The organism is Cryobacterium sp. TMT1-2-2 (assembly GCF_004403505.1).
Classification (GTDB): domain Bacteria; phylum Actinomycetota; class Actinomycetes; order Actinomycetales; family Microbacteriaceae; genus Cryobacterium; species Cryobacterium flavum.
The window spans coordinates 55,477-112,066 of record NZ_SOGS01000015.1; the positions used below are offsets into that span (position 1 = coordinate 55,477).

Here is a 56,590-nt window from a genome sequence, read left to right on the forward strand (position 1 = left end):
GCAGTCCGAGGCCGCGGTGACGGAGATTCTCAACGACTTCAACAGCAGGGTGGTGGCGGCACGCCGGCAGTTGCAGGGTGGGCCGCCCGTGGTCACGCCCACCCGGGACGTGGCCGAACACGTCGCGCTGTGGCGGGAGCGCCGGGCCGCCCGGAGCGACGCGGCCCGGCAGCAGCGGGAGAGTGAGGCCGCATTGCTCGCCGCCCTGACCTGGCGGGAACGCCGCCGCGCTCGCCGCCGCTGACCGCCACCCCGCTGACCGCCATCCCGCTGACCGCTACGGATGCCGGGGCCACGCAGCCGCGTCGCGTAACGTTGGACAGCCCACGAGAATGCCGCGCGATGACTGATGCGCCAACGACCACACACGAATCGGGCCTGACCGCCGCGAGCACCGAGGCTCTCAGTGTGCGAGCGCTCTATGAAATTCTCGAACAACGCGTCAACGGCAAGACCTGGTCGCTGAACGAAATGGCCATCGGCTACACCAATGACGTTGGCTACGTCGGCCGGTTGCTGCTCGTCCACGACGGAACCTGGCCGATCGACGGACGCGACCGCTGAACTCAAGCACAAGCTCGCTGAATCACTCTGGTGGACCTTCGTACTAGCCGACAAGCTCGACATTGATATCGACCAGGCATTCACCGGCACCATGACGACCATTCGCACTAATCTGCAGGCCACGAGCGAACGCACGAAACCGTAGGGAACAAATTGGCGCAGCAGGCGTTGGGTTTGCCATGAAGACAATTGTGTACAGCGAAACCGGTGACCCGTCCGTGCTCCACCTTGTCGATCGAATGGTGACCGAACCCGGAGCCGGCGAGGTGCGCGTGCGCATAGTCGTGAGCGGGGTGAACCCAACCGACTGGAAGTCGCGGCGTGGCTCACAACCGGGAGAAGCTCTGGCTTTTCCCGACGTGGTGCCGAATCAGGACGGCTCGGGACTCGTCGACGCCGTCGGAGCCGGAGTCTCGAACGTGGCCGTCGGTGATCGCGTCTGGCTCGCGCTCGCCGCCTATCAGCGGGCCAACAGCGGCACCGCCCAGGAATACGCGGTAGTCCCCGCGGAACGTGTGTTTCTGCTGCCCGCCGCGGCCAGTTTCGACCAGGGCGCCAGCCTCGGAGTGCCGGCCGTCACCGCCTACCGCGCCCTTACCGTGGCCGAGGACGGGCCGCGGCGCCTGCATCCGGGCGCGCTCGACGGCAAGATCGTGCTCGTCGCGGGCGGCGCCGGCGCCGTCGGTCACGCCGCCATCCAACTCGCTCGCTGGGCCGGAGCGACGGTGATCACGACGGTGAGCGGGCCGGTCAAAGCGGCCCTCGCGAAAGCCGCCGGCGTCCACCACGTCGTCACGTACACCGACTCCGATGTCGCCGCTGAAATTCGAGCCATCGCACCCGATGGAGTCGACCTCATCGTCGAGGTAGCTCCCGCCCAGAACTCCGACCTCAACCTTAAGGTTATTCGCAACCGCGGCTCCATCGCCGTCTACGCCAACAACGGCGGCGATCTGATGACCCTCGACGTGCGCAAACACTTCAGCCTCAACGTGCGCTACCAGTTTCTGCTGCTCTACACGGTCGGCATCGAAGTCGTGCAGCAGGCCGCAGCGGCCATCCATGAAGCACTCGTCGACGGCGCGCTGCCCATCGGAGCGGATGCCGGACTCCCACTGCACCGCTTCGACCTGGCGCAGACAGCCGATGCCCACGCCCTCGTCGAGAGCGGCGCCACCGGCAAGGTACTCATCGACGTTTCGGCGAGCTGACCCGCGGTGGCCAAATCAGGAGATCCTGCCGGGTGTCGAACGGGTGCCGCGTGTTTTTGGTCACCAAGGATGCCCGAGGTGCGTTCTTCCTTAATTAGCCCCCGAGATGGCCGAGACATAACTGAAACGCACCCTCGTCGCGAACGACGAGGGTGCGTTTCAGGCGATCGAGGGTTCTAGTACTCGCGGCGCGGGGCGCGCGGCGGGCGATCATTCTGCTCGGCGGAGCGTGAAGCGCCGCCCTTGTCGGCCCGCAGCTCGATGAGCTTGCCGCTGATGCGGGTGTTCTCCAGCTTGGAGAACACGTCGCCCGACAGGTCAGCGGGCAGCTCGACCAGCGAGAACTCCGGCAGAATCTTGATGTGCCCGAAGTCGTCGCGGCTCAGGCCACCCTCGTTGGCGAGGGCGCCGACGATCTGACGCGGCTCCACCTTGTGACGCTTGCCGACCTCGATGCGATACTGCGCCATCGGCTTGCCACTGGAGCGCACCGGGCGTTCGCTGCGAACCGGACGGTCGTCGCGGGCGCCGTAGCTACCGCGATCGTCGCGGCTGCCGCCACGGTCATCGCGATTGAAACGATCGGGGCGGTCGGATCGGCCGCCACGCTCCGGGCGGTCGCCGCGCTGCTCCGAGCGCTCAACGCGCTCGTCGCGTTCGATGCGCTGCTGGGCGCGAACATCCTCGGCGGACAGCAGCAGGGGAGTCTCGCCCTGCGACACCACGGCCAGGGCAGCGGCCACGTCGACCTCGGGCACATCGTGGTGGGAGACATAGTGCGCGATAATATCGCGGAACTTGCTGATGCGATCGGTCTCATCCAATGCCGCGGTGATGGCATCGTCGAAACGGGTGAGGCGCGTCACGTTGACGTCCTCGACGCTCGGCAGCTGCATTTGGGTGAGCGGCTGCCGGGTGGCCTTCTCGATCGCGGTGAGCAGGCGACGCTCGCGCGGGGTGACGAAGCTGATCGCGGCTCCCGAGCGGCCGGCCCGGCCGGTGCGGCCGATGCGGTGCACGTACGACTCGGTGTCGATCGGGATGTCGTAGTTGACGACGTGGCTGATGCGCTCCACGTCGAGGCCGCGAGCAGCGACATCCGTTGCGACGAGAATGTCGAGTTTGCCGCTCTTGAGCTGGTTGATGGTGCGTTCGCGCTGCACCTGCTGCACGTCGCCGTTGATCGCCATGGCCGAATAGCCGCGGGCGCGCAGCTTCTCGGCGAGAAGCTCGGTCTCGTTCTTGGTGCGGGCGAAGATGATCATGCCCTCGAAGTTCTCGACTTCGAGAATGCGGGTGAGGGCGTCAAGCTTCTGCGGGTACGACACCATCAGGTAGCGCTGGGTGGTGTTGGCGCTGGTCGTGGTCTTGTTCTTGACCGTGATTTCTTCGGGATCGTGCAGGTACTTCTTGGAGATGCGGCGAATCTGCGCCGGCATCGTGGCCGAGAAAAGGGCGACCTGCTTGTCGTCCGGGGTGTCGGCCAGAATCGTCTCGATGTCCTCGACGAAGCCCATGTTGAGCATCTCGTCGGCCTCATCGAGCACCAAAAACTTTAGCTCCGTGAGGTCAAGGGTGCCCTTGGCCAGGTGATCCATGATGCGGCCGGGAGTACCGACGACGATGTGCACGCCGCGACGCAGGGCCGACAGCTGCTGGCCGTAACCCTGTCCGCCGTAGACCGGCAGCACGTGCACGCCGCGCATGTGGGCAGCGTACTTCTCGAAGGCCTCACAAACCTGCAGGGCGAGCTCGCGGGTGGGCGCGAGTACGAGGGCCTGCGGGTTCTTCTGCGACAGGTCGAGACGGTTCAGAATCGGCAGCGCGAACGCGGCCGTCTTTCCGGTACCGGTCTGGGCGAGTCCGACAACGTCGCGACCCTCCAACAGTGGGGGAATAGTGGCGGCCTGAATGGCCGAGGGGGTTTCGTAGCCGACGACTTTGAGCGCCTTGAGCATGGCGTCATTGAGTCCGAGATCGGCAAATGTCTTGGTTGCAGTGGCAGTTTCTGCCTCGTTCTGCGCTGTGGTGTCTGGTGCGGTCATAGTACAACGGTAGTCGAAGAGTTCGCCCGCGGCGTAAAGGCTCGTCCGGCGACCAGCAAAGCGGATGCCGGCAGCAGCGGCATCCGCTTACTCAGTGCGCTGGTCGACCTGCGCCCGAGCCCGCTCGCGGCACGTGTTGGAGAGGTTCGCCCCTGTTCGAACCAGTGCCAAACTCTCAAACCAGTGCCACGAGCGCCATGCAGACAACTGACCCACGCTCAGGCCGGGCTGTAAGACTTGATGCATGGAACAACGCGTAAATTTCATCACCCTGGCCACCAGCGACCTCGAGGCGGTTCGCACGTTTTATCGTGACGGCCTGGGCTGGACTCCGCTCGTGGACGTTCCCGGTGAGATCGTCTTCTTCCAGGTTGGTCCCGGCCTCATGCTCGGCCTGTTCGACGCTCGGAAGTTCGACGAAGACTTACAACGCGAACACACAACCACCGGTGCGACCGGCATCACCCTCTCGCACAACCTCAAAAGCCGGGACGACGTCACTGCAACGATTGCCGCCATGAAAGCCGCCGGCGGAACCGTGCTGAAGCCCGCCCAGGACGGCGCCTTCGGCGGCATCTTTCACGGCCACGTCGCCGACCCGAACGGCGTCATCTGGGAGATTGCGCACAACCCCGGCTGGCACGTCGACGATGACGGAACCGTGTCGCTCGGCTAAGCCTTCAGAAGCTAAGCCTTCAGAAGCTAAGCCTTCAGAAGCTAAGCCTTCAGAAACTCGATCGCCGCCTCGCGGAACGGCCGTGACGTGGGCGCGTTGAAGTGGTTGCGGCCGGGAATCTCGAAGAAGCCACCGTTCGGTGTGGCCTCGGCCAACGCCCTGGATGCATCGAGAATGCTGTCCTCACTTCCGGTCGCGAACAACACCGGTTGGTTCGGCGCGTTGGTCGGCCCGGGCTGCGGCCCGCCACGCATTCCTTCGACCAAGGCAACCAGCGCCGCGAGGTCATTGCCCGGCTGGGCCTTCGCCATCTCGAGGAAGATGCCGGTGAGGCGATCGGTTACTTCGGTGCCGTGCTCGAGGTGGGCGCGGGCATCCGCTATCTGAAAACGTTTCAGCGGATCGCCGTCGGGAATGCCGCCGAGCACCGCCTGCGTGATGCGGCCACCCATTTCGCGGGCGGCCTGCCAGCCGACGCGGGCGCCGAGGGAGTAGCCGACGTAGCGCACCTCGGTGAGCAGGTAGGCGTCGAGTACGGCCTCGACGTCGCCGACCAGCAGCTCCATCGTGTACGCGTCGGGGGAGTGCGGCTTGTCGCTTGCGCCATGGCCACGCTGGTCGATGCCGATCACGTGAAAGCCGGCGCGGGTGAGGTCGCGAGTCCAGCCGGTGGCGTGCCAGTTCGCGATCGCGCTCGACGCGAAGCCGTGCACGACGAAAACGGTCGGATTCTCGGGATCTCCGAGCTCATAGGTGGCCAGCTGCACGCCGTCCAGGGACGGAACAAAACGGTGCTCGGGCGCGGTTCGGTGCAACATCCCCCTATCTCACCACGGATGCTGCGGTCGCTGTTTACCACAATCGCTCACCTCCGCCCCGCGCCGGTTACGCTGGGCCAACGGTAATCGAGCGAGAGCAGTGCAGTGAACGAGAACACATCCGGGCTCAGCCCCGAGGTCATCGAGGGCGTTTTCAACCTCGCCCGCGACGGCCAGACCGGTCCGCTGGGCGAAATGATCGACGCCGGAGTCGGCCTCAACGTTCTCAACCCGCGGGGCGACACCCTGCTCATCGTCGCGGCCTACCAGCAGCAGCCCGAGACCGTCGGTGAGCTGCTTCGGCGCGGGGCGGACGCATCCGTTGTGAACGCCATGGGTCAGACCGCGATCTCGTGTGCGGTCTTTCGGGGTAACGAAGCCATTCTGCGGCTGTTGCTCGAAGCGGATGCCGACCCCCGCCTCGGCACGCACAGTGGGGTGGCCATCGCCGACCAGTTCGGCCTGCCCCGCATGCGCGAGATCATCGAGTCGTACCCGCGCGACTGACTGCCCGCGCGACCGACCGCACACAAAAAGGGCGCCTCCCGAGGGGGAGACGCCCTGGCTGCTGGTGGGTTGGTTAGCGGCCGAGTCCGAGGCCGAGGCCACCGAGAACATCGTTGACGATCGAGTCGACCGAGCTGTTGATGTCGCCGCTGTTGACATCTTCGACGTCGACTCCACCGACATCGGTGCCGTTGCCGGCGTCAATCGGTGCGGTGATGGGGGCTTCGATCGGTGCGACCACGTCGTTGCCGTTGCCGACGGACGCGCCGTTGCCGACCTCGTTGCCCGAGGCGACGTCACCGTTGAGCGAGTCTGAAACGAGCGGGCCGTTGACGACTCCGCCGTTCACCAGACCGCCGTTGGCCACGCCACCGAGCGAGGTGTCGTTGCCGAGCACGCCGTTGCCGGTCGAGTCGTTGCCGGAGAGGTTGAACAGGTCGCCGATGAGGTCGAGGCGGTTCTGCTTCGAAGAGCTGTCCGTGGAGGTGCTGGTACTCGTCGTGGTGCTCGTGCTGTCGCCGTCGAACGCCTGGGCTGGGGCGACGAAGCCACCAATGATAAGAGCGGATGCTGCGGCGCCGGTGATGCCCAGCGCGGTGATCTTGCGAATGTTCGTGTGCTTCGTGATCGCGTTCATGAGAGCTCCAATTCGTTGTTCTGTTCCGGCCTCGAGGTCTTTTCGGGCCGCACAGATGGTCCGGAGCCCCGGCCAATGTGGTTTGGTCGGCATAACCCAAATGGGTGCTGCCGACCGCTCTGAGCTGGGCGCGCACTCGCCGTGACCCGCCAGGATCGCCGCGGCGAGGGGCATCCGCTCGTCGCGGAGGCAAAACCTGAAAAGAAGCTGGCAACCGCGGCAACCGAGCAATCGCGAGCAATCGCGAGCAATTTCAGGCGAGAAGGCTCACGACCCGATCGCGCAGCAGGTTGCTGCGCTCAGTGAAACCGCGTTGGCGGCGCACATACTCGGCTTTGCCCTCGGGGGTCTCGACTTCGACCGGCGCATAGCCCCAGTCGCTCAGGTCGTAGGGGGAGGCCTCCATATCGAGCCGGCGAATGTCGCGCGCGAGTTCGAAGGAGTCGAGCAAAACTTCACCGGGAACCAGGGGCCCGAGCTTGATTACCCACTTATAGATGTCCATTCCGGCGTGCAGGCAGCCGGGCTGCTCCATCGCCGGCTGGTTCTCCCGGGTCGGCTGCAGCCGATTGAGCGGCAGGGCTGCGGGAGTGAAGAATCGAAAAGCGTCAAAATGGCTGCACGCTATGCGGCTTTCGGCGACGACGGCATCCGTGTCGCTCTGGCCGAGGCGCAGCGGCGCGACGTGCCGGTGTTCGCCCTGGCGGTAGACCATCGCCCACTCGTGCAGGCCGAAACAGCCGAAGTGGGCCGGTCGTTGCCGGGTGGCCGTGAGGAGATTTACGATGAAACGGATGACGCGCTCGTTCTTTTCGGAGAAGGCCGCAGCATCCACCTGGCTGGCGGTGCCTATCGTGCGATACCACTTCCAGCTGGCGCGGGGGTCGTCGGCGGCGTCCTGCAGCAGCACGCCGGCACCGGGATGCCAACGGCGCAGCAGGCCGGGACGAAACGGGTAGTAGGTGAACAGAAAATCGTCGACCGGATGCGTCTGACCGGTCGCCGCGCGCTCGCGCCTGGCCCGAGTGAGCGCGTCCGCGCGGTGTTCGTGGTCCTGCTCGAGGCTTCGCCACTTGGTGGCCCCGAGCACGCGAGTCTCCGTGTTCACTGTCACTGTCACGTGTCCGTTGCACCCGCCCCGCCGTCAACCGTGGCGAGTGGGCGGCCCAGGCCGACCGCGGGCAGCACAACGCCGTCGATCAGCTGAATGAAGAAGTCGCGATTGACCGGTTTCTGCAGCACGAGCACGCGGTAGATGGCCATGGACTGGCTGAGCATGGCGAGGTTATCGATGTCGGAGTGCTCCGAAATCTCGCCACGGTCAATGGCGCGCTGCAGCAGAATTCGATTAGCGGATGCCCGCGGCTCCACGATCGCCGCCCGCGCCACCTCGGCGAGCTCGGGGTTGCGGGAGATCATCGACATGAGTCCGGCCATGATGCGCATCTTGCGGGCGCCATCTTCGATGGCGTGCGGCTTGATCATGGCCACGAGGTCGCCGCGTAGAGTGCCGGTGTCTGGCAGGTGGTCGCGGTCGAAGTCGCCGCGTTTCATGCAGGCGACGGCGTCGATGACGAGTTCGCCCTTGGATGGCCAGCGACGGTAGAGCGTGGCTTTGCCCGCCTTGGCCCGGGCGGCCACCATTTCCATGGTCATTCCGTCGTAGCCGGTTTCGGCGAGTACTTCGAGGGCGGCGTCGAGAATGTCGGGGTCGCGCGTGTGGTCGCGTTTGCGCCCCAGTTTCGGGGCCTCCTCGACGGTCTCCTCGAGCAGGCTCGCATCGAGCGTCATGGCTGGCCCCCTTCGTTCGTGCCTGCTATTTCGTGCCTGGTGTTTCGTACTCGTAAAATTATCGCATATTCAGGAACTGTTAAGATCCGGAACTACTCAGTTTCGTATAGAGTATCCGACATGTCACAGACTTCCTCCGTCGCGTCGCCCAAAATCGTCGCCGCACCACCTACCTCCCGTCGCTGGTGGACCCTCTGCGTGGTCGGTCTCGCCCAGCTCATGGTCGTGCTCGATTCCACCGTGGTCAACATCGCGCTGCCGTCGGCCCAGGCCGATCTCGGCTTCTCCAACGGCGACCGCCAGTGGATCGTCACGGCATACTCGCTCGCCTTCGGCAGCCTGCTGCTTTTGGGCGGTCGCCTTTCCGACCTGATCGGCCGCAAACGCACCTTCATCATCGGTCTGATCGGATTCGCCGCCGCGTCGGCGCTGGGTGGAGCGGCCGACAGCTTCGGCATGCTGGTCGGAGCCCGCGCACTGCAGGGTGCGTTCGGCGCACTGCTCGCCCCGACCGCCCTCGCGGTGCTGACGACGACCTTCACGATTCCCAAGGAACGCGCCCGTGCCTTCGGCGTGTTCGGCGCGATCGCCGGCGCCGGCGGTGCCGTCGGCCTGCTCCTCGGCGGGTACCTCACCGAAAACTTCGACTGGCGCTGGAACCTCTACATCAACGTCGTCATCGCCGTGATCGCCATCGTCGGCGCGGCCATCTTCGTCAGCCACGCCACGCGCACGGGCCCTCGCCCCAAGCTCGACATCCCCGGCACGTTGCTCGTCTCCGGTGCTCTGTTCGGACTGGTCTACGGATTCTCCAACGCGGAGACCGACGGCTGGGATTCGATCCTTACCTGGGGAACCCTGTCAGCGGCGGGGATTCTGCTGGTCGCTTTCGTGCTCTGGCAACGCAAGGCGGCGCATCCGCTTCTGCCGTTGGCCATCGTGCTGGACCGCAACCGCGCAGCCGCGTACATCTCGATTCTCATCGCCGGAGCGGGCATGTTCGGCATCTTCCTGTTCGTGACCTACTACCTGCAGACGTCGTTGCAGTACTCGCCGATGCAGACCGGACTGTCCTTCCTACCAATGATCGCCATGCTCGTGCTTGCCGCGCAGCTGTCGACGAACATTTTCGTGCCGCGATTTGGCCCCAAAGTTTTGGTGCCGCTCGGCATGAGCCTCGGCGCGATCGGCATGATCTACCTCACGCACCTCGACCTGAACAGCGTCTATGTGCTCGACGTGCTGCCGCCGCTGATGATTCTCGGACTCGCGATGGGAACGATCATGCCCGCCTCGATGCAGACCGCCACCCTCGGGGTCGACGGCCAGTTCGCCGGCGTCGCCTCGGCCATGGTCAACACCAGCCAGCAGGTCGGAGGATCCATCGGCACCGCGCTGCTCAACACCCTCGCGGCCACCGCGGCCACCAACTATGTCGCCGCCCACCTGCCCGCGACGGCAGCGGTCGCCGCCCAGGCCGCCGTGCAGAGCTACGCGGTCGCCTACTGGTGGGGGGCGTCGTTCTTCATTGTCGGTGCCATCGTGGCTGCCTTGCTGTTTCGCCGCATCGGGCACGGCATCTCGCTGCGCCACTGAGACTGCGCGGCTGGGTCTGCGCCACTGAGACTGAGCCACTGAGCAGGTGCCCGCTCCACAAGCGGATGCCACGTCCCAGCCGCGCAGACCCGGCCTCGCAGACCCGGCCGGGCCAGGCGCGGCTGCTGGATCAAGGCCTCGCTAACTCAAGCCCAGCTTGACCAGGGCCGCCTCGAGTTCCTTCCGGGCGGCTTGGTCGAGGGGGAGCAGGGGCAATGGCAGGTTGGGCGAATTCACGAGACCGATCGATTCCGCCGCCGCCGACACCACGCGCAGGCTGCCATAGCGGCGAAAGAATGCCCACAGCGGTTCGAGTCGGTCGGAGGCAGCGACGGCCGCCGCACTGCTTCCAGTCTGCGCGGCACGCGTGATGGCGAGTGCGGTCTCGGGAAATAGACCTGCGAGCACGCTGTACCAGGCATCGGCACCGCCGAGCAGTCCGCCGGCCGCGAGCCAGTCCCCGGAGACGCCGATCGTGACGTGAGCGGGAATCACGGCGCGGAGCACGGCGATTCTCTCAGGGGCCTCTTCGACGGCGATCCCCGGAATCTTGATCGAGCCGATTTTGGGAAGCGCGGCAATACGACCGTGCAACTCGTCGCTGAACCTGACGTGGGTGGTGCCGGGGTTGTCGTAGACGACGAGCGGAACGGATATTTCTGCTGTGACGGCCTCGTAGAGTCCGAACACCTCATCGTCGGTCAACGGCTGATAGGTCATCGGCGCCAGCAGTACCGCGGCGGCGCCGGCGCTCTGGGCATCCGCTGCGAGGTTGAGCACGTCGCGGGTGCGGAGCGCGCCGATTCCCACGATGACCGGGGTCGTCCCGGCCGCCTCGACGGCAGTGCGTGCGGCCCAGGCCCGCTGTTCACGGCTGAGGTAGGCGTACCCGCCGGTGGAGCCGAGCGCACCGATCGAGTCGACGCCGGCATCTGCGAGCCGGGTAACCAAACCGACGAACGCCCGCTCATCGATGCCCTTTTCGTCGATCGGGGTGAGGGGAAATGCGCTGAGTCCAGTGAACAGAGTGTGCCCCTTCGTCGGTGTGCGCGCCTTGCGGCGCTCTGACCATCCTCCCGTACGTTGCGAGATCGGATTGGCCGCTCGTTCCGCAATGTAGGGCCAATCCACTGATGGAGGCCGCGCTGAGTGGGGCGTGATCAGTCTTATGGTCGCGACGGCGCCGCTGGTCGAGCCTGTCGAGCCCGCCATAGTCCTTGCGGTGGCTGTCTGCGCCGCCCAGCCATCCCGGGTGCCGGGTGTCGAGCTCCGGTGCTGGGTACCTTGGGCCGTTCGGGCTTATTTGTTCCAGTTGGGTTTTTCGGCGGGGGTGGCGGCGCGGTTTTGTCCGGCGGGGCGCCAGGTGTGGGTGGGGTCGAACAGGAGGGGGCCGCGTATCCAGGGTCGGCCGTCTCGGATGTCGATGTCCCAGCCGGAGGTGTCGATGCTGGAGTGGGCGGCGTTGCAGAGAAGGACTGCGTTGTCTATATCGGTCGGGCCGCCTTTCTGCCAGGGGACGACGTGGTGCGCCTGTGCCAGGTGGGGTGGCACGGTGCAGCCGGGGATGACGCAGCCGCCATCGCGGGCGGCGAGGGCTCGGCGCTGTTGGGCGCTGAAGAATCGGTTGCTGGTGCCGAGGTGCAGGATCGTGCCGGTGTGGCCGAACAGCACGGGTTGGTAGCCGCCGGCGCAGATGAGTTCGTCGACTTGGTGGGGGGTGAGGGGGCCGTCGATGCCGTCGATCCAGCCGGCGCCGCGGCCGTCGAGGAGGTCGTTGATGTTGATGTGTACGAGCACGGTGGGGGCGGCTCCGCCCATGGTGGGGGTGTCGGGGTGCCGGGCGGCGGCTTCGAACACGGCGCGGAGGATGCTGGCTTGCTTTTCACCGCGGGAGCGGGTGTCGTCGGGTTGCTGCGGGCACGGACTGAGCGGCTCAGGCGGGTCAGAGCCCAGTTCGACTCCCGCCTCGCTCGACACGCAGGCTTCCCCTGCCCTGCCCGAAGTGTTCACGGCGGTGTCGCTTCCCTCCGGTGGCGTGCTGCAGTTGTCGTGCTCGTCGTGTCCAGTCTCAACCCCCGCTCTGCGCTCGGATCCGGCTTTGTTGTCGGTGTCGGTGTCGACCGCGTCGGCGGGTTCGGTCTCGTGGAAGGCGACCCGGGCACGCGGAGTTGTAGCCGGGGCGGCGCCGGTAACCCGAGTGGTGTCGGAGACTCGGGTCGGGCCGGGGGTCGTGGTGCCCGCCGCGCCGGGAACCGGGTTGGCCGCGGCGGCGGACAGGTACGCATCGAAAACGTTGCCGATGATGGCGCGGTCGAGGGTGGTGAACCAGCCGTTGAGGCTGTAGCCGCCGTTGGCCAGGGTGCCGAAGGTGAGCCAGCTGCGCCGCTCCGGCGCAGTCTCGCCGGGCGCAGTGCCGTCGGGGGCGAGGCGTGCTTTCCACTGGATGCCCTGTTGCCGCAGCAGTTCCGGCGCAAAGGCGATGCCCGCACCGGGCAGTCCCTCGGTTTCGGGGGTGATCGCCCCGGAGCCGCTGGCGACCAGGGAGCGCTCGACCCGGTCGAGGTCCTCCACCAGCACGGAGGAGCGCAGACCGTCAAGCACCTGCACGATCACCCGGGCCTGCTCCAGCCCGAGCTCCCCGCCCTGCAGGGCCTCTCCGAGCACCGGGTAGGTGGGGGCCAGCGGGCGGCCGAGCAGCATCCGCTGGCCCGCTTTCTCGCCGAGCACGACCCGCTGACGTACTTCGCTGCGAGAGAGCCGGGCGAGGGTGCAGACCAGCTCGACGCCGCTGCGGCAGCCGAGCCGACGGGCCAGCGTCGGCGCAGCCAGAGTCGCCGCCGCACCCGCCACGCTCGGAGTGGCCGCAGCACCCTCCGGCGTCACGCGGTTCGGTGCCACGGCCTGCGCTTCAGCATCGCTCTCAGCTGCACTCCGGTCAGCACTCTGGGCAGACGACGCCTGGGCAACCGCAGTCTCGGCGGCGCTCTTTGCGGCGGCAGCATCGAAATATTCGGAACGGCGCAGCACATCGGTCGTAGAGAGCACCCGGGCCCCGTCGACGACCCGGCCCACACTCTCCACCGCCAGCAGCAGGGTCAGTGATTCTTCATCGCCCAGCAACCCGAACGACACCCCGCCCAACGCCGCCAACAACGCATCCCGAGCCTGCTCCACCGCCGCAACGACGGGGTTCGAACCGGCCTCACTCGGGTTTTCCATGAACATGGGCGCCATTGCCTCCTTGATACCCATTCTACCTTAAATCGAACACAAAAACGATAGAACCTCAGAAACATTTATGGAAGCAATTTGGAAGGTCGACGCGGATAGCTTTAGTCTCGGTACCCTAAAATTCTTGTTTGCAAGCCGTTCGGGGTGTACTAGTCGCGTGACGGTTTGCCTTTACGACGGGACAATATCGAATTCAACAGCGGATTCCTCTCACGAAACGTACACGTCAGGGCTTCTTTTGATCGATGCACGCGGCGATCTGTGATGCTGAACCCATCTTCGCCGGGCGCAGCATCCAAATCTTGCCCGCGTTCCGGGCCTAGGCCTCGACCGCAGGCACGGTGGCCCCCGGCGAGACGCAGGCGCAGCGTCTGCCCAGGGCGAGCCGTCGACACAGCCACGCACACAATGACCGTCCCAGCGAGGCGGCAGCCACCGCGCCGTCCGGGGGTTGAGCACAGCACGGTGAGCTACGCGGCCAGGGGAGCGGCTCCTGCCTGCCAGCGGATAGCGCGTACGCCGGACCGGGTGCCGTGCATGTTGTCATCGTGGCCGCGCCGGCGACGGCACTCGACCAGGTCCTCGGCCGGCGTGATGTGCGGGTCGCGGCACGAGTTGTCGTAGCCGGTGTAGTCGATTTCAAGGAGGAGTTCGTCGTCAGTCATGGTTGAAGTTCCAGTTCAGCGGAGGCACCCCGAGGTGAGGTGTCCCGGCGAATGCAGGTGCCGGATCACAGCGCTTGCCTCGAACCGATCGTGCAGTACACGACCCGATCTGAGGCCCGATGTCACTCTCCGGCAGCGTCGGCGGAGCTGGTCTCTGCGTTTGAGGGTAAGTCGCCGCGGTGCGGATTGTCTGCAAGAAAGCGAAAATGTTTCATTTCGTTACACGGTGGTGATGTGGAGGTAACGTCGATCGATCGGTCGGCTCGCCGCCCGGGCGTACCCTCGAATTATGAAACGTGCGCTCGCGCTGAGCCTGGTCACCGTGCAATTTCTGCTGCTGGGGGCTCTGGTCTTTCTGCCCCATGGCTCGCTGTGGTCGCCCGGCGTCGGCATCATCGTGGCCGCCATCACGTTCGCTCTGGTCGGCGCCGCCCTCGCGGTGCTCGGCGTCGTCGGCCTGGGGCCAGCGTTGACCGCGAGTCCGATTCCGCGGGAGGACGCCCCGCTGGTCACCGGAGGTGTCTATGGGCTCATGCGCAGCCCGATTTACGCGGGACTCATGACCGGCGGTGTCGCACTCGTGCTGGTGGGGGCATCCGCTTGGCACGTCGTGGCGTGGCTCGCCCTGGTCGGCCTGCTTTCAGCGAAGACGCGGTGGGAAGAGCGGATGCTCGTGGCCGAGCACCCCGATTACCTCTCCTACGGCGCGCGGGTCGGGCGATTCTTTCCGGGCATCGGTCGGCTGGCTGGGCGCGGCTGATGCCCTTTCATGCTGGTTTCGGGTGTCGGGTAACGATTTTGCCGCCCGAGTGTTGGCCCCAGTATGACTATTCCGCTCTCCATTCTTGATCTCGCTCCGATTGCCCCCGGGCAGACCGCTCGGGAGAGCTTCGCGGCGAGTGTCGCGCTCGCGCAAACGGCCGAAAAACACGGGTACGAGCGCGTCTGGTATGCCGAGCACCACAACATGCCCACCATCGGATCGTCGGCGACGAGCATCCTGATCGGCCACGTCGCCGGGCAGACCAGCACCATTCGGCTCGGATCCGGGGGCGTCATGCTGCCCAACCACTCCCCGCTGGTGATCGCCGAGCAGTACGGCACGCTGGCCGAGCTCTACCCTGACCGCATCGACCTCGGCCTCGGCCGGGCCCCCGGCAGCGACCAGAATACCGCCAGAGCGATGCGCCGCGACCCGCGCGCCTCCGACCAGTTTCCGCAGGACGTCATGGAACTGCAGGCCTACCTGCGCGGCCAATCGATCGTGCCCGGCGTGCAGGCGGTTCCCGGTGCCGGCACGAATGTGCCGCTCTACATTCTCGGCTCCTCGCTGTTCGGCGCCGGCCTCGCCGCCGCCCTCGGCCTGCCCTACGCGTTCGCCTCGCACTTCGCACCCGATGCTCTGCACGAGGCCATCGCGCTCTACCGCCGCGACTTCACGCCGTCGGAGCAGCTTGCCACGCCGCACCTCATCGTTGCCGCCAACGTGATCGCGGCCGACGATAAAGCGGATGCCGTGGCCCAGTTCGAGACGACCCGCCGCACCAGGGTGCGCGGCATGCTCTCCCGCGGGCCGGCGACGCCTGAGTACAGCGACGACCAGATCGACCTATTCCTGACCACGCCGGAGGGCCGCAATATCGCCAACATGATGCGGTATTCAGCGGTCGGCACCGCCGACGAGGTACGCGCCTATCTCGAGGAATTCGCCGCGGGAACCGGAGCTGACGAGCTCATTCTCGCGCACCAGTCGCCGCTCATCGAGGGCCGCCTGCGTTCGGTCGAATTGACCGCCGATGCCATGAATCTCGTATCGGCGTAGGTTTCTAACATGACTCCGGACACGCTCGTCGATCTCTGCCTGAGCCTGCCCCAGGCGATCGAGACCTTTCCGTTCGGCGAGGAGACGAGTGTGTTCAAGACCAGCGGCAACGGCAAGATCTTCGCACTCTCCGCCCTCGGCGGCGAGCCGTTCACGGTCTCGCTCAAAGTTGATCCGGAGGAGAGCCGGGCGCTCCGTGAAGAGTTTCCGCAGTGGATCACCCCGGGATACCACCTCAACAAGAAGCACTGGATCACGATCGTGCTGGACAACCACGTGCCCGCCGAGCTCGTGGAGCAGCTGCTGCGCGACAGTCACGCGCTCGTACGGCCCCGCCTCACACCTCAGACAGCGGCTCGCCCAGGGGATCGGCAGCGCTGAGGTCGGCCAGTGCCATGCCGCCCACGGGCAGGCCGGCCCAGGACAGCAGGGTCCAGCCTTCTTCGGGCGAGCCGGTCAGCTCGACAACACCGGTGTTGTCGAGCTCGTTTTCGCCCGCGAACGTCGTGGGCGCGTTCTGCGCGCGGACCGCGGTCCACACGCGAATGGCGGCGCCGTGGCTGAACACCGCAGCGACCTCAGAACCGGCAGCGGCCCGCGCGATGTCGGTGTCGAACCGACGGAAGAAGTCGTGACCGTCGTGAGCGCCCGGCATCCGCTTGTCGAGGTCGCCGGAGCCCCAGGCCACCGCGGTTTCCAGATAGGTGCGAACGGATGCCCGATCGCGCAGCCCCTCGAGCGACCCGGCTTCGATCTCGTGTAGTCCGGACGCGACCTGCAGCTCGAGGCCGCGATCGGCGGCGAGCGGATGCGCGGTCAGATGCGTGCGCAGCAGCGTCGACACAAAAATGGCGTCGATCGGATCTGAGCGCAGGGCATCGGGTATCGCGGCGGCCTGGCGCAGGCCGAGATCGGTCAAACCCGGGCCCGGACGCTCGGTATCGAGGCGTCCGAGAACGTTGCCGGGAGTCTGGCCGTGGCGGATCAGGAGTAGTCGCATGTCTGTTCCAGCATAGGGAACCTTGCTGGGCGGTGGGAGACGGATGCGCCGACGGCTGCGGCACGGCGCGATACGGCGCGGTCTCGCAGCGGAGAGTGGCAGCATGGAGGAAATACCTTCGAGCGTTCGAATAGGAAGCAGTTTTATGACGATCATCAAGATCAATGCCATCACCGTACCGAGCGACGGCGGCGACGAACTCGCCCAGCGCTTCGCGGCCCGCGCCGGAGCCGTCGACGACCGCCCCGGCTTCGAGGGTTTCGAGCTGCTCAAGCCGACCGACGACCGCCTGACCTGGCTCGTTGTCACGCGCTGGGCCGACGAGGAATCATTCCAGGCCTGGCTGACCTCCCCGTCCTTTGCCCACGGCCACCGCAGCGAAACCCCGAAGGAGGGCGAGCCGAAAGCGCGCCCCGTCGGTGTGAGCAGTGAGCTGTGGTCCTATGCGATCGCCGGCGGGACCGCCAGCTAAAGCATCCGGGCTGCCGGGTTCCCGCGAAGGCGGTCCTGCCGCCCTACGCGGGCGGGCCTGCCTCGGTGCCGTCCTCCTGAAGCAGCTGGGTGATCGACCGCAGGGTTTCGGGGGAAACGTCGCCGAGCATCCGCGCCGCAAAGCTCACGACTCGGGCAACGCGCAGGCTCTTGACAAATTCGAGCTGGGCGTCGACCCGGTCGGGCAGATCTCCGGCGGCGCCGAGCATGTATTCCGGAGGGATGCGGAAGAACTCGGCAATGCCGGTTAGGAGCGCCGGATCGGTGACGAGGGGGCCGTCGCCGGTGATCATGTAGGCCCAGCGTGCTCGGGAGAGCGTGAGTCCGCGTTCCTTCAGCCCCGCCTCGATTTGGCGGAAAGTGTACGGGGTATTGCCCTCGGCCACGACGACATCGAGCAGCAGGTTGAGTTTGCGCGCCAGCTCCAACTGCGGGCTCACGTCCCCCCAATTCTGCGGCGCGCTCATCGTGTCGGCCCGACGAGGGTGGCGGGGGTCGCTGGCAGACCCACCTGGGTTCGCTGTTCGGCCAGTTCGATAATGGCCAGCTCGGCCGGGGTGACGGCCTGCTCGGGGCGAAGCAGCAGGCTGTCGCGAATCTCGACGTGTCGTCGATACAGGTGCGCGCCGGGTCCACTGACCGTGAGCAGCTGCCGCGGTGAGAGCTGCCGCTCGATGCTGAGGTGCGGAGTGTCGCTCAAAAGCCGCCGCCACAGTGGTGTGATGCGCCAGAGCAGCACGCGGTCGCGGTAGTTCTCTCGGCCGGCGGCCAGCGCATCGACGGCCGCAGTCAACCCGAGGCCGAACCCGAGACTGATCGGGGCGATGAGCAAGACTAATTTTTGCACGGATTCGCGCCACGCCGGCATACCGAAGTTCGGGTCGAGAGTCGTCTGCGTGGCACCGATGAGGCTGTTGACGGCGTAGATGAGAATGCACAAACATCCGAGGCTCAGTATTTTGACTGCTAGCCGAGTGACCATCCTGGTCTGAGCGCGGAGGTCGACCAGACAGGCGGACAGCACCGAGATGGAAAAAATGGCAATGGTGACCCATGTCGTCGCGGCATATGCGGTGTAGGACCACTCAGCGATGAAGGACTGGGAGATATTGGCCTTTGTATGCCAGTCGCTGGCGAAGAACAGGGCAGCCTGGAGCGCAATGATCAGACCCCCGACGATGGCCGTGATCATCTTGCGCTTGCGCGTCACTCCAGATGCGGATACGGCCTGTTGAACCATCACATCGGCCAGACCGACCGTGACGATCGCCAGGGCATGGAACAGAAAATAAGTGGCGTTGACGCTGCCGAGAAGCGAATCCACCGCGTCGTAAACGGGCTTCGGCTGCAGGCTCATGGTGAGGGCGAATGTCGCCAGGAACCAGAATAACGAACGACGATGTCCCCTGATGAACGACGGCAGACAGAGGATCGCTGCGATCCAGAGAACTGCGGAGGCAGTGATGAGGGTGATCGCTTGCACTAGAGAACTCGTCCGAATCCGGTTTGGGTGCCGTGGGCAGCCAGCGGCCCATCGTGCAGCATGATGAGGGCGAGCTGATCGCCGATGGCCTCGGCCAGGGCCTCCTGCTCGTCGGAGAAGCGGGTGCGAGATAGGGCATAGACGATGGCATCCATTGGAATCAGGGGCGCCAGCAGAGCCACTCGCTCCGCCGACAACAGCTCTTGTTCCTGATTGAGAATCATGTGACCGAATTCATGATTGATGAACTGTTGGCGATGCATCACCGAGGTGGTCGGTGCGTGGTGGATCCGCTCGAAATTTTCCCCGGCGACGGCAATCCACAATCCGCAGAGACCGGCCTCGAGCATGCGCGGAGTCGCCCTCTGCACCACGATTTTTTTTCCGCGCACTGTTTCCATGTGCCGGTGCAACAATTCGGCCGTGAGCGGCCGGGGCAAACCAAGGTCGGACACCATCGTGTGCGCCCGCTTCTGTCGCGACTCGTAGTTCATCGGATGCCCCCTGTTTGCCCAACTAGCCTACCCTTCGCCGGGTGCGGCCAGCCTCGGCGCGCGCCGAGGCCCTCCAATGGGTTACGATAGACATGTCTAACGTGGGTCTGTGGGGGAGGATCGGCAATGGCATCGCTCGACAATGGCGGCAATGCGGGGGCTCTGATATCGGTGTTGAACACGTGGTATAGGCGGCCAACGGTCGAGCGGGCACTGCGCTCCACGTGGAATTTGCACGATCGGCGCCCTCTTATTGGGGGTGCCGAGCGGCAGATTTCCCAAGCCAAGCCGTTCCGTCATGGGGGAACCAGCGTGTTCGACCTCTGGCTACGTTCCCGAAGATCTCGCTCTGGAGCCCGACCCGACCGTCTCGTGCAGTCATGGTTGCTTGGCCTACTGCCAGCAGGGGTCAGCCCGCGCGTCATCCTCACCTTCGACAGCTGGCACAACGCACGAACGAGCACAGAACTAACCAGGGACGCCCTCGGAGCCGTGACCGTCGCTAACCTGGCTACGGTGCGTGCGGCACTGAAAATCATTGATGCCGGAAACAGCGTGGTGGTGCAGGTCTGTTCTATTCCTGACCAATCGGAAGAAACCCTCCCCACGATTCGGGTATGGGTGTGCAATCGAAACGAGGCCAAAGCCATCGACGCAGCTACCCTCGAACAGAACCGGCGGGGCTTGCTCCCCGTGCAAGCTCCGCGTGCGGCAGCACGATTCGAGACCGGGTGGATCGTGACCGGGGAACCCGGTGGGGCGCACCGTACTCGTGGGCGCGCCCGGCGGCGCGCACGCTAAGAAACGTTACTTCGGGGCCGCGCACCGTTCGGGGCCGCCGTTAGGCTGATCCAATGAACACCGACCGAGAGCCCGAGCGAACGACTGACACCGAAACTTCCGTCGCCCAGGCGCGCCCAGCCCGATCGCAGGCACTGTTGAACGCCGTCAGGTCGAGCGTCGTCATCGCCGACGGCGCCATGGGCACCATGCTGCAGGAGCACAACCCCACCCTCGACGACTACCAGCAGCTCGAGGGCTGCAACGAGATCCTCAATGTGAGCCGCCCCGACATCATCGCGGCCATCCACGACGTCTACCTCGAAACCGGCATCGACGCCATCGAGACCAACACCTTCGGCGCCAACTGGTCGAACCTCTCCGACTACGGCATCGAAGACCGCATCGAAGAACTCGCCCGGCTCGGCGCCGAGATCGCCCGCACCAGTGCCGAGAAGTTCGAAGCCCGCGACGGCCGCGTGCGTTGGGTGCTCGGCTCGATGGGCCCCGGAACCAAGCTGCCCAGCCTCGGCCACACCACCTACTCAAACCTCAAGGCCACCTTCGCCGAGCAGGCGCTCGGCCTCATTCGCGGCGGCGCTGACGCCTTCCTGATCGAGACCTCGCAGGACCTGCTGCAGACCAAGAGCGCGGTGAACGGATGCAAGCAGGCCGTAAGCGAGACCGGCATCCGCTTGCCGATTTTCGTCGAGGTGACGGTGGAGACCACGGGAACCATGCTGATGGGCAGCGAGATCGGCGCGGCGCTGACCGCGCTCGAACCGCTCGGCATCGACGCGATCGGCCTGAACTGTGCCACCGGGCCCACCGAGATGAGCGAGCACCTGCGCCACCTCTCGAAGTTCTCCCGCGTACCGGTGATTTGTATGCCGAACGCCGGTCTGCCCCAGCTCACCAAGACCGGCGCGAGCTACCCGCTGACCCCCGACCAGCTCGCCACGGCGCACGAACAGTTCGTGAAGGAGTTCGGGCTGGGGCTGGTCGGCGGATGCTGCGGCACGACTCCCGCACACATGCGCAAGGTGGTCGAACGGTTGCGTGGTGTCACGGTAAAGCCGCGCACGCTCGAAGCGGATGCCGGCGTCGCCAGCCTGTACCAGCACGTCAGTTTTGACCAGGACAGTGCCTTTCTGGCCATCGGGGAGCGCACCAACGCCAACGGCTCCCGAGCCTTTCGGGATGCGATGCTCGCGGAGAACTGGGACGACTGCGTCGACATCGCCCGCAGCCAGGTGCGGGACGGCGCCCACCTGCTCGACGTCTGCATCGACTACGTCGGCCGTGACGGCGTCGCCGACATGAAGCAGGTCGTCTCCCGGCTCGCGAGCGCGTCGACCCTGCCGCTCGTCGTGGACTCCACCGAGCCGGCCGTGCTGCAGGCCGGCATGGAGCTCATCGGTGGCCGTCCGGTGGTGAACTCGGTCAACTTCGAAGACGGCGAGGGGCCTACCTCCCGGTTCGGCCGCATCATGCCGCTCGTGAAGGAGCACGGCGCCGCCGTGATCGCCCTCACCATCGACGAAGAGGGCCAGGCCCGCACCGCCGAGCACAAGGTGCGCATCGCCACACGCCTGGTCGAGACCCTCGTCAACGTCTGGGACATGCGGGTCGAGGACATCATCGTCGACGCCCTCACCTTTCCGATCGCGACCGGCCAGGAAGAAACCCGCCGCGACGGCATCGAAACCATCGAGGCGATCCGCCAGATCAAGGCGAAGTACCCCGGCATCCACACCACCCTCGGCGTCTCGAACGTGTCGTTCGGGCTCAACCCGGCGGCTCGCTCGGTGCTCAACTCGGTGTTTCTGCACGAGGCGACCGAGGCCGGCCTCGACTCCGCCATCGTCAACTCGGCCAAGATCGTGCCGCTCGCCTCGGTGCCCGATGACCGCCGAAAGGTGGCCATGGACCTGGTCTGGGACCGCCGCGAATACGACGCCGAAGGCACCCTCACCTATGACCCTCTGGTGGCCCTGCTCGACCTGTTCGCCGGCGTCGACTCCGCCGCATTGAAGGACGAACGTGCCGCCGAACTGGCCGCCCTGCCGGTGGGCGAACGGCTGGAGCGCCGCATCATCGACGGCGAGGCCAAGGGCCTCGAAGCCGACCTCGACCTCGCCCGGGCCGGGGGCCTGCGCGCCCTCGACATCGTCAACGTGCACCTGCTGGTGGGCATGCAGGTCGTCGGCGCCCGCTTCGGCAGCGGCGAGATGCAGCTGCCGTTCGTACTGCAGTCCGCCGAGGTCATGAAGGCCGCGGTCGCGCTGCTGGAGCCGCACATGGAGAAATCCGAAGCGGCCGGCAAGGGCACGATCGTGCTCGGCACAGTTCGCGGCGACGTGCACGATATCGGCAAGAACCTGGTCGACATCATCCTCACCAACAACGGCTACGACGTGATCAACATCGGCATCAAACAATCGATCGCTGAGTTCATCCGGGTCGCCGAAGAGCACAACGCCGACGTCATCGGCATGAGCGGCCTCCTCGTTAAATCCACGGTCGTGATGAAGGAGAACCTGCTCGAACTCGAGTCCCGCGGGCTCGCCGATAAGTGGCCGATTTTGCTCGGCGGCGCCGCCCTCACCCGCTCCTACGTGGAGGACGATCTCGACAGCGTCTTCGCCGGACAGGTGCGCTACGCCCGCGATGCCTTCGAGGGCCTCGCCCTGATGGAACCGCTCGTGGCCATCTCCCGAGGCGCCGACCCCTTGTCCGTCGGGCTGCCGCCGCTCAAGAAGCGCATCCACAAGAAGAGCCTGCTCACCCTGACCGAGCCGGAGGAGATGCCCGCCCGCTCCGAGGTCGCTGCCGACAACCCCATTCCGGTGCCGCCCTTCTGGGGTACCCGCATCGTCAAGGGTGTAGCCCTGGCTGACTTCTCGGCCTTTCTCGATGAACGCGCCACGTTCATGGGCCAGTGGGGGCTCAAACCGAGCCGCGCCGAAGACGGCGCCAGCTACCAGGAACTGGTCGACACCGTCGGCCGGCCGCGCCTGCGCTACTGGCTCGATCGCATCCTGAGCGAGGGCATGCTCGACGCTTCCGTGGCCTACGGCTACTTTCCGGTCGTCGCCGAGGGCGACGACGTGGTCGTGCTGCACCACGGCGACGACCCCACCGGGCTGGTGGGCCAGGCCGGCCTGCTCGCGCCCGACGGCGGTTCCGGTGGCCTGCTCGGCACCGACCGCTTGCGTTTCAATTTCCCGAGGCAGCGCCGTGACAAGCACCTGTGCCTGGCCGACTTCGTGCGCTCCAGGGACACCGGCCAAACGGATGTCGTGGCCTTCCAGCTGGTCACTGCCGGCTCGAACGTGGACTCGGTGACGGCCAAGATGTTCGCTGCGAACCAGTACCGCGACTACATGGAACTTAATGGGCTGACCATGCAGCTGACCGAGGCGCTGGCCGAGTACTGGCACTCGCGCATCCGCTCGGAATTCGGTGTCGGCGGCGAAGACCCGACCGATATCGCCGGCATGTTCAAGCTGGAGTATCGCGGCGCCCGCTTCTCGCTCGGTTACCCGGCCTGCCCCGAGATGGAAGATCGCCGCAAGGTGGTCGAGCTGTTGAAGCCCGAGCGCATGGGTGTGGTTTTGTCGGAGGAGCTGCAGCTGCACCCGGAGCAGTCGACCGACGCGTTCGTGTTCCACCACCCCGAAGCGAAGTACTTCTCGGTGTAACGGGTCGTTCCTCCCGAATCACCCCGCGTGGCGCTCGAAGTACTCCGAGAGGGCGTCGCGCATGACGTCGCTTTGCGGTCGCTGCGCCGCCGTGACAAAGGTCGCGAGCTGATGGTCGAGTTCTTCCGTCAGGCGAAAGGTTCGTTTGGGCGACTGGTACCCACGAGCTTTCTGTTCACTCGCCAAACTTGGGCGCCCGCGAAGGGCCTTCTCGACGCCCTCAGCGCCGCCCAGCGCCGCCACGAGAGCTGCCCGGCCGTGGGCCGCGGCCGCGTCGCCCTCGCGTAGGCGCGCGTCGGGCCGCGCGAGTTCCGTACGTCGCGCGGGAGCTGCGCCGGTGCGCGGGAGTTACGACGGCGGGGTGGCCTCGAAGGCATACGTTACGCGGGACTTGCGCCAGTACGCGGGAGATAGGTTCTGGCCGGAGCTCCAGCGTAACTCGTCGCGCGGGAGCTGCGCTCGTGCGTGCGAGTTGCGCCTCCCGCGCAGCTGCGCAAGTCCCGCGAAGCGTGAAAACGGGTGCGGTCAGCGGCGCGGGCCCAGCCGGGCACGACGAAGGGCGGCCAGCACGGCGGGGCCGACGAGGGCGATGCCGACGACCGTGGTGATGGCGCGCACGGTGTCCCAGGTGAGGGTCGACGTGACGAGCGAGTAGAGCGCGAACGAGGCAAGGTTCTGGCCGGGGTCGGCGGCGGCTTCATAGGAGATTCCGGTGCCGCTGCCCACGGCGAACGGCCAGAACCAGAGGTTCATCAGAAGCCCGAAGAGGTACGAGGCGACCACGCCGTAGGCGGCCAGCATGGCGATTTCGAGGCTCGCACGCCAGCGCAGCGCGGTTGCACGCCGCGCGGGTTCGGTCGGCGGAGTCGCTTTGTGCCAGCGCGGCAGCAGCCCCGCACCCGCTCCGACCCAGCCGCAGGTAAACATCTGGAACGGAGTCCACGGCCCGAAACCACCCCAGAGCAGGGAGGACACCGCGATGGTGAGCAGTCCGAGCAGAAAACCGAACCGGGCGCCGTAGACCCGTCCGGCCAGAATCAGCAGCACGAACACCGCCTCGACCCCGCCGACACCGGCACCCGCGATGCGCACCGCGGCACCGACTGCCGAGAGCACACCGAGCAGTGCCACTGTTTTCGCCGTGTACATCTCCCGGTCGAGGGTGAGCGCGAGGGCCACGATGAGCGCCGGTATGAGCGCGAACGCCACGATCGGCACCGCCACTTGCGCGTCGGCCGGCACCGCCCCGACGAAGAACGGCCAGGCGAAAGCGGCTGCCGCGAGAGTGCTGCCGCCACCGAGAATCCACGACGTCCAGCGGATGCTGCGGCGCGCGCTGACAATAACCGTCACGTGAGCACCTCGATCGGCGCGGATAGCCGGCCCGCCGCCATGCGTAGGGTTCGCGTGGCGAGACCCCGCGCAAAGTTATTGTCGTGGGTGGCGAAGATGACCGCGGCGCTGTGACCGGCGGCCGTGAGGAGCGCCGCGCTGACCAGGGCACGCGCCGCCTGGTCGAGTCCGCGGGTGGGTTCGTCGACGAGCAGTAGGGCCGGCCGGGCCGCGAGCTGAATGGCCATCACGAGGCAGAGTCGTTCGCCGGCGGAGAGGTCGCGCGGGTGACGCTCGAGCAGGTGCGCGGCATCCGTTGTGGCGTCGAAACCGAGCAGCTGCGCGAACAGCGCCGCGGTGCCTGCCTCGCTGTGCGTGGGCGCGGTGGGCCGGTCTTTCGCACGGCGCAGCGCCCGATCGGCCCGCCGGCACTCCTCGGCCACGGAGATCGAAAACAGCAGGTCGTCGAAGTTCTCGGGCACGAGCGCCACAGCCCGACGCCGCCCGCGCCGTTTGAGGGTCTGGACATCGTGCCCGGCGACAATCACGGTGTCGGCAGCCGTCGGCAGCGCGATCGCGCGCAGCAGGCTGCTCTTACCGGCACCATTGCTGCCGCGCAGCGCGATCAGTTCGCCAGCTCGCACCTCGAACGACACGTCGCCGACGGCCAGATCGGCGGCGTGCCGAACGCTGAGACGACGGATGCTCGCCAACGGCACTGCAGGTAGGGTCGCGATCGGCTTCAGTGCAGGAATCTCGAGGACGTCCGCGAACTGGAACTCGGCGGGGGAGACCTCGTGCAGGCGGCTGCCTCGAATCTGCAGCCACGCATCCGCTGTACCGGCGAATTCGTGGGTGTTGTGCTCGGCGAGAACGACGCACACACCAGCCTCGTGGGCGAGCTGGCCGAGTACCGTGCAGACGCGCGCGCGCGCAGACTGGTCGAGGTCGGCGAGCGGCTCATCGACGAGCAGCAAAATGGGGTGGTTCACCAGGGCGGCGGCAATGGCGACGAGGCTGGACTCACCGGCCGAGAGCTGCTCGATCGGGCGAGATATGAGGTGCTCGATTTTCAGCCGGGCGGCGACCTCGAGTACGCGGGCGTGCACGATGGGCGGGGCGACGCCTCGCACCGCGAGGGTGAACCCGATCTCGTCGTGCACCGTTTCGGCCGCGAATCCGAGCCGCACATTCTGGGCGACGAGTCCGACGAATCCGGCGGTGTCGCGTGGGGGAGTCGAGGCGCGGTCGGCTCCGGCAATGTCGATGCGCCCGGTCTGGACTCCGTCGTAGAAATGCTGGAACAGCCCGCTGAGGCTGTGAAGCAGGCTGGTTTTGCCGGACCCGGTCGCGCCGACGATCACGGTCAGGGTGCCGGGTTCCAGGGTCACGTTGAGGTCGTCGAGGTGCCAGCCGGCTCCGAAACTCAAACCGGCACCGGTGAGCACCACGGGTGCCTCGCACACCCCGGGGACAGCGCGGGTCGCCGCGAAACCGCGCGTCTCCATCGACGCGGCCAGTGCGAGGGCACGCTCGATGGTCTGCTCGAACACGGGCACGAGCAGCGACGCTATCGACCGCTCACCGCGCAGCGCTCGGGCGACTCGCACGCGCCGTACCGACTCCAGGAGCGCTGGAAAAGTGGCCCAGGCGATCACGAGGGAGCGCGAAATGGCGCGCAGCGGCCCTCGGCCCGCACCGCGCGCGAACAGGGACTGCACGTTGATGACGGCGTTGAGCAGGCCGAAGAATACGATGACGGCCGCGACCGGCAGAGCGCTGAGCGCGGCGTTACCGAGTCCGAGCAGTGTGATCGGGCCGAACAGCGTCATGTGGCTGAACGGTCCGTCGAGCCGCAGCCGCGGAAGATCCAGAAGCACCGGGTCGAGGCCAACGCCGGCGCCGCCGAACACCACCCGGTAGACGACTCGCAGCAGCACGAAGCCGACAGCGAGCACGACTGCCGCGCGGAGCGGGGCGAGGCGCAGGCGAAACACTAGCTGCCGGGCGTGGGCGTCTCGGTGCCGGTGGTGTACACGAGGCCGAGGGACTGGCCGGGCTCGACCTCGAGCGTGCCGAGACCCTCCATGGCGTAGTCCCAGTCGGCGTCGGGGGTGGCTTTCACCCAGAGAGCCCAGTAGGCGTAGGCGGGCGGCATTGACGCGCAGGTCTCGGTGAACGACTCCTGCCCATCGACCACGACGGTTTCGTCGGCGGCCGGGCGGTCATTGACGCGGCAGACGATGGCGTCGCCGTATTCCACACTGCCCTCGGTAGTGATGCCGGTCGTCGTGAGTGCCGCGCTGGCGGCGATAGCCGCTGTCGCGTCGACACAATTCGTGACCGTGTCGGCGTCGAGCGTGCCGAAATCGACGACGACGTTGACCCCGGCGCAGTCGGAGGCAGAGGCATCCGCTTCGGCCGGTGCGGTGGCGGCAGCGGATGCGCCCGAGCCGGCGCCGGAATCGGTGGTGGCGCATCCGCTCAGGGCGGCGAGCAGAACGAGCGCGCCCAGCGCGGCAAAGGTGCGAATGGGCGCGGTGACAGGCGGTGCGGTGAGGATCATTACTTCAGAATACCTAGCGTTTAGAGGATGCCGGCGACTCGGTCGAGCCCGCCGCGGAGGTCGAGCAGAAGGTCTTCGAGCGATTCGATGCCGACCGACAGGCGCAGCATTCCGGCGGTGATGCCGAGGCGGGCATTGAGGTCGGGGGCGAACGACGCGTGGGTGGTGGTGAGCGGGTGCAGCACCATCGAGCGTGTGTCACCGATTCCGGTCATGCGGCTGAACACGCGCAGGCCGTTGGTGAAGGCTCGGGCACCCTCGATGCCGCCCTTGACGGTGACGGCGAAGACAGACCCGGTGCGGCCGTTGTAATACTTCTGCGCGATTTCGTGCAGCGGGCTGCTCGACAGGCCGGCGTAGTCGACGACCTCCACCTCGGGCTGTTCCTCAAGCCAGTGCGCGATGGCGATGGAGTTGTCGACGTGGCGTTCCATGCGCAGCGACAGGGTTTCGATGCCCTGGTGCAGCAAAAATCCGTTGAACGGTGAGAGTGACGGCCCGACATCGTTCACGACGGCCTCGCGCACATACTGGGCGAAGGCGGCCGGACCGAACCGGTCGAGCAGGGAGGGCAGGCCGGGGCGCAGAGAGTCGGTCAGCAGCGGGTAGCGACGCGAGCTCGCCGCCCAGTCGAAGGTGCCGCCGTCGACGATCGCGCCCGACACCCCGGCGCCGTGGCCGCTGAGGAACTTGGTGGTCGAGTGCACGACGATGTCGGCGCCGTGCTCGAACGGACGAATCAGGTACGGCGTGGCCACGGTGTTGTCGACGACGAGCGGAATGCCGTGGCGGAGGGCGACGGCGGCGATGCGAGCGATGTCGACGACGTCGTTGCGCGGGTTCGGGATGGTCTCGGTAAAGATGGCCTTGGTTTCCGGGCGAATCACGGCGTCCCAGGCGGCGTCGGAATCGGTGTCCCAGACGTAGTCGACCTCGATGCCCATGCGGCGAAAGCTGCGGCCGAGCAGAATGCGGGTGCCGCCGTAGATGCTCGCGGTCGAGACGATGTGCTCGCCCGCTTCAGCGAGGGCGAACAGGGCCGAACTGATCGCGGCCTGCCCGCTCGACACGGCGACACAGGCGGTGCCGCCCTCGAGCGACGCGAGCCGCTGCTCAGCCACCGCGTTGGTGGGGTTGCCCTGCCGAGAGTAGATAGGCTCTCGCGAGCCTCCGTTGAACCGGGCGGCCCCGTCGTCGAAGCTGTCGAAGACGTACCCGGCGCTCAGGGTGAGCGGCGGAATGCGGGCACCACGGTTCGCGTCGGCGTATTCGCCGACGTGCACCTGGCGGGTGTCGAAGCTGAAGCCGTCCCAGTCGGTGATCGGGTCCACGACCTCGGTGGCGTCGGAGTTCAGTAGCGAAGCGGATGCTGGTGCTGGCGTGGCCATGGAACTTCCTGTTGCGTCGGTGTGGAACTGGAGCGGGGCATCCGTTGTCGGCGCCATCAGGCGGCCGTGACCGTGGGGGCGGCGGCCACCCGCGCGACGAGTGCCGCGATGCGGGCGACGGCCTCGCGCAGGGTGTCGGGCGAGCAAGCCAGGTTGAGCCGCGCGAAGCCCTGGCCGCCGAGCCCGAAGGACTCACCGCTATTGAGAGCGACGCGGGCATCGTCGAGAATACGCTGGTACGGGTTGTCCCCGAGACCGACATGGCGAAGATCCATCCAGGCAAGATAGCTGGCGCGCGGCCGGTGATAGATCACGGCGGGCAGGTGTTCGCGGAGCAGTTCAGACAGCAGCAGATCGTTGGCGACAATTTGATCGATGGCATTGTCGAGCCAGTCGGTACAACCGAACGCGGCGATGTTCGCGTGCAGGCCGAGGATGCTGGTGCGACAGGCGACCTCTTCGGGCAGGCGGCCGAGCAGCTCGTTGGTCTCGTCATCGGCCGCGACCACGATGGCGCACTTGAGCCCGGCGATGTTCCAGCCTTTGCTCGCGCTGGTCACGGTGACCGCGCGGGCGCCGGCGGCGAGGGCGACCGGCGCGAATGGAGTGAAGGTAGCGCCGGGGTAGGTGAGCGGCGCGTGGATCTCATCGGAGATCACGAAGACGTCGTAGCGGGCCGCGAGTCGGGCGAGTTCTTCGAGGGTGCCCGGGGCCCAGACGATCCCGTGTGGGTTGTGCGGGTTGCAGAGCAGGAAGGCATCGATGCCGAACGCGAAACTGCGCTCCAGGGCGGCGAAGTCGAACAGCCAGGTGTCACCGTGCTCGATCAGCGGGGTCTCGATAACGGTAGCCAGGGCCTCTTCGACGAGTTCGTAGAACGGCGGATAGACCGGCGGCGTGATCGCCACTCGCCCACCGGGTGGTACGGCCAGGCGCAGCGCTTCGACGATGCCGACGCTCACATCGGTAGCGAGGTGCACGTGGCTCGGGTCGACGACCCAGCCCCACCGGTCACGGGCGAACGTGGCGAAGGCAGGGGCGAGCGGGCCGGGGCCGTCCAGGTAGCCGGTATCCGACGCCTGCACCCGCTCGACCAGGGTCGCGATGATCTCCGGCGCCAGGGGGTAATCCATCTCGGCAACAAACAAGGGAAGTACGTCGGCGGGAAACCGAGTCCACTTGATGCTGCTGCGCTCGCGCCGGATATGCTCCAGCGGTGCGACCTTGATGACTGACATGACCACAGCTTGTGGCCGCGAGCGCGAATAAGCGAACAGGCACGTAAACATTCGACACATGAGCGGATGTCGCCGGCTGGCCGGTCGCAGCGGTCACGGGTGTTGTTTACATGAGTTCGCGCACCCGACGTTAGCCGCGGGCCGGCGGGATCGTCTTGCGCATCACGGTCTTGCTCTTGCCGATGTGACGCTCGAACGTGAATCCCGCTTTCTCGAACATGGCCCTTGTGCCCTTGCGGTGGTAGATGCGCGGCAGTTCAACTGGGCTGCCAAACTCGCACCACGCGATCGCCGCGTCGCCGTCGAAGACGAGCGGCCTGGGCGAGGCCTCCGCCACGAGTCTCTGCTTGAACATCGGCCCGTCGGACTCGCTGTTGACGGTGCACTCCGTGTCGCCGTGGAAATACGAGCAGTAGCACCCGCCCCAGACCCCGTTGTGCTTCTACGCGAGCGCCAGTCACGCCGAAAAGGTCTCGGGAGTCAGCGGTTTGACCACGTGCGAAGTCATCACGTCCACCTCCGGGATTTGACTCGGTAATTCATCCGCAGCGCGCGAGGTCGTCGTCTGTTCCGTGCGGTCCGTGTGCCGACCAGTAAATCCGATACCGCGCGCGTCTTCAAGGTCATTCAGCACCTGATTATCGAGCGAAGCGGCTTGGCAGCGCGCGAACGCGGAGCCGGGTATCAGCCCCGGTCACGGGCGTTATCACCCCCTGACGGACGCCTTCAGGCTCCCGAAATACTGCCATGGCGGGCGGCGCGACGCACCCGAGAGCGCCCGCAAGCCAGCGATCTTCGGTCATTCATAGATACTGTTGCGGTGATCAATATCGATCACCAAAACGATCAGGTGTGCGTCTTGGAGGTCGCACACTACGCGATAGTCTCCGACGCGATACCGCCACAGGCCTGAGAGAATTCCGGTGAGGGCTTGGCCTCGATCCCGGGGATTATCGAGTGTCGCGATTGCTCGAAGTGCCGCTTTCTTTCTGGTGAAAGGATTCGGATATGCCCAAGAAACACCCAACAGAGGTTCGCGAACGAGCGGTCCGTATGACTCTTGATCGTTTGAAGGATTACCCGTCAATGTGGGCCGGGTGCCGCGACCTAGCCGCAAGCTCAACATCGACGCCGAGACGCTGTGAAAGTGGGTCACCCCAGGCACAGGCCGACGCCGGCGAACGCACCGGGCCCACGAGCGAGGAGCTCAAGGAAATCAAACGCCTCAAGCGCGAAAACCGTGACCTGCGCGAGACGAACGACATCCTCAAAGCAGCGGCGTCTTTCTTAGCGAGGGAGCTCGACCCTCGCAACCGTCCATAGTCGCTTTCATCGTCCAGATGAAGGCGAACGGCCATGGAGTCGAGTTGACGTGTGGCGTCCTGCGCGAGCAGGGCGTCACGGTCACGGTCGAAGTCATAGCCGTAGGAACGAATTAGGGCATCGAGCCGACCGGGGCGAGCCTCCTCTCCCGGAACGTCATGGTCTGCGTACTCGCCGAGAGGTACGAGCCGATAAGCGAGGTACGCAAGATCCCAAATCCGAGGCCCAGGGGAAGCCATGTCGACATCGATATGACCCGTGAGGTGCCCGTCTTGGAAGACCATATTGTAGGGAGCGACGTCGTTCAGGCACGCCACCTCGATTGGCTCGTGCGCCGGCAGCTGCCACGTGGCGGCCAGGTGCGCGAGTGGCACGTCGGCGTCATGAATCCGTCGGAGCAAAGATCCAGCCTCGTGCAGGATCGTCGGCGACCACATCCAGCCTGGCAATGGATAGTTGCCGACGGTTCCCGGGAGGTAGGACAGCATTTCCCTGCCCTAAGTGGGTGCAAACGCCGGCCGTTTTCCCGGTATCGGGGGTGTCAGATTCCATGGCGTGGAATCTTCCACATAAAAACAGGTTGGGCCCATAAAATTTGTGCGGGTGACGCATTACCCGAGACTGGCACCACTAATCAAAGGCGGACCGTGAAATATTTCGTAGCTGCAGTCCGACTATCTGTCGCGATACTGGGCACTGTGGCGATTCTGTCGACATTTTTCGACACGGCCACGCGGGCGACGATTAACCCGTTCAACTTCTTCGGGTTTTTCACCATGCAAAGCAACATTATTCTGGTTGTTGTGCTGCTGGTGGCCGCGGTCGTGTCCCTCTCCGGACGACGCCAGTCGCGGTCGTTGATGTTGGCGCGAGGATGTGCAACAACTTACATTGTCATCACTGGCGTCGTGTACAACGTGTTGTTGGCCGGACTTGAAGGTGGCGTGTCCCTCGCGTGGGCTAACTCCGTGTTACACATAGTCCTGCCCCTCTATGCCGCGCTTGATTGGGTGATCTTCAGCGACCGCAGTGCCCTGCCGCTGAACAAGATATGGGTCGCCCTTGTCTACCCAATCGTGTGGATCGTCGTCGTCACTATCCGTGGGGCGACCGACGGATGGGTACCCTACCCATTCCTAGATCCGGCACAGGGCTACGGCGTCGTCGGGCTCTACGCTCTGGCCATTGCTGTCGCAACGGTCGTCTTTGCTTCGATTATCTGGCTCATCAGTCTATTGCATCTCGTGCGCAAATTAACACCTGTGGATGTGCCCGAAACCCGTCTCTCGGAAATTGGGCTGCATCCTGTGATTCAAAGATGACAGCCCAGAAAGACGATAAACACTTGTCCGCACTTCCTTCACCGGGTTACGTGCCCCTTCACCCCGAGTCCATCCGGCACCATTCAGAGTCAGACAACACGGCAATACGAGGCAGGTGCCAATTCTCCTGAAAACCCTCACCAGGCTTTAGGAGGCACGCCTATACCGGCTCTCCCGACGTCCGGGCCGCGATGACGCTCTCGTCGGCCGCTTCCTCTTCGCGCTGCTCGTGGTGCGGCGCCGTTCCGGAAAGCCGCAGCGTCGCCAGGAAGCCGAGCACGAGGAACCCGGCTGCAGCGAAGGCCGAGTACCGGGTGCCGTCGCTGAAGGCCTCCCGCGCGGCATCCGCTACAGCCGGGCTCTGCGCCTCGAGAGCCGGGATCGCGGAGCCGGCACTGTTGACGACCGCGTCGACGATTTGTGTCTGGGTCTGGGCCGGCAGGCCCGGCACGGTAGACAACTTCGCGTCGAGCGATGCGCCGACCGCGGTGAACAGCACAGTGCCGAGCACCGCGATTCCGAGCGCGGACCCGATCTGCCGGGCGGTGCTGGAGGTGCCGGAGCCCTGGCCGCTCTGCGCCACAGGGACGTCCTTGAGCACCACGCCGGTCAGCTGCGCGGTGGCCAGGCCGACGCCGATCCCGTAGACGAACAGGAACGGCACGACCACCAGCCAGGTGGCTTCCGCGGTGATGACAATGCCGAGCCCGGTGACACCGATGATCTCCGCGATGATGCCCATGCGCACGATCGTCTCCGGCGAGGTCTTGTTTCCGAACGCGCCCGACAGCCCGCTGGCCACGAACGAGCCCAGCGCGAGGGCGAGCAGCACGAAACCGGTCTGCAGTGCGTCATAGCCGAGCACGTTCTGCAACCAGAGCGGCAGCGAGAGGATGATGCCGAATTCGCCGAGCGACACGATCATGGCGGCGATATTGCCGTTGCGGAACGAAGGGATCGCGAACAGGGAGAAGGCGAGCAGGGTGGTCTGTCCGGCCAGCTGCCGGTAGCGCCCCCAGGCGACGAAGGCGATCCCGGAAACGATGGTGAGCAGGAAGACGAACGGGATGATCGACGCGGAGTACGGCCAGGTCCAGTCGCCGAAAGTCGGGGCGTTGTTGGTGAGCCACCAGCCGTAGGTACGGCCCTCGATCAACCCGAAGACGAGCGAGGCGCTGGTGATGACCGAGAGGATGGCACCGACCACGTCGACGCGGCGGGGCTCCCCGGCATCCCGGGATTCGACCACGAAGACCAGCACGCCGATGATGATGACGATGCCGAGGGGCACGTTGATGCCGAACGCCCAGCGCCAGGAGAAGTAGGTGGTGAGCCAGCCGCCGAGCAGCGGGCCGACGGCCACCATGCCACCGATGGTCGAGCCCCAGATCGCGAACGCGATGCCGCGGTCCCGGCCACGAAAGGTGGCGTTGATGATCGACAGGGTGGTCGGCAGCACCATCGCGCCGCCGACGCCTTGGATCAGCCGGGATAGGATCAGCAGGTCACCCGACTGGGAGAACGCGGCGAAGACGGATGCCGTGGCGAAGACGATCACGCCGAGCACCAGGATGCGGCGGCGCCCGAAGCGGTCAGCGAGCGTGCCGAACACAAGCAGGAGCGCGGCGAAGACGAGCGTGTAGCTCTCCTGCACCCACTGCACCTGGGTCGACGTGATGCCCAGGTCTTCCACGATCGAGGGAATGGCAACGTTGATGATCGTGGAGTCGACGATGATCAGGGCGACCGCGACGCTGATGAAAACGAGGCCGGCCCAGCGACGGCGGGCCGAGGGTGCGGTGGGGGCGGTGCTGGTCATGCGGGTACCAGCCCTCGCGTTGACGTGGAAGAGGAGCTTCGGATGCGAATGGTGACGGTGACCGTGAGAATGACGACCACCGCGACGAGGGCCGCGATCGCGGCCGGGGTGGAAAGAAGAGTGCCCGTGAGGCGGGCGACGGCGATCCAGGCGAGTCCCCAGCAGAGGGATGCGGAGGGCGCGAGCCGGCCATGCCCGGAGAGGGCGATCAGCACGCCGACCAGGCCGGCCAACGCGATCACGGCGACCCCCCAGACGTCCGCACTGATGCCGAAACCGCCGAAGCCGGCGGCGACGAGCACGGCCGTCACGTTCGCCGCGGTGGCGATGCTGACCCAGCCCAGGTACAGGCCGATCGTGCCGTCGGCGACGATCGTCTCGACCAGGTTCTTCGGCCGCGAGGCGACGGTGAGCTGGAACGCCCGGATAAGCACGGCCAGAAGCAGCACGATCACGGGGACGCTGAGTGCGAGCAGGTCGAACTGGATACTGAGGATCCAGGCCGCGTTCAGGACCAGCGACGCGGCGACCAGGTAGCCGAGGGTGCGCTGCCGGGCATCCGTTGTCTGCGCCGGCAGGAACTGCCAGATGGCGTAGGCGATCAGGCCGAGGTAGATCGGCGTCCAGATGCCGAATGCCGGGCCGTCGGGGGCGATCGGGGTCGCGTCGGCTGCCAGAGCCCCGCCCGACGCGTTCTGGATCGGGGTTCCGCCGGCGGCGCCCGAACCGATGAACGATCCCACGATGGCCAGGATCGCACTGACCAGCACCACGGTCTGGCGCAGACGATCGTTGCTCAGTTTCATCTCAGTCTCCTACTAATCAGCTAGCTGATTAGTTGACGCTAGCACTAGATTAGGGGCATGACCACACCTGATCCGAAACCCCCGGCGGACCAGAAGCCGAAACCGGCGCCAGTGCAGGAGTCCATGGCCTGCTGGCCGACCGGACGCCTGCTTTCGACCGCCGCGCGGCTGGTCGAACACGCCTGGGTGGAGGCGCTGGACCAGCTGGGACTTACCCACGCCGGCATGGTCGCACTGCACCTGCTCGGCTCGGGGCCGCTCAGCCAGACCGAACTCGCTCGTGCCGCCCGCGTGCAGACGCAGACCATGTCCCGCACCCTCGAACGACTCGAGCGCGAGGGCTACGTGGTGCGCACCCGGGACGAGCACGACGCCCGGCGACACTCCGTGGTCAGAACGGATGCCGGCACCGCCGTCTGGGAGCAGTCCCGCACGCTCGAGGCCGACCTCTTTCCCGAGCTCGAGAACGCGGACGCGATGCGTGACGCGCTGCTCACGATCATCTCCGCCTCCTCAGCCCGCCGCTGGTAACCCGGCCGTACGACACCTGGCAAGCGGGGCACCCCACGGGCGTGTCTCCTAACGGCTTCAACCAGATCGTGATGGCCCGGAGGAGGACTCCGCCGCGGTGGATGACGGCGCGCTTGTCCTACCGGGTCGCGATGGCGCACATCGCTGCTCACTGCCTGGGCTGCTTCCGGACAAGGGCGCGAACCGCATGACGCCAGACCGCTGTGGCGTGGTCAGGTTACGGAGGGGAAAAAACGCCCTGTGCCACGGAGCGGCGGGCGATTCGGAGTGCGGCAACGAACGACACCCGGTTGGGGTCGCGGTGAGCGTGGCGCCCGTGACAAGAAACGGCTGCCTCGTGCACGCAAATGTGCGGGAACCGAAATCAACCCGCACGAGGTCCCGTCCCCCGAGCTGACTTTCCTTTTGCGCAAGTGTGAAGCGTGGCCGTCCCGGCCTTGCCGAGCGGCTCGATATACACAGCAAGGCCCACACTGACCGCGACTAAACTAGGGACTTCGGTTTAAGGGGTGTTCGTGATCGACCAGGAGCTTGTTCGGGAACAGAACTATGTCCAGGGCCTGTATGCGCGGCTGGACGCGCTGGCGAAAGAGGCCGAAGGCCAGCTGAAAGCGGTGCGCCGCCTCGATGTCGGTGGCAACCACCAATCGCGCAGCGAACGCGACACCTTTGCCCGCCTCTACGAGGACCGCATCGTGCAACTGCGCGAGGTCGACGACCGGCTCGCTTTCGGCCGACTCGAAACCATGCCCGACGACTCCGGCGACTCGGTCTACCGCTACATCGGCCGGGTCGGCCTGCGCGATGAACACCACAAACCGCTGCTGCTGGACTGGCGGGTGCCGCAGGCGAGCGCGTTCTACCAAGCCACCGCCGCCACACCGCTCGGCGCCCGGGCTCGCCGCCACCTGCTGTCCAAGGGGCGCAGCATCATCCGCATCGAAGACGAGATCCTCGATGCCGCCCTGCTCGCTGACCCTTCGGCGAGCGCGCACCAGGGCGAAGGCGCCCTGCTCGCCGCCCTCACCGCGCAGCGCACCGGGCACATGTCCGACATTGTCTCGACCATTCAGGCGGAGCAGGACCGCATCATCCGCTCTGAGCTGGCCGGTGTTCTGGTCGTGCAGGGTGGCCCGGGCACCGGCAAGACCGCCGTGGCACTGCACCGCGCCGCCTACCTGCTTTACACGCACCGGGATCGCCTGCGGGACAGCGGTGTGCTCATCATCGGCCCGACACCGTCGTTCCTGCAGTACATCGAGGCCGTGCTGCCCTCGCTCGGCGAGACCGGCGTCGTGCTCAACACCGTCGGCCAGCTTTTCCCCGGCATCGAAGCGACCAAAACGGATGCCCCCGCCGTCGCGGCCCTCAAAGGCCAGACCTTCATGGCCGACCTCATCGCGCGGGCCGTGCATTCCCGGCAACGCACCCCTGCCGCACCGCAGGTGCTGGTCGTGAACGGCGATCGCATCGTGCTGCAGCCCGAACTCGTGGCCCACGCGATCGCGCGTGCCCGCGGCACCAATAAGACTCACAACGAGGCCCGCGTGACGTTCGTGAAGACCGCCATCAACGCGCTCTCCCGGGTCTGGCTCGAGCAGCTGCAGAAGCAGGGCCGGTCGATGGACGACACCGACCTGCCGATGCTGCGCGAAGACCTGCGCCTGGCCGACGATGTGCGGGTCGCACTGAACACCGCCTGGCTGCCGCTGACCCCGCAGAAACTGCTGCAGGATCTCTATGCGCGGCCGCAATGGCTGGAGGAACTCACCCCCCGCTGGCGTTTCGCCCAGCGCAAGCTGCTGGCACGCCCGCGCGACGCCGAGTTCACGATCGCCGACATTCCGCTGCTCGACGAAGCCGCCGAACTGCTCGGTGAGTACAACGCGGTGGACCAGGCCAAGAAGCGCGCGCTCAAGGAACAACGGGGGCGCGATGTGGAGAACGCCGAGACGGCCATCGAGAACATGCAGGTGAAGGGCTTGGTCAACGCAAAAGACCTCGCCGCCCGAGCCGGTGAACTCGATGAGCGCTCGACGACCAGTGAGCGCGCCGCCCGGGATCGCAGCTGGACCTACGGCCACGTCGTCATCGACGAAGCCCAGGAATTGTCGCCGATGCAGTGGCGGCTGGTGCTGCGGCGTGGTCCGCGCCGGTCATTCACGATCGTGGGTGACATCGCGCAGGCGGCCAGCGCCGCGGCATCCGCTACCTGGAAAGAAGCGTTGCAGCCGGTGCTCGACGGCTCGCCCGAAGCGGACCGTTGGCGGCTCGAAGAGCTCACCGTGAACTACCGCACCCCCAGCCAGATCGCCACGGCGGCCGAAACGGTGGCGCTCTCACACGGTCTGTCGATCACGCCGTCGCGCACGGTGCGGTCGAGTGAGTGGCCGGTCGAAACGGTAGCGGATGCCGCGGTGGCGGTCCGCAGCGACCGCGCGCTCGGCGCAGGTGGCACCCTCGCCGTGATCGTCGTCGACGCCGGGCTCGATGAGCTCGAAGCCACCCTGCGCGCCGAATTCGGCGATCTGCTCGGCGTCGGAGCACTCGGCCTGAGCCGGGAGATTGCGTTGCTCACGCCGCGAGACGCGAAGGGGCTGGAGTTCGACGCGGTGATCGTCGTCGACCCGACGGCCATTCTCGCGGCCTCCGAGCGTGGCGCCGGCGCACTCTACGTAGCGATGACCCGGGCCACGCAGCGGCTGTACCTCGTGGGGGACGCGCCGCTGGGCGATACACAGACTTCCTCCGTGGCTTAATTAGGAAATCCGTGGGGCGTAGCGCGTCTTGCCCGCGGAGCAGGGCGGGACCGGGCCACCGGCCGCACGGATTTCCTGAATTAGCCATGGGTAATGCGGGAGCCGTGGGCCGCCTACCCAGTCGGCTAGCGTTGAACCATGACATCGGAGTCCACGCCCACACCCTTTTCCAGCCTCGACGACTACATCGCGCTGCCCCGCGTTGAGGGTCTCGCGCTCTCGCCCGACGGCCAGCGCGTCGTACTCACCGTCGCCACCCTCACCCGCGATCAGACGAGCTACGAGCGCGCACTCTGGTCGGTGGCCGCCGACGGCAGTGGTGTTCCCACCCGCCTGACCCGGTCGGCGAAGGGCGAATCGCAGGCGGCGTTCACGGCCGCCGGTGATGTACTGTTCGTCTCCGGCCGGCCCGACGCGGCCGCTGCAGAGAAGGACGCCGAGGCCGCCCAGCTCTGGCTGCTCCCCGCCGCCGGCGGCGAGGCCCGCGCGATCACCCGGCTCGCCGGGGGAGTCTCCGGCATCGCCGCGGTGGCGACCGCCGCGCGGTCCCTCGTGATCGCGGCCGACCTGCTACCGAGCGCCGCCGACCTCGAAGCTGAGAGCGCCGCCCGCAAGGAACGAACTGAGAAAAAGGTCGCGGCCATTCTGCACGAGAGCTATCCGGTGCGCTTCTGGGACCACGACCTCGGCCCCGCAGAACCCCACCTGCTCGCGCTCGACCTCGCAGACCTGCACGACACGATTACGGCCCCCACAATCAACAGCGAAGCGGATGCCCCCGCCCCCTACCCCGCCGACCTCCCACGTCCCCGAGACCTCACGCCCACCCCCGGCCGCACCATGGACACCGCCGGCCAGGCCCTGACCCCCGACGGATCCACGCTCATCGTGGCGCTGCGGGTGGCCGAGCAGCGCTCCGGCCGGTACGTTCTGGTGTCCATCGACGTCGCGACCGGCGCCCAGACCACCCTGTTCGACGAGCCGAAGGTCGACTTCGAATCGCCAACCGTGAGCATCGACGGCCGCCAGGTCGCCTTCGTACGTTCCGCCGTCAGTACGCCGGACGGCCCGGCCGACCAGGAGATCTGGGTCGCCGACCTCGACGGCGGCCACCCGCGCCGCCTCGCCGCCGAGTGGGACCGTTGGCCGTCGAGCTTGGTCTTCGACTCGCCGGCAGACTCGCCGGCCGACTCGAGCCAGGCCCTCATCGTCACCGCCGACCACGACGGCCGCGGACCGATCTTTCGGGTGCCGCTCGATGGCGGCACGCCCGAACAGCTCACGACCGACGACTTCAGCTATACCAACGTCTCTGTCGACGCCCAGACCGGCGCCATAGTCGCGTTGCGTTCCTCGTGGATCACGCCGGCGCATCCGGTGCGGATCAGCCGGTCCGGTGTCATCACCACGCTCGCTACCCCGGCCGCGCTGCCTGTGGTTCCGGGCACGATCACGGAGGTGGAGACCGTGGCGGAGGACGGAGCACGAGTGCGCGCGTGGCTGCTGCTGCCTGCGGGAGCCTCGATACAGCATCCGGCACCGCTGTTGCTCTGGATTCACGGCGGCCCGCTGAACAGCTGGAACGCGTGGAGCTGGCGGTGGAGCCCGCTGCTCGCCGTGGCTCGCGGCTACGCGGTGCTACTGCCCGACCCGGCGCTCTCGACCGGCTATGGCCTGGATTTCATCGCGCGTGGCTGGAACTCCTGGGGCGCCAAGCCGTACACCGACCTGCTCGCGATTACGGATGCCGCCGAAGCGCTCCCCGAGATCGATGAGTCTCTGACCGCGGCGATGGGCGGATCATTCGGCGGCTACATGGCCAACTGGGTGGCCGGCCACACCGACCGGTTCCGCGCCATCGTGAGCCACGCGAGCCTGTGGTCGCTCGACCAGTTCAACGGCACGACTGATAACTCCGAGTACTGGCAGAGCATCTTCTCGGCGCAGGGCATGATCGACAACTCGCCGCACCAGGCGGTGCGCGACATTGTCACGCCGATGCTCGTCATTCACGGCGACCACGACTACCGGGTGCCGATCGGCGAGAGCCTGCGGCTGTGGTCGGAACTGGCCGAGCACCACGCCACTGCCGACGGCAGTACCCAGCACAAGTTCCTCTTCTTTCCCGATGAGAACCACTGGGTGTTGAAGCCGCAGCACGCGGTGATCTGGTACGAGACCGTGTTCGCGTTTCTCGACCAGCACGTGCACGGCGCCAACTGGAAGCGGCCGCGCCTGCTCGGCTGAGCGTACGACCCGGCCGGGAGTTTCGGTTAAAGTGGAGAGCTGGAGAGGAACCAGCTATTGAGTGATATTGCGAGCGAATTGGCGCGGGTGCGCGAAGCCTTCGACAAACCCACCCTGCGCCTGCTCGACCGCAAGTGGGCGCCGTTCGTGCTCGCCGTGTTCAAGAGCTCGTTCAGCCGGGACCGACGCAGCGTGCCGTGCGAACTGCTGCACACCCAGGTGGATGCCTACCTCGCCGACCTCCGCAGCATCGGCATCGACGCCCCAGAGAAAACCGGCCGGGCCCTGTGCGTGCAGTGGATGAACGACCTCTGGCTGTACCGCGAAGTGCGCGACACTGCTGACGGCAACCAGGAGCACTACTCGCTCACCAGCCACGCCCTCGAAGCCCTGCTGCTCGTTAACGGTCTCGCCCGGGATCGGGCGCTGATCAGCGAATCCCGACTCAGCACCATCGTCGACACGGTGCGCCACCGGGCCACGGAGGCCAACCCCGATCGTGAACAGCGGGTGCGCCGCCTCGACCAGCAGATCGACGAGCTGACCAGCGAGCGCGATCGCCTGGCCGGAGGCGGCGACATTGCAGCCGCCTCGAACGAGCAGATGCACGAGGGCTACGCCGACCTCATCGACCTCATTCAGCAGCTGCCGAGCGACTTCAAACGGGTTGAAGAATCCGTCGCGGCCATGCACCGGCAGATCGTCAGCGACTTTCGCGGCGAGGAACGCCCGATCAGCGAGGTCCTCGACGACTACCTCGCCAAAACGGATGCCCTCATGTCGTCAACCGCGGAGGGTCGGGCCTTCGAGGGCGCCTTCACCCTGCTGCGCAACGACACTCTCATGCAGGGGCTGAAAGCCGACCTCGAAACGATTCTGCTGCATCCGTTCGCCCTGGAACTGAGTTCTGCCGAACGTCGCAGCTTCATGAGCACGGTGACGCTGCTGCGCAAGGGCATCGACGACGTGCTCACCCAGCGCAAGGGACTCACCACCACCCTGCGCGAGCACATCGTCAACCACGACGTCGTGAAAGACCGCGAGCTCGAACGAGTGCTGCGGGACATCAACCGTGAACTCGCGACCTGGATGCAGACCGCAGGTCCCCGCGCTACCGTCACCGCCGAGCTCATGCCCGGCACCCTCGACGTCGAACATCTGCGGGAGCGGTTCTACGATCCGGTCGCCCATCGGGCCCCGCCGGCACTGATCGACGTGTCCGCCGCGGCGCCCGCAGCCCCGAGCCTCGGTGACCTGCGCCAGCAGGGCGGTCCGCTGCTCGAAGAACTGCGTGACGCTCTCGTGGCGGCCTTCGGCGCGGGTTCCGTCGCTGGTTCCGGTGCGGGGGAGGCGGCATCCGTTGGTGGCTTGTTCAACGGATTCGACGTGATTCTGCGCCGGCCGGTGGAGATTCTCGGCCTGCTGCAGCTCGCCGCCCAGCTCAGCCAGACAACCGATTCGACCGGCCTGGAAAGCTTCGAAACGGTGCGACCGGATGGCTCGGTGCGGCTCTTCGACGTGCCCCGCCGTATTCTGACCGACGACGACACGGCGGCCCTGGCCGCTCAGAATTTGGGATACCAGCATGAATGACGAATTGTCGGATGACCTGGCGCGCGACCTGGAAAACACCGGGATCGACAGCGACCCGCGGAGCCTGTCGCTGTTCGAGGGCGATGAGGGCGGACTCAGCGTGGAGCAGCGCCGCACCCTTGTGTTGCTGCTGAAGCACCGCTACATCTCGGCGGCCCTGCAGCCGGCCGAATGGCAGACGCTGCTCGCCTCGCAGAGCCTGCTCAAGTCGCGCCTCAACGACGTTTTCCTGGACCTGCACGTCGACCTGCACTACGAGGTCGCGTACAAGCGGCAGGCGGTTGCCGAGGGCGGCGAACGGTTTCCCACGCTGCTGCACGACGTCGCGTACACCCGCGAAGAGACCATTCTGCTCGTGCTGCTGCGCCAGCGGTTTCGCAGCGAACGGGCAGGCGGCCAGGAGATCGTGCTCGTCGACCGGGAGAACCTGGTCGAGAACGTCGCGCACTTTCGCCCGGACTACGCCACCGACCTCTCCGGCGACGCCCGCAAGGCGTCGGCCGCGGTCGACAGCCTCGCCAAGGCGCGGGTGCTGCTGAAGACCAGCGACCCTGACCGGTTTCGCGTTTCGGCGGTGATCGAGGTGCTTTTGTCGGTGGAACGCCTCGGCGAACTGCTCGACTGGTTGCGCGAAGAGAACGGCGACGCCACCAACGATGACCCATCGCTCACCGCCTCGCACCAGGAGCTGCTCGTATGAACGATTCCCCGCTGTTCTACCTTGACGGTGCTACCGAGGGCACCACCCAGTGGCGGGCCGAATCGATGCAACTGGTGAACTGGGGCGGTTTTCACGGCCATCACGAGATAGATTTCGCGGTGCAGTCCACGCTCGTCTCCGGTGCGTCGGGAACCGGAAAGAGCAGCCTGCTCGACGCCTATCTGGCACTGATGATGCCCTCGGACACCCCGTTCAACGGTGCCTCGAACGACGCCGGTTCCGGCCGCGCGCGCAGCGTTGACCAGCGCAACCTGATGACCTACCTGCGCGGCAAGACCGACGCCAACCGGGAAGCCACCACCGGGGAGCTCACCGACCAGGTGCTGCGCGGCGCACACGAGGCCACCTGGGGCGCCATTGCATTGACCCTGATCGACGACAACCAGCGCCGATTCACCGTGCTGCGGGCCTACTTCGTGCCGCGCGGCGCCCACAAATTCGCCGACGTCACCATGAAAATGGCCACCACAGACGGATCCCTCGACCTGCGCGACCTCGCCTCCTGCGCCGAAAGTCGGTTCGACAAGCGCGCGCTCAAGGCCCGCTTCGAGGGCCTCGACGTGTTCGACACCTACGCGGCGTTCGCCCAGACCCTGTACACCCGGCTCGGAATCGGCGCGAACGGCGAGGGTGGCAAAGCACTGCGCCTGCTCGCCCGCATCCAGGCCGGCCAGCAGGTGAAAACGGTCGACGGACTCTACAAGTCGATGGTGCTCGAAGAGCCGGCGACCTTTGCCGCCGCCGACAAAGCGGTCGACCACTTCGAAGACCTCGAACGCTCCTACGGCGCCATGGTCACCGAAGCCCAGAAAGCCCAGGTGCTCGAACGCCTGCCCGACCTGCACCAGGCCTACGAAACGGCCACCGCCAAGGCCGACCTGGTCGACACCTTTGGCGTGCACCGCGCCGGGAACACCCCGTTCGTGCTCTGGCAGCTGCTCACCGAGCAGACCCTGCTCGAGGCCGCCGCCGATACCAACCGGGCCGCCCGCCGTGACAACCAGGCCGCCCAGATTCAGGCCCGCGACGTGGAGACCGCGCTCAAGACCCGCTTAGCCGAGCTGCAACAGCAGCAGCGCGACAACGGCGGCGACGTGCTCGAACGTCTGCAGACCGAACTCGTGCACCTCGGCAACCAGCACGACGACGTGGCTCGTGAGCGCGCCGGCTTCGACGACCGGGTCAAGGTTTTGGCCGTGCCGATCGATTCCGCCGCCGGCTTCGCGGCCGCCCAGCAGGGCGCTGACCGGTTTGCCGCTGGTTTCGCCGACGCCGAGGCCGCCCTGGAGGCGACCCGCTCGGCACTACAACGCGAGTCGTACCCGGTGGAGGAGGGCATCCGCTCACTCAAGCAGGAGCGGGCGTTTTTGACCGGGCGCGAAAGCCTCGTGCCCCAGACGCTAGATAAGGCTCGGCTGCTGATCGCCGAGGCTGCCGGCATTGGCGCCGAGGAGTTGCCGTTCGTGGCCGAACTCATCGACCTCGCCGCCGGTGAAGAAGCGTGGCGGCAGGCCGCCGAGGTGATCCTATCGTCGGTCGTGCGCGTGCTGCTCGTTGACGAGACGCGGCTGGCGCACCTGAGCGCGGCGATCGACCCGTTGCAGCTGCCGCTGCGCATCCACTTTGAGGGGGTGGCGCTGAAGCCGCACGAGGCCGTGGCCGGCGACGCCCGGTACATGTCGGGCAAGCTCGACGTGAAGGATTCCCCGTTCAGCAGCTGGGTTCAGGCGCGCCTTCGCTCGTCGAACCTCGACGCTCTGTGCGTGGCCGACCCGTCCGAGCTGGGTGGCGGGGGTGCACGGGTGACCCCGAGCGGGCAGACCCGCAACGGTTCCCGCGGAGCCCATGGCGCGAACAGCGGCCAGAAATCGATCATCGGGTTTTCCAGCCGGGCTCGGCTGGACGACATTGCGGTGGAGCTGGCCGCGCAGGGGCTGGCGGCCGACGCTGTCGCGGGGCGGGCATCCGCTGTGTCGGGGCAACTGGGTGAGCTGCGGGAACAGCAGGCCGCTCACCAGCACATTCTCGACACGGACTGGTCGTCGATCGACGTCGCTGCGGCCACCGCGCGCATTGCCGATAAGAAGTCCGAATACGAGCGGATGCGCTCCGGCAGCGATATCCTGCGCGCCCTGAGCGACGAAGAGGGCCGGCTCACCCTCGAACTCGACGCTGCCCAGAAACTCAAGCACACCACCGACGGGGTCGGTTCGGTGCTGGGCGAGGAGCAGGGCAGCATCGTCGACGCGCAGGACACGGTGAACGACCGACTCGAGCAGATCGAACGGGGCGAGGCCCTGACCCTGTCAGAGGAGCACGCCGCACACCTGAACGAACAGTTCGCGCTGGTTACCGACCGGAACGACCTCGCCGGTTTCCCTGGCGGTCTGAAGCGCCTGCGCGAGCGGTTGATCGACCAGTCGGCGCAGGATCGTGACCGCGCAGCCCGTGACCGGGCCACCATGATCGGCATCTTCTCGACCTACCAGGCCCGCTGGCCCGACCCGAATATCGGTGTCGCGCTCGAATCGGTCACGAGCTACACCGACATCCTCGACGCCATCCGCACCCTCGGCCTCTCCGAGCGTCGTCAGGAATGGAAGCGGCGGCTGTCGGCGTGGAGCGGCCAGGACCTCGTGCCGCTCACCGGCGCCTTCAACACCGCGATCGAAGAAATCGAAGACCGGCTGCGGCCGATCAACGAGATCCTCGCGACCCTGCCGTTCGGTGCGACCCGTGACCGGTTGCAGATCGCGCTGCGGCGGCTGCACCGGGACGATGCGACGGCCTTTCGCAAGGAGCTCAAGGTGCTTTCCTCGGGTGCGACCGAGCAATTCACCGATGACGAGACCGAAGACCGATTCACCCGGCTGCAGCAGTTTATGAGCCTGATCCGCCCTGGTACCGCTGAGACGCCTTCGCAGCGGGACCTGCTGCTCGACGTTCGGCAGCACGTGGAGATCACCGCCGTGCGCGTCACACCGGAGGGAGCCCGGGTCAGTACCTACTCGTCGCTCGGCGGCAAGAGCGGCGGCGAGTCGCAGGAACTCGTGGCCTTCGTCGTCGGCGCCGCCCTGCGCTTTCAGCTCGGCGACGAGAGCCGTACCCGGCCGCGCTTCGCCCCGGTGTTCCTCGACGAGGGATTTGTCAAATCCGACGCCGAATTCGCAGGCCGGGCCGTGGCCGCGTGGAAGGGCCTCGGCTTTCAGCTCATCATCGGAGCCCCGCTCGACAAGGTCACCGCCCTGGAACCGCACATGCAGTTGGTGCTGTCGATCACCAAGAACACGGCCACCGGCTATTCCTACATCACGCCGCTGGCGTCGCCGGAGGCTGCTGCCTGATTCATATATGGGCAGCCCGGCCAAGTAGGCGCTCTGCGGAACCGGATCCGCGGGCTGACCCGGCCTGTTCGGTCGTACCGGCTTGGGCGTAACATGTGTGCGTGTATGCCCTTCGACAGGCCCCGAGTACTGGAGCAGATTCGTGATGAGAATGCGACAGCTGAATCGCAATCCCAGTTTTCGTAACCCCACGTTTCTCTCCACGTGGCTGCTGTGGCTGGTCGGCGTTCTGGCTTTCCCTATTGCCGGCCTGGCCGGTACGGCGGTGGGCGGACGGGTCAGCAACCCGGTGTCTGCCCTCATCGGCGGGGCGGTCTGTGGTGTGGTCATCGGTGTCGGCCAGGTGCTGACCAGCCGGCGACGTCTCAACCCCCTCATCTGGATACCGCTCACCGCGATCGGCATGGGCCTCGGGCTTCTGCTCGGCTCGACCGTCGTGAACTATCGAACAACCTTGGCCGAGCTCGCCCTGATGGGAGCGATCACAGGTCTCGTGCTCGGCGCGGCGCAGGCTGTAGCACTGCCGCCGCGCGCCCGGCGACGCTGGGTGTGGGCTCTCGGCGTGGCCGCGCTCTGGGCGCTCGGCTGGACCGTGACGACTCTGGCGGGAGTGAACGTCGATGCCCAGTTCACCAATTTCGGCGCGATTGGTGCGCTGACGTTCACCGCGCTGTCCGGGCTGCTGCTGCACGTGCTGCTGCCGTTTTACCCGGCCTCGGGCATGTGGTTGCGGTCGAGGCCGGTCCATCCGTCGCTCTGACGCTCGGGGGCGCGCATCCGTTCTCAGTGGCGGCGGACCCGGGACGTGCGCCACGCCTGCCACGCACCGGTAGCCCAGAGCGCCCACAGCACCAGCAGGGGTTGAAAGATTAGCCGGATACCCCGCGACAGATCCGAATTGAGCCCGAACGAGTCGGTAGCCGTAACGAACTGGGAAATATTGCCGGGAAAGATCGCCACGAAGAACGCGGCCACGACCCAGCCCACCGGCACCCGCCAGCGGTGCAGGACAAGCAGCGCGAGTCCGAGGGTGATCTCGGCGATTCCGGAGAGTACGACCACGAGGTCAGGGCCGAGCGGAACCCAGGTCGGAACCTGCGCCTGAAACGCCTCGCGATTGAACGTGAGGTGACTGATTCCAGCCAGCAGAAGGAAGGTGCCGAGGGCCAGCCGGCCGAGGAGTCGAGGCAGTGAACGGCGCGAGTGAGCCGCGGCGGGACGAGGTTCAGGAAGAATCATCGACCTGAGTCTATGTGCCCCGGGGTGCGGCGCGCCAACTAGCGGCCGAGTAGGCGAGCGAAGAAGCCGCCGGTGGACTTCTCCTTCACGTGTCCCTCGCAGCGCTGGTTGCGGGGCACGCCCTTCATAACCTGGTCGACGTGCTGGCCGCAGCCGGCCCAAGTGGTCTTCTGACAGGTCTTGCAGGTGACTGCTCTGCACATGGTGGGTGCCTTTCGTTGGGGGAGGTGTCTCTACACTATACCCTTGGGGGTATACAGAGAATTCACACGTGATGAACGGATGCTCCCGCCCCGGTCGGTGTATCGTTCGAGCGTCGACCACGTGGCTGGCTGAACAGATCGAGAGCGGTGCAGCATGAGCAGTGAACCTCCTATCAACGACGTCACCGACGACGACATCGAGGTCACACACTCCAAATCCTGGGCCGCCGGTGTACCCGGCGTGCTGCACTCGATGGAGCCGGCGATCACCCAGATGGGCGCTGTGCGGGGCATGCGGGCGCTGCTGTCGATGAACCAGAAAGACGGGTTCGACTGCATGAGTTGTGCTTGGCCAGACCCCGACCATCGTAAGGCCTTCGAATTCTGCGAGAACGGCGCCAAAGCGGTCACCTGGGAGGCGACGCCGATCACCATCCCGACCAGCTTCTGGGCAGAGCACTCGCTCGCCGACCTGCGTGAGAAGAGCGAATACTGGCTCGGCATGCAGGGCCGGCTGGTCGAACCGGTCTACAAACCGGCCGGCAGCGACCACTACCGCCCGGTCAGCTGGCCCGAAGCCTTTCGGGTGATCTCCGCCAAGCTCAATGCCCTGGACTCACCCGACCAGGCCGCGTTCTATACCAGCGGCCGCGCCTCCAACGAGGCCGCGTTCGCCTACCAACTGTTCGCTCGCGCGTACGGCACCAACAATCTGCCCGACTGTTCCAACATGTGTCACGAGTCCACCGGCTGGGCCATGGGTCAGACCGTCGGTATCGGCAAGAGCACGATCAGCTATGACGACTTCGCCAAGTCTGACCTGATCATCATCATGGGGCAGAACCCCGGCACCAACCACCCGCGCATGCTCACCGCGCTCGAAGAGGCGAAGGACGCCGGCGCCCAGATCGTCGCGGTCAACCCGCTGCCCGAGGCCGGCCTGCGCCGCTACAAGAACCCACAACGAGTGCGCGGAGTCATCGGCCACGGCACCGACATCGCCGACCAGTTTCTGCAGATCCGCATCGGCGGTGACATGGCGCTGCTGCAGGCCGTCTCCAAACGGGTGCTCGACGCCGAAGATGCCAGCCCCGGAACCGTGCTCGACCAGGCCTTCCTCGACGAACACTGTCACGGACTGGCCGAATTGCGCGAGCATCTCGCCCAGCTGGACGAGCGGATGGTGCTGGCCGCGACGGGCCTGCGCGCGGCCCAAATCGATGAACTGGCGAAGCGGTATATCAGCGCCGATCGGGTGATCATCACTTGGGCGATGGGGCTCACCCAGCAGAAAAAGGGCGTCGTGACCATCAAGGAGATCATCAACCTGCTGCTGTTGCGTGGCAACATCGGCAAGCCCGGCGCCGGCGCCTCGCCGATTCGCGGCCACAGCAACGTGCAGGGCGACCGCACCATGGGCATCTGGGAGCAGATGCCGCCGGCCTTCCTCGACGCACTGGAAAAAGAGTTCGGCTTCAATCCGCCGCGCAAGCACGGTGTGGACTCCGTCGACGGGGTTCGCGCCATGCGGGACGGAAAGATGAAGGTGTGGATGGGCCTTGGCGGCAATTTCGTCGCAGCCATGAGCGACACCGGCATTGCCGAGGCCGCCATGGCGCGCACGGAGATGAGCGTGCAGATTTCCACCAAGCTTAACCGGTCGCACGCCGTGACCGGCGAGGAGGCTCTGATTTTGCCGACCATGGGCCGCACCGAGATTGACGAGCAGGCCACTGGGGAGCAGTTCGTCTCGGTCGAAGATTCGGTCTGCGCGGTGCATCCGTCCTGGGGCAAGCTCAAGCCGGTCTCGACGAACCTGCTCTCCGAGGTCGCGATCATCTCGCGCCTGGCCCGGGCGGTACTCAGCGACAAGGTGGCGGTGGACTGGGCCGGTTTCGAGGCCGACTACGACCTGATTCGCGAGCATATCTCGCACGTCGTGGGCGGCTGCGAAAACTACAACGAGCGCATCCGTCAGGAGGGCGGTTTCGTGCTGCCGAACGGCCCGCGCGACTCCCGCACCTTCAACACTCCCACCGGCAAGGCCATGCTGACCACGAACACGCTGGAGCACCTCGAGGTGCCGCCCGGGCGTCTCGTGCTGCAGACGCTGCGCAGCCACGACCAGTTCAACACCACCATCTACGGCCTGGACGATCGCTACCGCGGCATCAAGAAGGGTCGGCACGTGGTCTTCATCAACAAGAAAGACCTGATCAATCTCGGCTTCAATGACGGCGACCTGGTCGACGTGCACAGCGAGTTCAGCGACAACGTCGACCGGGTGCTGCGCGGCTACCGGCTGGTCGCCTACCCGACGCCGCGCGGCTGCGCTGCCGCGTACTATCCGGAGGCGAACGTGCTGGTGCCGCTCGACAGCGTTGCCGACGGTAGTAACACGCCGGTGTCGAAGGCCGTCATCATTCGATTGGAGCCTGCTGCCCAGTCGTGAAAGCTAGTGTGCCCATGGTTACTGAGCAGTATTGACCCAGCCGGCCTCGTCGGGGTTCTCCTCCGCGGGCTGCCGGCAGACATCGAGCACGATCTCCGCTGCCCGGGCGATCGCTAACTGCGAGGCTATCGTCGAGTTGGCTGCGGCGAGGCCTGCGGCGTAGCCGACGACGAAGGTGGTGATCGGGGCGGCCATGGGGCTGACAGCGTGAGCAGCCTCATCGGCGACGTTGAGAATGAGGTGGTTGTCCAGTTCCAGGTCCAGAATCTGCAGGGCCTGGCTGAGCCGGCGGGTCCACTGCTGGAGGATCTTTTCGTCTACGGCGTTATGCGTCACAGCAGCTCCTTGAGTTGTCGGGTCTCACGTGTCGGATGCATCGGATGCTTAGCTGATCTGAGGGTACCCTCGCCGGAGAATTTCTGTGCAACGAAATAGTGCCGACCGCGCGTTACCAACCCACCGTGCCCGCGGCCCCCTTGAACGGTCCGGCGATTTTTGCCGTGATCCAGCCGCCGTAGTAGTCACCCTCCTGCGCCCGGACGGTTTCACCGTCAACGGTGCAGCGCGTCATGGCTCCCGGGTAGATCGCCACCCGGTCCGCCAGCGTTTCGAAGCCTGCGGTCGGCGTGGGATAGAACCAGGCGGCCCGGGCGCTTGAACCGACGGTGAGGTAGCCAGCGACGCCCTTGTATTCGCAGTAGCTGTGGCCCGATGCGGGTTGCAGCAGGCCAGGGTCGAACGCCGTGCGTGGCAGGTAGTACACCGGGGGATGGCTGGTTTCCAGCACCCGCACCACGTCGGTTGTGTCGGCGATCGTCACGCCGTCGAGTTCGATCGTGACGTGCTCACCGGTGTGTTCGACGCGCGGCGGTCGCGGGTAGTCCCAGACGGATTCCTGGCCCGGGCGGAGGGGATCGCGTTTCACTCGCTCATTCATGAGCCGATGCTAGAACGGTAACCTGCGAAGTCAGCTGTCAGTTCTGTGCGGGCGCAGGTTTCGGGGACGCAGGGCGACCACGGTCAGCGCGGCGGCCAGCACCGCGAGACCGGCGACCATGCCGACCGTGCCGCCCCAGCCCCACTGTACGAAGAACACGCCGCCCAGCCAGCCGAACAGGCTCGATCCGGCGTAGTAGGACAGGTTGTACAGCGATGATGCCTGGGCGCGACCGACCGTGGCCTCGGCGCCGGTCCACCCGGAGGCCACGGCGTGCGCGGCAAAGAAGCCGGCCGTGGCCAGCACGAGGCCGAGCAGAACGACCACGAGCACGCTCGACAGGGTTAGAAGCACGCCCACTGTCATGCAGGCGAGCGAGCCGAGCAGAATCGACCAGCGTCCGAATCGGGCAGCCAGGATGCCGGCCTGGGCCGACGACCAGGTTCCGGCGAGGTAGGCCACGAAGACGAGACTGATCAGGGCTTGCGGAAGGTTGAAAGGGTCGTGGGCTAGGCGAAAACCGAGGTAGTTGTAGAGGGCAACGAACCCGCCCATCAGCAGAAACCCCTGGGCATAGAGCGCGAGCAGGCGCGGTGACTTGAGGTTGGCGCCGAGTAGCCTGACCAGGCTGAGATCCGTGCCGCGTTCGCGTGCCCGGCGCGGCACAAAACCGCGAGGCGCCGGAATCAGACTGATGAACAGCACGGCCGACACCGCGCAGAGCACGCCGACGGTGAAAACGCCGACCCGCCAGTTGGTCAGTTCGGTGACCGGCCCGGCCACGAGACGCCCGACCAGTCCACCGATCGAGGTGCCGGCCACGTAGGTGCCCGCCGCACGGGCGGCGTGCCTTGGTTCGATCTCCTCGCTCAGGTAGGCGATCGCGATCGCCGGCACCCCGCCGAGCATCAACCCTTCGACGAAACGGCCGGTGAGCAACAGCGAGAAGGTGGGCGCGAACGGCACCAGCAGCCCGAACACCGTGGCGGCGATCACCGCGATCGACATGGCCCGCACCCGGCCGAGCCGGTCGGCTACGAGCGACCAGGGAATCACGCCGATGGCCAGGCCGAGTGTCGATGCGGAGATGACGAGGGCGGCATCCGCTGCGCTGACCCCCACGTCGCCGGCGATCTGGGCGAGCACAGCCTGGGGTGAGTAGAGCTGGGCGAACGTGGCGATGCCGGCGAAGAACAGTCCGGCGAGCAGTTTGCGGTAGTCGGAGCTGCCGTGCGAGTGCCCGTTCCAGCTCGCGGATGCCGACGCCCGGCCCGGGTGCGCGGGCGTCATCTGCGGGTGGTCAGGACTGGGGGCACTCGTTCAGAGTACGCGGCTGCGCGGGGTCAGGGTGCGCAGGCCGCCGAGCGCGTACACGCCGGCACCGAACAGCACGGCAGCCTCGGGCGGTCCGCCAGCAGGATCCAGTCCAGTACGGCGTAGATCGGAATGATGATGTGCAGAATGTCATTCGACCACTGCAGGTTGAAGGAGTTCAGCCCGGCGTCGGCGAGCAGGGTGTTGTAGACGACGCCGACCCGCGTGCATTCACGATTCTGACGGTTCCGGATCGACTGCGGAGCCAGGGCGACCCGTGGGCGACGATGCATGGGCACCCCGGCACCATCGACACCCCGTATTCGTGGTGGGAACGCGATCTGTCCAACGGGCTCGGCGAGCTGCCATTTCCGCCGGACTTTCCGAAGATGCCGGGGGAGCCGCCGCGCGTGCAGCCCAGCCGCGCCCGGAAGCCCGGCTAGCCCGCCGCCCGAGCCCGCGGTCAGTTCGCGATGCGCTCGGCCGCCAGGGGTGGCTCCGGCGGGGTGCCAGTGCCGAACGGGTGCCCGCCGAGGTCGGCGCGAGCGTGCGGGGCCAGCCAGGCCGCGGCATCCGGTCCCTTAGGCACGATGCCGCTCGGGTTGATGTCCACGTGGGTCACGTAATAGTGTTTCTTGATCTGGTCGAAGTCGATGGTGTCGCCGAACCCGGGGGTCTGGAACAGGTCGCGGGCGTAGGCCCACAGCACCGGCATCTCGCTGAGCTTGTTGCGATTGCACTTGAAATGCCCGTGATAGACCGAGTCGAACCGGGCCAGGGTGGTGAACAAGCGGATGTCCGCCTCGGTGATCGTGTCGCCCACGAGATACCGCTGCCCGGCCAGGCGCTGTTCGAGCCAGTCGAGCCGCGCGAACAGGGCGTCGTAAGCCCGCTCATAGGACTTCTGGCTGCCGGCGAAACCGCACTTGTAGACGCCGTTGTTCACGTCGTGAAAGATCAGGTTGGCGACCTCGTCGATCTCGGCCCGCAGCACCTCGGGGTAGAGGTCGGGGGCGCCGGGACGGTGGTACTGCGTCCACTGCGTCTCGAAATCGAGGGTGATCTGCGGGTAGTTGTTGGTGACGACCTTACCGCTTGGCACATCGACGATCGCCGGCACGGTGATGCCGCGGGGATAGTCGGGAAAGCGGGCGAAGAAGGCCTGCTGCAGGCGTTCGATGCCGAGCACCGGGTCGAGGCCGCCGGGGTCGAGGTCGAAGGTCCAGCTGTTCTTGTCGTGCGTGGGGCCGGGCAGACCGAGCGAGATCACACCCTCAAGGCCGAGCAGGCGGCGCACGATGGTGGTGCGGTTCGCCCAGGGACAGGCGCGGGCCGCGACCAGGCGGTACCGGCCGGGTTCGACCGGCCAGCCGTCCCGGCCGTCCTGGGTGATGCGGTCTTCGATGTAATTGGTGTCGCGGTTGAAATCCAGGCCGGGCGTGATGTAACTGGGGTCGAGGCGCATGCGTCCACGCTACGCGCTGCCGGGCTCCGCTGTGAGTTCGGCCGTGAGTTCGGCCGTGATCTCCGCGTCGGTGCGCGCGTCGATGATGCCCCACATCATGTGGGTGGGGCCGCTGCTATCGCTCGGTTCCACCCGTGGCCGGCTGGCCCAGCCGCGGGAGACGGCGGCAGCACCGAGTTGCGCGAGCGAAGCCGCGACGCGGTTCTTGCGAATCTTGCCGGCCAGCACGCTGCCGTCGGGCGCCTGACGCCAGCCGCGTTTGTGGGCGATCACCCGTCCGATCTCTTCGTCGGTCAGCCAGCGCGAAAAACTGCGGGTGGGCGGGTCGATGGCGATCAGCTTCATGCCCACACTGTACCCGCCTCCGCACCGTGAGAACGCCGAGCAATCCGGCGACGCTGTCGGAAAAATCTGTGCCCCGAGCTGCGTGCGATCGACTGATCCGGGCGATAATCACAGCATCACCCCGACAACATAAGGAGAACCACCATGAGCAGTCGACTCAGCCCGTATCTCGGTTTTCGCGACACCGCGCGCGAAGCCATGGACTTCTACCAGAGTGTCTTCGGCGGAGAGATTACGCGCAGCACCTTCGGTGAATTCAACGCGAGCGACGATCCGGCCGAGAAGGACAAGATCATGCACTCGGAACTGACCATTACGAGCGGTTTCTCGCTCATGGCTTCTGACACCCCCAGCAGTATGGAACTTGCCACCAGCAGCAGCGTCACCGTGTCCCTCAGTGGCGACGATGACGCCGAACTGACCGGGTACTGGGAGAAGTTGCTCGAAGGCGGCACCGCGACCATGCCGCTCAGCAAGGCACCCTGGGGTGACAGCTTCGGCATGCTGGTCGACAAATTCGGCACCAACTGGATGGTCAACATCGCGGGGGCCACGGCGGATACGGCCTCCTCGAGCGGCACGAAGTCAGTCCGCGACGACGTCACCCGGTGACTTGTCGGGGCGCCAGCCCCGCCACGAGGGCTGGCGCAGCCGACCGGTCGCTGTCCATTCGGCGAACTCCACCTCGGCGACGAGGGTGGGGCGCACCCAGACGGCGCTCTGGGCATCCGTTGCAGGAATGTCACTGAACGGTGTGGTCTTTCGCACCAGCCGGGTCAGTCGAGAACGGATGTCGGTGAGGTCGCGTTCCCCAAACCCCGTGCCGACGCGCCCGACGTAGCGGAGGCCCGCATCGGTCGGCACCCCGAGCAGCAGCGACCCGATCGCGCCGGTGCGGTTGCCGCGGCCGGGCCGCCAGCCGCCCACGACGACCTCCTGGGTACGAAAGTGTTTGATTTTCACCCAGTCGTGGGAGCGGCGCCCGCCCGTGTACCGGCCGTCGAGCCGCTTGGCCATGACGCCTTCGAGCCCGAGCTGGCGGCTGGTCTGAAACGCCTCGGAGAAATCACCGTCGAACCGTGGCGGCACCTGCGTGGAGCCGGTCGCGGTGACCGCGTTCTCCAGCCGGTCCCGGCGCGCGCTGTAGGTGAGCCCGGTCAGGGAGCGGCCGTTTTGTTCGAGCAGGTCGAAGAGCATGAACTGCACCGGGGCACGTTTCGAGGCAGCGGCCACTTCCCGTTCCTCGGTGAGTTTCATGCGGGTCTGCAACAGCCCGAAGTCCGGTCGGCCGCGTTTGTCGACGGCCACGATCTCGCCGTCGAGCACCGCGGCATCCGTTTCTGGATTCGTCGCCAGTGCGGCGAGCAGGTCGGCGACGAGATCGGGATAGGACGCCGTCACGTCGTGCCCGTTGCGGGTGACCAGGCGCACGGTCTGCTCGGCCAGCGACACGTAGGCGAGCGCACGCATGCCGTCCCACTTCATTTCGAAGGCCCAGCCGTCGTCGCCGAGGTCGGTTTCACAACCGGCAGCGGCCAACATGGGGGAGTAGGCGTGCTTCGTCGGTGCGGGTGCGAGGCTCGCCGCCGATGCGCTGTGCGGGCGGGCATTCGTGCGGGAGTCGGCGCCACCGGTGAGTGGCTTCATGCGGTGGATCAGCCAGTTGTTCGCTGGTTTGCTGCCGTGGCCGTCGCTCGTGCGAATCAGGGCAAACCGGGCCGAGCCGCCGAGCCCGGCGTCGGGTTCACCGTGCAGGGTCACGATCACCTCGTCATCGCGCCATTTTTCGAGCTCGTAGTCGCCGCGGTCCCAGATGGATACATCGCCGGCACCATATTCTCCGACTGGAATATTCCCCTCGAAACTGCCGTATTCGAGCGGATGATCCTCCACGTGCACCGCAAGCCGGTTCTGGATGGTCGACACCGGCACGCCACGCGGCAACGCCCAGGAGACCAGTACGCCGTCGTGTTCCAGCCGAAAATCCCAGTGCAGGCTGTGGGCGTGGTGTTCCTGGATGACGAAAGATTGGCCTGCGGATGCCGTGGACGGTGCCTCGGGAACCGGCTCGGGGGTCTTCGACGCATCGCGCTTGTCGCGGTACACCGTGAGGCGGTCCGGTGTAACCAG

53 protein-coding genes and 1 pseudogene (2 of these 54 running past the window's edge) are annotated in these 56,590 nt (G+C 66.3%); 23 read left to right on the forward strand and 31 right to left on the reverse strand.

Annotated elements, in window-relative coordinates:
• The 3 genes from E3T35_RS09605 to E3T35_RS09615 all read left to right on the forward strand — a co-directional run.
• On the forward strand, positions 1-244 hold the end of the coding sequence (locus E3T35_RS09605) for a DUF1992 domain-containing protein (RefSeq protein WP_134378766.1). 365 nt of this gene lie to the left of the window's left edge; the window shows 244 of its 609 coding nt (coding positions 366-609); its start codon lies off the left edge, out of view; the stop codon is at positions 242-244.
• Between the two features lie 98 nt (positions 245-342).
• Positions 343-564, forward strand: a complete 222-nt coding sequence (locus tag E3T35_RS19565) for a hypothetical protein (RefSeq protein WP_198421017.1) — start codon at positions 343-345, stop codon at positions 562-564.
• A 179-nt stretch (positions 565-743) separates the two neighbouring features.
• Positions 744-1,775, forward strand: a complete 1,032-nt coding sequence (locus E3T35_RS09615) for an NADPH:quinone reductase (RefSeq protein ID WP_134378768.1) — start codon at positions 744-746, stop codon at positions 1,773-1,775.
• A 176-nt stretch (positions 1,776-1,951) separates the two neighbouring features.
• Here the strand turns inward: E3T35_RS09615 and E3T35_RS09620 are convergent, their stop codons facing one another.
• Positions 1,952-3,820 carry a DEAD/DEAH box helicase gene (locus tag E3T35_RS09620; RefSeq protein ID WP_134346080.1) on the reverse strand — a complete coding sequence of 623 codons (1,869 nt, stop codon included), beginning with the start codon at positions 3,818-3,820 and terminating at the stop codon, positions 1,952-1,954.
• A gap of 244 nt (positions 3,821-4,064) precedes the next feature.
• Here E3T35_RS09620 and E3T35_RS09625 point away from each other — a divergent pair, with 244 nt between their 5' ends.
• Positions 4,065-4,496 (forward strand): VOC family protein, encoded by a 432-nt coding sequence (locus tag E3T35_RS09625; protein WP_134378770.1) that lies wholly within the window; start codon positions 4,065-4,067, stop codon positions 4,494-4,496.
• A 41-nt stretch (positions 4,497-4,537) separates the two neighbouring features.
• On the opposite strand, the gene E3T35_RS09630 is transcribed toward E3T35_RS09625, so the two are convergent.
• Positions 4,538-5,314 carry an alpha/beta fold hydrolase gene (locus E3T35_RS09630; protein WP_104130582.1) on the reverse strand — a complete coding sequence of 259 codons (777 nt, stop codon included), beginning with the start codon at positions 5,312-5,314 and terminating at the stop codon, positions 4,538-4,540.
• A gap of 105 nt (positions 5,315-5,419) precedes the next feature.
• On the opposite strand from E3T35_RS09630, the gene E3T35_RS09635 reads away from it, so the two are divergent.
• Positions 5,420-5,821 carry an ankyrin repeat domain-containing protein gene (locus tag E3T35_RS09635; protein WP_198417767.1) on the forward strand — a complete coding sequence of 134 codons (402 nt, stop codon included), beginning with the start codon at positions 5,420-5,422 and terminating at the stop codon, positions 5,819-5,821.
• 73 nt (positions 5,822-5,894) lie between these two features.
• Here E3T35_RS09635 and E3T35_RS09640 read toward each other — a convergent pair whose 3' ends face one another.
• From E3T35_RS09640 to E3T35_RS09650, 3 genes are all read right to left on the reverse strand, one after another.
• Positions 5,895-6,458, reverse strand: coding sequence for a hypothetical protein (locus E3T35_RS09640; RefSeq protein ID WP_134346083.1), 564 nt, complete (start codon positions 6,456-6,458; stop codon positions 5,895-5,897).
• Positions 6,459-6,711: 253 nt separating this feature from the next.
• Entirely contained in the window at positions 6,712-7,572 is an 861-nt protein-coding gene (locus E3T35_RS09645; protein WP_370449320.1) for a 3-methyladenine DNA glycosylase, read from the reverse strand.
• 2 nt (positions 7,573-7,574) lie between these two features.
• Positions 7,575-8,249, reverse strand: coding sequence for a TetR/AcrR family transcriptional regulator (locus E3T35_RS09650; protein WP_134378774.1), 675 nt, complete (start codon positions 8,247-8,249; stop codon positions 7,575-7,577).
• Positions 8,250-8,369: 120 nt separating this feature from the next.
• Here E3T35_RS09650 and E3T35_RS09655 point away from each other — a divergent pair, with 120 nt between their 5' ends.
• Positions 8,370-9,845 carry an MFS transporter gene (locus tag E3T35_RS09655; RefSeq protein ID WP_134378776.1) on the forward strand — a complete coding sequence of 492 codons (1,476 nt, stop codon included), beginning with the start codon at positions 8,370-8,372 and terminating at the stop codon, positions 9,843-9,845.
• Positions 9,846-9,986: 141 nt separating this feature from the next.
• Here the strand turns inward: E3T35_RS09655 and E3T35_RS09660 are convergent, their stop codons facing one another.
• From E3T35_RS09660 to E3T35_RS09670, 3 genes are all read right to left on the reverse strand, one after another.
• Positions 9,987-10,976 carry a dihydrodipicolinate synthase family protein gene (locus E3T35_RS09660; RefSeq protein WP_370449321.1) on the reverse strand — a complete coding sequence of 330 codons (990 nt, stop codon included), beginning with the start codon at positions 10,974-10,976 and terminating at the stop codon, positions 9,987-9,989.
• A gap of 168 nt (positions 10,977-11,144) precedes the next feature.
• A complete protein-coding gene (locus E3T35_RS09665; protein ID WP_166789899.1) occupies positions 11,145-13,079 on the reverse strand; it encodes an HNH endonuclease signature motif containing protein in 1,935 nt (644 codons plus the stop codon).
• A 467-nt stretch (positions 13,080-13,546) separates the two neighbouring features.
• A complete protein-coding gene (locus E3T35_RS09670) occupies positions 13,547-13,741 on the reverse strand; it encodes a hypothetical protein (RefSeq protein WP_134378780.1) in 195 nt (64 codons plus the stop codon).
• A 289-nt stretch (positions 13,742-14,030) separates the two neighbouring features.
• Between E3T35_RS09670 and E3T35_RS09675 the strand changes: the two genes are divergently transcribed.
• From E3T35_RS09675 to E3T35_RS09685, 3 genes are all read left to right on the forward strand, one after another.
• Entirely contained in the window at positions 14,031-14,501 is a 471-nt protein-coding gene (locus E3T35_RS09675; RefSeq protein WP_134378782.1) for an isoprenylcysteine carboxylmethyltransferase family protein, read from the forward strand.
• Between the two features lie 63 nt (positions 14,502-14,564).
• On the forward strand, positions 14,565-15,563 hold the full coding sequence (locus E3T35_RS09680) for an LLM class flavin-dependent oxidoreductase (protein WP_134346615.1): 999 nt from the start codon (positions 14,565-14,567) through the stop codon (positions 15,561-15,563).
• A gap of 9 nt (positions 15,564-15,572) precedes the next feature.
• Positions 15,573-15,944, forward strand: coding sequence for an MmcQ/YjbR family DNA-binding protein (locus E3T35_RS09685; protein WP_134346616.1), 372 nt, complete (start codon positions 15,573-15,575; stop codon positions 15,942-15,944).
• On the opposite strand, the gene E3T35_RS09690 is transcribed toward E3T35_RS09685, so the two are convergent.
• Complete coding sequence (locus E3T35_RS09690; protein ID WP_134378784.1) at positions 15,901-16,563, reverse strand: histidine phosphatase family protein; 663 nt, start codon at positions 16,561-16,563, stop codon at positions 15,901-15,903. The two genes, E3T35_RS09685 and E3T35_RS09690, sit on opposite strands and share 44 nt — an antisense overlap.
• Before the next feature lie 145 nt (positions 16,564-16,708).
• On the opposite strand from E3T35_RS09690, the gene E3T35_RS09695 reads away from it, so the two are divergent.
• Entirely contained in the window at positions 16,709-17,035 is a 327-nt protein-coding gene (locus E3T35_RS09695; protein ID WP_092339607.1) for an antibiotic biosynthesis monooxygenase, read from the forward strand.
• A 43-nt stretch (positions 17,036-17,078) separates the two neighbouring features.
• Here the strand turns inward: E3T35_RS09695 and E3T35_RS09700 are convergent, their stop codons facing one another.
• The 3 genes from E3T35_RS09700 to E3T35_RS09710 form a co-directional block, all read right to left on the reverse strand.
• Entirely contained in the window at positions 17,079-17,495 is a 417-nt protein-coding gene (locus E3T35_RS09700; protein ID WP_241988802.1) for a hypothetical protein, read from the reverse strand.
• A 23-nt stretch (positions 17,496-17,518) separates the two neighbouring features.
• On the reverse strand, positions 17,519-18,412 hold the full coding sequence (locus E3T35_RS09705; protein WP_134378788.1) for a DUF6545 domain-containing protein: 894 nt from the start codon (positions 18,410-18,412) through the stop codon (positions 17,519-17,521).
• A gap of 125 nt (positions 18,413-18,537) precedes the next feature.
• Positions 18,538-18,939, reverse strand: a complete 402-nt coding sequence (locus tag E3T35_RS09710) for a hypothetical protein (RefSeq protein ID WP_166789900.1) — start codon at positions 18,937-18,939, stop codon at positions 18,538-18,540.
• 947 nt (positions 18,940-19,886) lie between these two features.
• Between E3T35_RS09710 and metH the strand changes: the two genes are divergently transcribed.
• Together metH and E3T35_RS09720 are read left to right on the forward strand one after the other, a co-directional pair.
• Positions 19,887-23,516, forward strand: coding sequence for a methionine synthase (gene metH, locus E3T35_RS09715; RefSeq protein WP_134378790.1), 3,630 nt, complete (start codon positions 19,887-19,889; stop codon positions 23,514-23,516).
• 27 nt (positions 23,517-23,543) lie between these two features.
• Complete coding sequence (locus tag E3T35_RS09720) at positions 23,544-23,804, forward strand: hypothetical protein (protein WP_134378792.1); 261 nt, start codon at positions 23,544-23,546, stop codon at positions 23,802-23,804.
• A 237-nt stretch (positions 23,805-24,041) separates the two neighbouring features.
• Here E3T35_RS09720 and E3T35_RS09725 read toward each other — a convergent pair whose 3' ends face one another.
• The 8 genes from E3T35_RS09725 to E3T35_RS09760 all read right to left on the reverse strand — a co-directional run bounded on the left by E3T35_RS09725 (position 24,042) and on the right by E3T35_RS09760 (position 31,851).
• Entirely contained in the window at positions 24,042-24,869 is an 828-nt protein-coding gene (locus tag E3T35_RS09725; protein WP_134378794.1) for an ECF transporter S component, read from the reverse strand.
• Positions 24,866-26,845, reverse strand: a complete 1,980-nt coding sequence (locus tag E3T35_RS09730; RefSeq protein ID WP_134378796.1) for an ATP-binding cassette domain-containing protein — start codon at positions 26,843-26,845, stop codon at positions 24,866-24,868. The genes E3T35_RS09725 and E3T35_RS09730 overlap by 4 nt, the downstream gene beginning before the upstream one ends.
• Complete coding sequence (locus E3T35_RS09735) at positions 26,845-27,414, reverse strand: hypothetical protein (protein WP_134378798.1); 570 nt, start codon at positions 27,412-27,414, stop codon at positions 26,845-26,847. The genes E3T35_RS09730 and E3T35_RS09735 overlap by 1 nt, the downstream gene beginning before the upstream one ends.
• Before the next feature lie 20 nt (positions 27,415-27,434).
• Positions 27,435-28,802, reverse strand: coding sequence for an O-acetylhomoserine aminocarboxypropyltransferase/cysteine synthase family protein (locus tag E3T35_RS09740; protein WP_134378800.1), 1,368 nt, complete (start codon positions 28,800-28,802; stop codon positions 27,435-27,437).
• Positions 28,803-28,858: 56 nt separating this feature from the next.
• On the reverse strand, positions 28,859-30,040 hold the full coding sequence (locus E3T35_RS09745) for a MalY/PatB family protein (RefSeq protein WP_134378802.1): 1,182 nt from the start codon (positions 30,038-30,040) through the stop codon (positions 28,859-28,861).
• Positions 30,041-30,170: 130 nt separating this feature from the next.
• Positions 30,171-30,395, reverse strand: coding sequence for a hypothetical protein (locus E3T35_RS19785; RefSeq protein ID WP_241988803.1), 225 nt, complete (start codon positions 30,393-30,395; stop codon positions 30,171-30,173).
• Between the two features lie 444 nt (positions 30,396-30,839).
• The gene (locus E3T35_RS09755) at positions 30,840-31,166 is read right to left on the reverse strand and encodes a type II toxin-antitoxin system RelE/ParE family toxin (RefSeq protein WP_134346931.1); all 327 of its coding nucleotides are present in this window, start codon (positions 31,164-31,166) and stop codon (positions 30,840-30,842) included.
• On the reverse strand, positions 31,117-31,851 hold the full coding sequence (locus tag E3T35_RS09760; RefSeq protein ID WP_134378804.1) for a phosphotransferase: 735 nt from the start codon (positions 31,849-31,851) through the stop codon (positions 31,117-31,119). Before E3T35_RS09760 ends, E3T35_RS09755 begins: the two co-directional genes overlap by 50 nt.
• Positions 31,852-32,061: 210 nt before the next feature.
• On the opposite strand from E3T35_RS09760, the gene E3T35_RS09765 reads away from it, so the two are divergent.
• Positions 32,062-32,685, forward strand: coding sequence for a Pr6Pr family membrane protein (locus tag E3T35_RS09765; RefSeq protein WP_134378806.1), 624 nt, complete (start codon positions 32,062-32,064; stop codon positions 32,683-32,685).
• Positions 32,686-32,845: 160 nt separating this feature from the next.
• Here E3T35_RS09765 and E3T35_RS09770 read toward each other — a convergent pair whose 3' ends face one another.
• Positions 32,846-34,504 carry an MFS transporter gene (locus E3T35_RS09770; RefSeq protein ID WP_134378808.1) on the reverse strand — a complete coding sequence of 553 codons (1,659 nt, stop codon included), beginning with the start codon at positions 34,502-34,504 and terminating at the stop codon, positions 32,846-32,848.
• A complete protein-coding gene (locus E3T35_RS09775) occupies positions 34,501-35,310 on the reverse strand; it encodes a TspO/MBR family protein (RefSeq protein ID WP_134378810.1) in 810 nt (269 codons plus the stop codon). Before E3T35_RS09775 ends, E3T35_RS09770 begins: the two co-directional genes overlap by 4 nt.
• Positions 35,311-35,367: 57 nt before the next feature.
• Between E3T35_RS09775 and E3T35_RS09780 the strand changes: the two genes are divergently transcribed.
• From E3T35_RS09780 to E3T35_RS09810, 7 genes are all read left to right on the forward strand, one after another.
• Positions 35,368-35,841 (forward strand): MarR family winged helix-turn-helix transcriptional regulator, encoded by a 474-nt coding sequence (locus tag E3T35_RS09780; RefSeq protein WP_241988804.1) that lies wholly within the window; start codon positions 35,368-35,370, stop codon positions 35,839-35,841.
• A gap of 515 nt (positions 35,842-36,356) precedes the next feature.
• Positions 36,357-38,600 carry a UvrD-helicase domain-containing protein gene (locus tag E3T35_RS09785; protein ID WP_174776438.1) on the forward strand — a complete coding sequence of 748 codons (2,244 nt, stop codon included), beginning with the start codon at positions 36,357-36,359 and terminating at the stop codon, positions 38,598-38,600.
• Positions 38,601-38,738: 138 nt separating this feature from the next.
• Complete coding sequence (locus E3T35_RS09790) at positions 38,739-40,847, forward strand: prolyl oligopeptidase family serine peptidase (protein ID WP_134346632.1); 2,109 nt, start codon at positions 38,739-38,741, stop codon at positions 40,845-40,847.
• Between the two features lie 57 nt (positions 40,848-40,904).
• Complete coding sequence (locus E3T35_RS09795) at positions 40,905-42,440, forward strand: DUF3375 family protein (RefSeq protein ID WP_166789901.1); 1,536 nt, start codon at positions 40,905-40,907, stop codon at positions 42,438-42,440.
• Positions 42,433-43,140, forward strand: coding sequence for a DUF4194 domain-containing protein (locus tag E3T35_RS09800; protein WP_134346634.1), 708 nt, complete (start codon positions 42,433-42,435; stop codon positions 43,138-43,140). The genes E3T35_RS09795 and E3T35_RS09800 overlap by 8 nt, the downstream gene beginning before the upstream one ends.
• Positions 43,137-46,505 (forward strand): ATP-binding protein, encoded by a 3,369-nt coding sequence (locus E3T35_RS20085; RefSeq protein WP_134378814.1) that lies wholly within the window; start codon positions 43,137-43,139, stop codon positions 46,503-46,505. The genes E3T35_RS09800 and E3T35_RS20085 overlap by 4 nt, the downstream gene beginning before the upstream one ends.
• 151 nt (positions 46,506-46,656) lie before the next feature.
• A complete protein-coding gene (locus tag E3T35_RS09810; RefSeq protein ID WP_134346636.1) occupies positions 46,657-47,265 on the forward strand; it encodes a hypothetical protein in 609 nt (202 codons plus the stop codon).
• A 23-nt stretch (positions 47,266-47,288) separates the two neighbouring features.
• On the opposite strand, the gene E3T35_RS09815 is transcribed toward E3T35_RS09810, so the two are convergent.
• Entirely contained in the window at positions 47,289-47,744 is a 456-nt protein-coding gene (locus E3T35_RS09815; RefSeq protein WP_134378816.1) for a DoxX family membrane protein, read from the reverse strand.
• A gap of 38 nt (positions 47,745-47,782) precedes the next feature.
• Positions 47,783-47,947 carry a hypothetical protein gene (locus E3T35_RS19260; protein WP_166784319.1) on the reverse strand — a complete coding sequence of 55 codons (165 nt, stop codon included), beginning with the start codon at positions 47,945-47,947 and terminating at the stop codon, positions 47,783-47,785.
• A 154-nt stretch (positions 47,948-48,101) separates the two neighbouring features.
• Here E3T35_RS19260 and E3T35_RS09820 point away from each other — a divergent pair, with 154 nt between their 5' ends.
• Positions 48,102-50,399, forward strand: coding sequence for an FdhF/YdeP family oxidoreductase (locus tag E3T35_RS09820; RefSeq protein WP_134346638.1), 2,298 nt, complete (start codon positions 48,102-48,104; stop codon positions 50,397-50,399).
• A gap of 18 nt (positions 50,400-50,417) precedes the next feature.
• On the opposite strand, the gene E3T35_RS09825 is transcribed toward E3T35_RS09820, so the two are convergent.
• From E3T35_RS09825 to E3T35_RS19265, 4 genes are all read right to left on the reverse strand, one after another.
• Positions 50,418-50,735 (reverse strand): DUF6457 domain-containing protein, encoded by a 318-nt coding sequence (locus tag E3T35_RS09825; protein WP_092339639.1) that lies wholly within the window; start codon positions 50,733-50,735, stop codon positions 50,418-50,420.
• A 112-nt stretch (positions 50,736-50,847) separates the two neighbouring features.
• Positions 50,848-51,336, reverse strand: a complete 489-nt coding sequence (locus E3T35_RS09830) for a DUF427 domain-containing protein (protein ID WP_134346639.1) — start codon at positions 51,334-51,336, stop codon at positions 50,848-50,850.
• 30 nt (positions 51,337-51,366) lie between these two features.
• On the reverse strand, positions 51,367-52,626 hold the full coding sequence (locus E3T35_RS09835) for an MFS transporter (RefSeq protein WP_134378818.1): 1,260 nt from the start codon (positions 52,624-52,626) through the stop codon (positions 51,367-51,369).
• A 53-nt stretch (positions 52,627-52,679) separates the two neighbouring features.
• On the reverse strand, positions 52,680-52,943 hold the full coding sequence (locus E3T35_RS19265) for a Pr6Pr family membrane protein (protein ID WP_166789902.1): 264 nt from the start codon (positions 52,941-52,943) through the stop codon (positions 52,680-52,682).
• Here E3T35_RS19265 and E3T35_RS09840 point away from each other — a divergent pair.
• A pseudogene (locus tag E3T35_RS09840) lies at positions 52,857-53,093 on the forward strand (ATP-dependent DNA ligase); the annotation flags it as partial. The gene E3T35_RS19265 and the pseudogene E3T35_RS09840 overlap by 87 nt on opposite strands.
• A 20-nt stretch (positions 53,094-53,113) precedes the next feature.
• On the opposite strand, the gene E3T35_RS09845 reads toward E3T35_RS09840, so the two are convergent.
• Both E3T35_RS09845 and E3T35_RS09850 read right to left on the reverse strand, forming a co-directional pair.
• Complete coding sequence (locus E3T35_RS09845; protein ID WP_134378820.1) at positions 53,114-54,115, reverse strand: glutathione S-transferase family protein; 1,002 nt, start codon at positions 54,113-54,115, stop codon at positions 53,114-53,116.
• A 9-nt stretch (positions 54,116-54,124) separates the two neighbouring features.
• Positions 54,125-54,460 carry a hypothetical protein gene (locus E3T35_RS09850; protein ID WP_134378822.1) on the reverse strand — a complete coding sequence of 112 codons (336 nt, stop codon included), beginning with the start codon at positions 54,458-54,460 and terminating at the stop codon, positions 54,125-54,127.
• 144 nt (positions 54,461-54,604) lie between these two features.
• On the opposite strand from E3T35_RS09850, the gene E3T35_RS09855 reads away from it, so the two are divergent.
• Positions 54,605-55,072 (forward strand): VOC family protein, encoded by a 468-nt coding sequence (locus E3T35_RS09855; protein ID WP_134378824.1) that lies wholly within the window; start codon positions 54,605-54,607, stop codon positions 55,070-55,072.
• Here E3T35_RS09855 and E3T35_RS09860 read toward each other — a convergent pair.
• Positions 55,046-56,590, reverse strand: partial view of an ATP-dependent DNA ligase gene (locus tag E3T35_RS09860; protein ID WP_134378826.1) — the 3' portion only. 930 nt of this gene lie beyond the right edge of the window; only the last 1,545 of its 2,475 coding nucleotides appear in the window; the start codon falls outside the window, past its right edge; it ends in the stop codon at positions 55,046-55,048. The two genes, E3T35_RS09855 and E3T35_RS09860, sit on opposite strands and share 27 nt — an antisense overlap.

Coding starts and splice junctions, on each gene's coding strand:
- E3T35_RS09615 (WP_134378768.1), top strand. CDS start 744: ATGAAGACAATTGTGTACAGCGAAACCGGTGACCCGTCCGTGCTCCAC.
- E3T35_RS09760 (WP_134378804.1), bottom strand. CDS start 31,851: ATGCTGTCCTACCTCCCGGGAACCGTCGGCAACTATCCATTGCCAGGC.
- E3T35_RS09670 (WP_134378780.1), bottom strand. CDS start 13,741: ATGACTGACGACGAACTCCTCCTTGAAATCGACTACACCGGCTACGAC.
- E3T35_RS09850 (WP_134378822.1), bottom strand. CDS start 54,460: ATGAAGCTGATCGCCATCGACCCGCCCACCCGCAGTTTTTCGCGCTGG.
- E3T35_RS09710 (WP_166789900.1), bottom strand. CDS start 18,939: ATGGAAACAGTGCGCGGAAAAAAAATCGTGGTGCAGAGGGCGACTCCG.
- E3T35_RS09770 (WP_134378808.1), bottom strand. CDS start 34,504: ATGACCAGCACCGCCCCCACCGCACCCTCGGCCCGCCGTCGCTGGGCC.
- E3T35_RS09810 (WP_134346636.1), top strand. CDS start 46,657: ATGCGACAGCTGAATCGCAATCCCAGTTTTCGTAACCCCACGTTTCTC.
- E3T35_RS20085 (WP_134378814.1), top strand. CDS start 43,137: ATGAACGATTCCCCGCTGTTCTACCTTGACGGTGCTACCGAGGGCACC.
- E3T35_RS09695 (WP_092339607.1), top strand. CDS start 16,709: ATGACGATCATCAAGATCAATGCCATCACCGTACCGAGCGACGGCGGC.
- E3T35_RS09705 (WP_134378788.1), bottom strand. CDS start 18,412: ATGAGCCTGCAGCCGAAGCCCGTTTACGACGCGGTGGATTCGCTTCTC.
- metH (WP_134378790.1), top strand. CDS start 19,887: ATGAACACCGACCGAGAGCCCGAGCGAACGACTGACACCGAAACTTCC.
- E3T35_RS09630 (WP_104130582.1), bottom strand. CDS start 5,314: ATGTTGCACCGAACCGCGCCCGAGCACCGTTTTGTTCCGTCCCTGGAC.
- E3T35_RS09675 (WP_134378782.1), top strand. CDS start 14,031: ATGAAACGTGCGCTCGCGCTGAGCCTGGTCACCGTGCAATTTCTGCTG.
- E3T35_RS09815 (WP_134378816.1), bottom strand. CDS start 47,744: ATGATTCTTCCTGAACCTCGTCCCGCCGCGGCTCACTCGCGCCGTTCA.
- E3T35_RS09655 (WP_134378776.1), top strand. CDS start 8,370: ATGTCACAGACTTCCTCCGTCGCGTCGCCCAAAATCGTCGCCGCACCA.
- E3T35_RS09680 (WP_134346615.1), top strand. CDS start 14,565: ATGACTATTCCGCTCTCCATTCTTGATCTCGCTCCGATTGCCCCCGGG.
- E3T35_RS09640 (WP_134346083.1), bottom strand. CDS start 6,458: ATGAACGCGATCACGAAGCACACGAACATTCGCAAGATCACCGCGCTG.
- E3T35_RS09820 (WP_134346638.1), top strand. CDS start 48,102: ATGAGCAGTGAACCTCCTATCAACGACGTCACCGACGACGACATCGAG.
- E3T35_RS09685 (WP_134346616.1), top strand. CDS start 15,573: ATGACTCCGGACACGCTCGTCGATCTCTGCCTGAGCCTGCCCCAGGCG.
- E3T35_RS19565 (WP_198421017.1), top strand. CDS start 343: ATGACTGATGCGCCAACGACCACACACGAATCGGGCCTGACCGCCGCG.
- E3T35_RS09755 (WP_134346931.1), bottom strand. CDS start 31,166: ATGTTGAGCTTGCGGCTAGGTCGCGGCACCCGGCCCACATTGACGGGT.
- E3T35_RS19785 (WP_241988803.1), bottom strand. CDS start 30,395: ATGTTCAAGCAGAGACTCGTGGCGGAGGCCTCGCCCAGGCCGCTCGTC.
- E3T35_RS09800 (WP_134346634.1), top strand. CDS start 42,433: ATGAATGACGAATTGTCGGATGACCTGGCGCGCGACCTGGAAAACACC.
- E3T35_RS09835 (WP_134378818.1), bottom strand. CDS start 52,626: ATGACGCCCGCGCACCCGGGCCGGGCGTCGGCATCCGCGAGCTGGAAC.
- E3T35_RS09650 (WP_134378774.1), bottom strand. CDS start 8,249: ATGACGCTCGATGCGAGCCTGCTCGAGGAGACCGTCGAGGAGGCCCCG.
- E3T35_RS09790 (WP_134346632.1), top strand. CDS start 38,739: ATGACATCGGAGTCCACGCCCACACCCTTTTCCAGCCTCGACGACTAC.
- E3T35_RS09775 (WP_134378810.1), bottom strand. CDS start 35,310: ATGAAACTGAGCAACGATCGTCTGCGCCAGACCGTGGTGCTGGTCAGT.
- E3T35_RS09745 (WP_134378802.1), bottom strand. CDS start 30,040: ATGTCAGTCATCAAGGTCGCACCGCTGGAGCATATCCGGCGCGAGCGC.
- E3T35_RS09780 (WP_241988804.1), top strand. CDS start 35,368: ATGACCACACCTGATCCGAAACCCCCGGCGGACCAGAAGCCGAAACCG.
- E3T35_RS09735 (WP_134378798.1), bottom strand. CDS start 27,414: ATGATCCTCACCGCACCGCCTGTCACCGCGCCCATTCGCACCTTTGCC.
- E3T35_RS19260 (WP_166784319.1), bottom strand. CDS start 47,947: ATGTGCAGAGCAGTCACCTGCAAGACCTGTCAGAAGACCACTTGGGCC.
- E3T35_RS09740 (WP_134378800.1), bottom strand. CDS start 28,802: ATGGCCACGCCAGCACCAGCATCCGCTTCGCTACTGAACTCCGACGCC.
- E3T35_RS09620 (WP_134346080.1), bottom strand. CDS start 3,820: ATGACCGCACCAGACACCACAGCGCAGAACGAGGCAGAAACTGCCACT.
- E3T35_RS19265 (WP_166789902.1), bottom strand. CDS start 52,943: ATGCATCGTCGCCCACGGGTCGCCCTGGCTCCGCAGTCGATCCGGAAC.
- E3T35_RS09830 (WP_134346639.1), bottom strand. CDS start 51,336: ATGAATGAGCGAGTGAAACGCGATCCCCTCCGCCCGGGCCAGGAATCC.
- E3T35_RS09690 (WP_134378784.1), bottom strand. CDS start 16,563: ATGCGACTACTCCTGATCCGCCACGGCCAGACTCCCGGCAACGTTCTC.
- E3T35_RS09855 (WP_134378824.1), top strand. CDS start 54,605: ATGAGCAGTCGACTCAGCCCGTATCTCGGTTTTCGCGACACCGCGCGC.
- E3T35_RS09845 (WP_134378820.1), bottom strand. CDS start 54,115: ATGCGCCTCGACCCCAGTTACATCACGCCCGGCCTGGATTTCAACCGC.
- E3T35_RS09625 (WP_134378770.1), top strand. CDS start 4,065: ATGGAACAACGCGTAAATTTCATCACCCTGGCCACCAGCGACCTCGAG.
- E3T35_RS09665 (WP_166789899.1), bottom strand. CDS start 13,079: ATGGCGCCCATGTTCATGGAAAACCCGAGTGAGGCCGGTTCGAACCCC.